Annotated in this window: 58 protein-coding genes and 1 tRNA gene (1 of these 59 cut by a window edge); 20 read left to right on the top strand and 39 right to left on the bottom strand. The window is 73.2% G+C overall.

The annotated features are described in order from the left end of the window. From selB to ACWEVN_RS07960, 3 genes are all read right to left on the bottom strand, one after another. A protein-coding gene (selB, locus tag ACWEVN_RS07970; protein ID WP_452050685.1) for a selenocysteine-specific translation elongation factor crosses the window boundary here: on the bottom strand, positions 1-1,101 show its 5' portion. It extends 624 nt beyond the left edge of the window; the window shows 1,101 of its 1,725 coding nt (coding positions 1-1,101); it begins with the start codon at positions 1,099-1,101; its stop codon lies off the left edge, out of view. Beyond that, on the bottom strand, positions 1,092-2,375 hold the full coding sequence (gene selA, locus ACWEVN_RS07965; protein ID WP_452050684.1) for an L-seryl-tRNA(Sec) selenium transferase: 1,284 nt from the start codon (positions 2,373-2,375) through the stop codon (positions 1,092-1,094). Before selA ends, selB begins: the two co-directional genes overlap by 10 nt. Continuing rightward, positions 2,375-2,469 (bottom strand) — tRNA-Sec (locus ACWEVN_RS07960). The genes selA and ACWEVN_RS07960 overlap by 1 nt, the downstream gene beginning before the upstream one ends. A 54-nt stretch (positions 2,470-2,523) precedes the next feature. On the opposite strand from ACWEVN_RS07960, the gene selD reads away from it, so the two are divergent. Together selD and ACWEVN_RS07950 are read left to right on the top strand one after the other, a co-directional pair. Then, entirely contained in the window at positions 2,524-3,516 is a 993-nt protein-coding gene (gene selD, locus ACWEVN_RS07955) for a selenide, water dikinase SelD (RefSeq protein ID WP_452050683.1), read from the top strand. Positions 3,517-3,574: 58 nt separating this feature from the next. Next, positions 3,575-3,787, top strand: a complete 213-nt coding sequence (locus ACWEVN_RS07950; RefSeq protein ID WP_449686595.1) for a DUF2795 domain-containing protein — start codon at positions 3,575-3,577, stop codon at positions 3,785-3,787. Here the strand turns inward: ACWEVN_RS07950 and ACWEVN_RS07945 are convergent. Then, on the bottom strand, positions 3,784-4,074 hold the full coding sequence (locus ACWEVN_RS07945) for a hypothetical protein (protein ID WP_452050682.1): 291 nt from the start codon (positions 4,072-4,074) through the stop codon (positions 3,784-3,786). The genes ACWEVN_RS07950 and ACWEVN_RS07945 overlap by 4 nt on opposite strands. Positions 4,075-4,127: 53 nt before the next feature. Here ACWEVN_RS07945 and ACWEVN_RS07940 point away from each other — a divergent pair, with 53 nt between their 5' ends. Beyond that, complete coding sequence (locus ACWEVN_RS07940) at positions 4,128-4,694, top strand: cysteine hydrolase family protein (RefSeq protein ID WP_452050681.1); 567 nt, start codon at positions 4,128-4,130, stop codon at positions 4,692-4,694. Positions 4,695-5,358: 664 nt separating this feature from the next. Here ACWEVN_RS07940 and ACWEVN_RS07935 read toward each other — a convergent pair. From ACWEVN_RS07935 to ACWEVN_RS07925, 3 genes are read right to left on the bottom strand one after another with little or no spacing between them, the layout of a single operon-like run. Beyond that, the gene (locus tag ACWEVN_RS07935) at positions 5,359-5,688 is read right to left on the bottom strand and encodes an antibiotic biosynthesis monooxygenase family protein (RefSeq protein ID WP_452050680.1); all 330 of its coding nucleotides are present in this window, start codon (positions 5,686-5,688) and stop codon (positions 5,359-5,361) included. Positions 5,689-5,732: 44 nt separating this feature from the next. After that, entirely contained in the window at positions 5,733-6,626 is an 894-nt protein-coding gene (locus ACWEVN_RS07930; protein WP_452050679.1) for a serine hydrolase, read from the bottom strand. Next, positions 6,623-7,492: a LysR family transcriptional regulator gene (locus tag ACWEVN_RS07925; protein ID WP_452050678.1), complete on the bottom strand. Its 870-nt coding sequence runs from the start codon at positions 7,490-7,492 to the stop codon at positions 6,623-6,625. The genes ACWEVN_RS07930 and ACWEVN_RS07925 overlap by 4 nt, the downstream gene beginning before the upstream one ends. A 109-nt stretch (positions 7,493-7,601) precedes the next feature. Between ACWEVN_RS07925 and bla the strand changes: the two genes are divergently transcribed. Beyond that, positions 7,602-8,522, top strand: coding sequence for a class A beta-lactamase (bla, locus tag ACWEVN_RS07920; protein ID WP_452050677.1), 921 nt, complete (start codon positions 7,602-7,604; stop codon positions 8,520-8,522). Here the strand turns inward: bla and ACWEVN_RS07915 are convergent. The 6 genes from ACWEVN_RS07915 to ACWEVN_RS07890 all read right to left on the bottom strand — a co-directional run bounded on the left by ACWEVN_RS07915 (position 8,519) and on the right by ACWEVN_RS07890 (position 13,265). Next, complete coding sequence (locus tag ACWEVN_RS07915; RefSeq protein WP_452050676.1) at positions 8,519-9,142, bottom strand: NAD(P)H-dependent oxidoreductase; 624 nt, start codon at positions 9,140-9,142, stop codon at positions 8,519-8,521. The genes bla and ACWEVN_RS07915 overlap by 4 nt on opposite strands. Positions 9,143-9,187: 45 nt before the next feature. Beyond that, positions 9,188-9,436 (bottom strand): hypothetical protein, encoded by a 249-nt coding sequence (locus tag ACWEVN_RS07910; protein WP_449685964.1) that lies wholly within the window; start codon positions 9,434-9,436, stop codon positions 9,188-9,190. Between the two features lie 85 nt (positions 9,437-9,521). Continuing rightward, entirely contained in the window at positions 9,522-10,781 is a 1,260-nt protein-coding gene (locus tag ACWEVN_RS07905; protein WP_449685963.1) for a PucR family transcriptional regulator, read from the bottom strand. Positions 10,782-10,810: 29 nt separating this feature from the next. Next, the gene (locus ACWEVN_RS07900) at positions 10,811-11,473 is read right to left on the bottom strand and encodes an alpha/beta fold hydrolase (protein WP_452050675.1); all 663 of its coding nucleotides are present in this window, start codon (positions 11,471-11,473) and stop codon (positions 10,811-10,813) included. 14 nt (positions 11,474-11,487) lie between these two features. Next, on the bottom strand, positions 11,488-12,579 hold the full coding sequence (locus ACWEVN_RS07895) for an FAD-dependent oxidoreductase (protein WP_452050674.1): 1,092 nt from the start codon (positions 12,577-12,579) through the stop codon (positions 11,488-11,490). Continuing rightward, positions 12,576-13,265, bottom strand: a complete 690-nt coding sequence (locus ACWEVN_RS07890; RefSeq protein WP_452050673.1) for a TetR/AcrR family transcriptional regulator C-terminal domain-containing protein — start codon at positions 13,263-13,265, stop codon at positions 12,576-12,578. The genes ACWEVN_RS07895 and ACWEVN_RS07890 overlap by 4 nt, the downstream gene beginning before the upstream one ends. Before the next feature lie 432 nt (positions 13,266-13,697). Between ACWEVN_RS07890 and ACWEVN_RS07885 the strand changes: the two genes are divergently transcribed. Next, entirely contained in the window at positions 13,698-14,123 is a 426-nt protein-coding gene (locus ACWEVN_RS07885) for a DoxX family protein (protein ID WP_452050672.1), read from the top strand. On the opposite strand, the gene ACWEVN_RS07880 is transcribed toward ACWEVN_RS07885, so the two are convergent. Continuing rightward, positions 14,120-14,638 carry a VOC family protein gene (locus ACWEVN_RS07880; protein WP_449685958.1) on the bottom strand — a complete coding sequence of 173 codons (519 nt, stop codon included), beginning with the start codon at positions 14,636-14,638 and terminating at the stop codon, positions 14,120-14,122. The genes ACWEVN_RS07885 and ACWEVN_RS07880 overlap by 4 nt on opposite strands. 389 nt (positions 14,639-15,027) lie before the next feature. Between ACWEVN_RS07880 and ACWEVN_RS07875 the strand changes: the two genes are divergently transcribed. The 3 genes from ACWEVN_RS07875 to ACWEVN_RS07865 are packed head-to-tail and all read left to right on the top strand — an operon-like array spanning position 15,028 to position 17,165. Continuing rightward, a complete protein-coding gene (locus ACWEVN_RS07875) occupies positions 15,028-15,660 on the top strand; it encodes an NAD(P)-dependent oxidoreductase (protein ID WP_452050671.1) in 633 nt (210 codons plus the stop codon). 40 nt (positions 15,661-15,700) lie between these two features. Further along, entirely contained in the window at positions 15,701-16,570 is an 870-nt protein-coding gene (locus ACWEVN_RS07870; RefSeq protein WP_452050670.1) for an alpha/beta fold hydrolase, read from the top strand. 4 nt (positions 16,571-16,574) lie between these two features. Next, positions 16,575-17,165 carry a TetR/AcrR family transcriptional regulator gene (locus tag ACWEVN_RS07865; protein WP_449685955.1) on the top strand — a complete coding sequence of 197 codons (591 nt, stop codon included), beginning with the start codon at positions 16,575-16,577 and terminating at the stop codon, positions 17,163-17,165. On the opposite strand, the gene ACWEVN_RS07860 is transcribed toward ACWEVN_RS07865, so the two are convergent. From ACWEVN_RS07860 to ACWEVN_RS07845, 4 genes are all read right to left on the bottom strand, one after another. Then, positions 17,162-17,704, bottom strand: coding sequence for a dihydrofolate reductase family protein (locus tag ACWEVN_RS07860; RefSeq protein WP_449685954.1), 543 nt, complete (start codon positions 17,702-17,704; stop codon positions 17,162-17,164). The genes ACWEVN_RS07865 and ACWEVN_RS07860 overlap by 4 nt on opposite strands. Positions 17,705-17,806: 102 nt before the next feature. Beyond that, entirely contained in the window at positions 17,807-18,931 is a 1,125-nt protein-coding gene (locus ACWEVN_RS07855; RefSeq protein WP_449685953.1) for a S1 family peptidase, read from the bottom strand. Positions 18,932-19,339: 408 nt separating this feature from the next. Beyond that, complete coding sequence (locus ACWEVN_RS07850) at positions 19,340-19,669, bottom strand: hypothetical protein (protein ID WP_449685952.1); 330 nt, start codon at positions 19,667-19,669, stop codon at positions 19,340-19,342. Between the two features lie 221 nt (positions 19,670-19,890). Beyond that, the gene (locus ACWEVN_RS07845; protein WP_452050669.1) at positions 19,891-21,606 is read right to left on the bottom strand and encodes a sulfatase-like hydrolase/transferase; all 1,716 of its coding nucleotides are present in this window, start codon (positions 21,604-21,606) and stop codon (positions 19,891-19,893) included. 324 nt (positions 21,607-21,930) lie between these two features. Between ACWEVN_RS07845 and ACWEVN_RS07840 the strand changes: the two genes are divergently transcribed. The 7 genes from ACWEVN_RS07840 to ACWEVN_RS07810 all read left to right on the top strand — a co-directional run bounded on the left by ACWEVN_RS07840 (position 21,931) and on the right by ACWEVN_RS07810 (position 27,375). Then, positions 21,931-22,125: an antitoxin gene (locus ACWEVN_RS07840; protein ID WP_452050668.1), complete on the top strand. Its 195-nt coding sequence runs from the start codon at positions 21,931-21,933 to the stop codon at positions 22,123-22,125. A gap of 74 nt (positions 22,126-22,199) precedes the next feature. Next, positions 22,200-23,366: a VanZ family protein gene (locus tag ACWEVN_RS07835; RefSeq protein ID WP_452050667.1), complete on the top strand. Its 1,167-nt coding sequence runs from the start codon at positions 22,200-22,202 to the stop codon at positions 23,364-23,366. Positions 23,367-23,465: 99 nt separating this feature from the next. After that, the gene (locus ACWEVN_RS07830; protein WP_449685948.1) at positions 23,466-23,849 is read left to right on the top strand and encodes an STAS domain-containing protein; all 384 of its coding nucleotides are present in this window, start codon (positions 23,466-23,468) and stop codon (positions 23,847-23,849) included. Positions 23,850-23,941: 92 nt separating this feature from the next. Next, complete coding sequence (locus tag ACWEVN_RS07825) at positions 23,942-24,340, top strand: ATP-binding protein (protein ID WP_452050666.1); 399 nt, start codon at positions 23,942-23,944, stop codon at positions 24,338-24,340. Continuing rightward, on the top strand, positions 24,333-25,961 hold the full coding sequence (locus tag ACWEVN_RS07820) for a PP2C family protein-serine/threonine phosphatase (protein WP_452050665.1): 1,629 nt from the start codon (positions 24,333-24,335) through the stop codon (positions 25,959-25,961). The genes ACWEVN_RS07825 and ACWEVN_RS07820 overlap by 8 nt, the downstream gene beginning before the upstream one ends. After that, positions 25,958-27,028, top strand: coding sequence for a cobalamin B12-binding domain-containing protein (locus ACWEVN_RS07815; protein WP_449685945.1), 1,071 nt, complete (start codon positions 25,958-25,960; stop codon positions 27,026-27,028). The genes ACWEVN_RS07820 and ACWEVN_RS07815 overlap by 4 nt, the downstream gene beginning before the upstream one ends. Beyond that, positions 27,025-27,375: an STAS domain-containing protein gene (locus ACWEVN_RS07810; RefSeq protein WP_449685944.1), complete on the top strand. Its 351-nt coding sequence runs from the start codon at positions 27,025-27,027 to the stop codon at positions 27,373-27,375. Before ACWEVN_RS07815 ends, ACWEVN_RS07810 begins: the two co-directional genes overlap by 4 nt. Before the next feature lie 41 nt (positions 27,376-27,416). Here the strand turns inward: ACWEVN_RS07810 and ACWEVN_RS07805 are convergent, their stop codons facing one another. Together ACWEVN_RS07805 and ACWEVN_RS07800 are read right to left on the bottom strand one after the other, a co-directional pair. Next, complete coding sequence (locus ACWEVN_RS07805; RefSeq protein WP_452050664.1) at positions 27,417-28,919, bottom strand: alpha/beta hydrolase; 1,503 nt, start codon at positions 28,917-28,919, stop codon at positions 27,417-27,419. Positions 28,920-28,984: 65 nt separating this feature from the next. After that, positions 28,985-31,048, bottom strand: coding sequence for an MMPL family transporter (locus ACWEVN_RS07800; RefSeq protein WP_452050663.1), 2,064 nt, complete (start codon positions 31,046-31,048; stop codon positions 28,985-28,987). 74 nt (positions 31,049-31,122) lie between these two features. Between ACWEVN_RS07800 and ACWEVN_RS07795 the strand changes: the two genes are divergently transcribed. Continuing rightward, positions 31,123-31,557 carry a MarR family winged helix-turn-helix transcriptional regulator gene (locus ACWEVN_RS07795; protein ID WP_449685941.1) on the top strand — a complete coding sequence of 145 codons (435 nt, stop codon included), beginning with the start codon at positions 31,123-31,125 and terminating at the stop codon, positions 31,555-31,557. Positions 31,558-31,824: 267 nt separating this feature from the next. Here ACWEVN_RS07795 and ACWEVN_RS07790 read toward each other — a convergent pair whose 3' ends face one another. The 9 genes from ACWEVN_RS07790 to ACWEVN_RS07750 all read right to left on the bottom strand — a co-directional run bounded on the left by ACWEVN_RS07790 (position 31,825) and on the right by ACWEVN_RS07750 (position 41,195). Continuing rightward, complete coding sequence (locus ACWEVN_RS07790; RefSeq protein ID WP_452050690.1) at positions 31,825-32,451, bottom strand: DUF4360 domain-containing protein; 627 nt, start codon at positions 32,449-32,451, stop codon at positions 31,825-31,827. Between the two features lie 183 nt (positions 32,452-32,634). Next, positions 32,635-33,507, bottom strand: coding sequence for a spermidine synthase (locus tag ACWEVN_RS07785; RefSeq protein WP_452050662.1), 873 nt, complete (start codon positions 33,505-33,507; stop codon positions 32,635-32,637). Continuing rightward, positions 33,507-33,866, bottom strand: coding sequence for an adenosylmethionine decarboxylase (gene speD, locus ACWEVN_RS07780; protein WP_452050661.1), 360 nt, complete (start codon positions 33,864-33,866; stop codon positions 33,507-33,509). Before speD ends, ACWEVN_RS07785 begins: the two co-directional genes overlap by 1 nt. Beyond that, positions 33,859-35,007, bottom strand: coding sequence for a type III PLP-dependent enzyme (locus ACWEVN_RS07775; RefSeq protein WP_452050660.1), 1,149 nt, complete (start codon positions 35,005-35,007; stop codon positions 33,859-33,861). Before ACWEVN_RS07775 ends, speD begins: the two co-directional genes overlap by 8 nt. 24 nt (positions 35,008-35,031) lie before the next feature. Next, positions 35,032-37,692, bottom strand: a complete 2,661-nt coding sequence (locus ACWEVN_RS07770) for a glutaminase domain-containing protein (protein WP_452050659.1) — start codon at positions 37,690-37,692, stop codon at positions 35,032-35,034. A gap of 685 nt (positions 37,693-38,377) precedes the next feature. Continuing rightward, on the bottom strand, positions 38,378-38,854 hold the full coding sequence (locus tag ACWEVN_RS07765; protein WP_449685936.1) for an MSMEG_6728 family protein: 477 nt from the start codon (positions 38,852-38,854) through the stop codon (positions 38,378-38,380). Positions 38,855-38,936: 82 nt separating this feature from the next. Next, positions 38,937-39,236, bottom strand: a complete 300-nt coding sequence (locus tag ACWEVN_RS07760; RefSeq protein WP_449685935.1) for a DUF1883 domain-containing protein — start codon at positions 39,234-39,236, stop codon at positions 38,937-38,939. A gap of 100 nt (positions 39,237-39,336) precedes the next feature. Then, on the bottom strand, positions 39,337-40,515 hold the full coding sequence (locus ACWEVN_RS07755) for a hypothetical protein (protein ID WP_452050658.1): 1,179 nt from the start codon (positions 40,513-40,515) through the stop codon (positions 39,337-39,339). A gap of 191 nt (positions 40,516-40,706) precedes the next feature. After that, entirely contained in the window at positions 40,707-41,195 is a 489-nt protein-coding gene (locus ACWEVN_RS07750) for a MarR family winged helix-turn-helix transcriptional regulator (protein ID WP_449685933.1), read from the bottom strand. Between the two features lie 28 nt (positions 41,196-41,223). Between ACWEVN_RS07750 and ACWEVN_RS07745 the strand changes: the two genes are divergently transcribed. Then, positions 41,224-42,669: a phenylacetate--CoA ligase family protein gene (locus tag ACWEVN_RS07745; protein WP_452050657.1), complete on the top strand. Its 1,446-nt coding sequence runs from the start codon at positions 41,224-41,226 to the stop codon at positions 42,667-42,669. Here ACWEVN_RS07745 and ACWEVN_RS07740 read toward each other — a convergent pair. Beyond that, positions 42,666-45,236, bottom strand: coding sequence for a hypothetical protein (locus ACWEVN_RS07740; protein ID WP_452050656.1), 2,571 nt, complete (start codon positions 45,234-45,236; stop codon positions 42,666-42,668). The genes ACWEVN_RS07745 and ACWEVN_RS07740 overlap by 4 nt on opposite strands. 46 nt (positions 45,237-45,282) lie before the next feature. Then, on the bottom strand, positions 45,283-45,591 hold the full coding sequence (locus tag ACWEVN_RS07735) for a DUF4326 domain-containing protein (protein WP_449685930.1): 309 nt from the start codon (positions 45,589-45,591) through the stop codon (positions 45,283-45,285). 220 nt (positions 45,592-45,811) lie between these two features. On the opposite strand from ACWEVN_RS07735, the gene ACWEVN_RS07730 reads away from it, so the two are divergent. Next, positions 45,812-46,204, top strand: a complete 393-nt coding sequence (locus ACWEVN_RS07730; protein ID WP_449685929.1) for an STAS domain-containing protein — start codon at positions 45,812-45,814, stop codon at positions 46,202-46,204. Positions 46,205-46,208: 4 nt separating this feature from the next. Here ACWEVN_RS07730 and ACWEVN_RS07725 read toward each other — a convergent pair whose 3' ends face one another. The 7 genes from ACWEVN_RS07725 to cutA form a co-directional block, all read right to left on the bottom strand. After that, on the bottom strand, positions 46,209-46,589 hold the full coding sequence (locus tag ACWEVN_RS07725; RefSeq protein WP_452050655.1) for a response regulator: 381 nt from the start codon (positions 46,587-46,589) through the stop codon (positions 46,209-46,211). Further along, a complete protein-coding gene (locus tag ACWEVN_RS07720) occupies positions 46,586-48,007 on the bottom strand; it encodes a PAS domain-containing sensor histidine kinase (RefSeq protein WP_452050654.1) in 1,422 nt (473 codons plus the stop codon). Before ACWEVN_RS07720 ends, ACWEVN_RS07725 begins: the two co-directional genes overlap by 4 nt. 50 nt (positions 48,008-48,057) lie before the next feature. Next, on the bottom strand, positions 48,058-48,456 hold the full coding sequence (locus tag ACWEVN_RS07715) for an ATP-binding protein (RefSeq protein ID WP_449685927.1): 399 nt from the start codon (positions 48,454-48,456) through the stop codon (positions 48,058-48,060). Positions 48,457-48,527: 71 nt separating this feature from the next. Further along, positions 48,528-49,169: a response regulator transcription factor gene (locus ACWEVN_RS07710; RefSeq protein WP_449675641.1), complete on the bottom strand. Its 642-nt coding sequence runs from the start codon at positions 49,167-49,169 to the stop codon at positions 48,528-48,530. Between the two features lie 129 nt (positions 49,170-49,298). Beyond that, complete coding sequence (locus ACWEVN_RS07705; RefSeq protein ID WP_310973171.1) at positions 49,299-49,763, bottom strand: DUF6292 family protein; 465 nt, start codon at positions 49,761-49,763, stop codon at positions 49,299-49,301. 67 nt (positions 49,764-49,830) lie between these two features. Beyond that, positions 49,831-50,538, bottom strand: a complete 708-nt coding sequence (locus ACWEVN_RS07700) for an RraA family protein (protein ID WP_449675644.1) — start codon at positions 50,536-50,538, stop codon at positions 49,831-49,833. Between the two features lie 9 nt (positions 50,539-50,547). Continuing rightward, positions 50,548-50,871, bottom strand: coding sequence for a divalent-cation tolerance protein CutA (cutA, locus tag ACWEVN_RS07695; RefSeq protein WP_310973173.1), 324 nt, complete (start codon positions 50,869-50,871; stop codon positions 50,548-50,550). A gap of 102 nt (positions 50,872-50,973) precedes the next feature. Here cutA and ACWEVN_RS07690 point away from each other — a divergent pair, with 102 nt between their 5' ends. Further along, positions 50,974-52,380, top strand: a complete 1,407-nt coding sequence (locus ACWEVN_RS07690) for a hypothetical protein (RefSeq protein WP_452050653.1) — start codon at positions 50,974-50,976, stop codon at positions 52,378-52,380. A 56-nt stretch (positions 52,381-52,436) separates the two neighbouring features. Beyond that, positions 52,437-53,588: an FAD-dependent monooxygenase gene (locus ACWEVN_RS07685; RefSeq protein ID WP_452050652.1), complete on the top strand. Its 1,152-nt coding sequence runs from the start codon at positions 52,437-52,439 to the stop codon at positions 53,586-53,588. Here the strand turns inward: ACWEVN_RS07685 and ACWEVN_RS07680 are convergent. Next, the coding region (locus ACWEVN_RS07680; RefSeq protein WP_452050651.1) for a vitamin B12 dependent-methionine synthase activation domain-containing protein at positions 53,570-55,120 on the bottom strand (1,551 nt) is incomplete at its 5' end. The two genes, ACWEVN_RS07685 and ACWEVN_RS07680, sit on opposite strands and share 19 nt — an antisense overlap.

Genomic DNA, 55,120 nt, shown 5'->3' with positions numbered 1-55,120 from the left:
CTTGCGGCGCAAATAGACCCGCGCGAGGTCGGGCTCGGTCAGCTCGTGACCGCGGGCCCGGGCCGCGCCCCGGCGGGACAACGCGGGCGGGTCGACGTCGAGGACGTCGAACCCGGCGGCGATCCGGTGCTCGCCGGGGTCGCGCAGGAGGCCGCGGTCGCCGGTGCGCAGCGGCAGCGCGGCCGCCGTGGTGAGCCGGGCGGTGTCCGTCCCCAGTGGACGGACGTGGACCGGCACGGCCGCCGTGCCCAGGTGCAGCACCAGCTCGCGGTGCAGGTCCGCCGCGGCCGCGCCGCGCAGGCGGACGTCGAACTCCGTCGTGGTGCGCCAGCGGCCCGGGGTGAGCAGGACGTCACCGCGGCGGACGTCACCGCGGGCGGTGCCGCGCAGGTTCACCGCGACCCGGGCCACCGCGCTCACCCGGTCGTGGGGTTCGCCGAGGGCCTGCAGGGCACGGACCTTCACCCGCGCCGGCCCCAGCAGCAACTCGTCGCCCGTGGCGATCGTGCCGGCGGAGAGGGTGCCCGTGACGACCGTGCCGGCCCCGGAAACCGTGAAGGCGCGGTCGATCCACAGCCGGACGTCGGCGTCCGGGTCGGGGGCCGGGAGCCCGGCCGTGAGCTCGGCGATCGCCGCGCGCAGACGGTCGAGGCCCGCGCCCGTCCGGCCGCTGACGGCGACGCTCGAGACGGCCCCCAGCGACGTCGCGGCGATCTCCCGCAGCGCGAGGGCCGTCGCCGCGGCCGGGTCGGCGCGGTCGGCCTTGGTGACGACCAGCAGGCCACGGCGGACGCCGAACGCGTCCAGCGCCGCGAGGTGCTCGGCCGACTGCGGCATCCAGCCCTCGTCGGCGGCGACGACGAACAGCACCGCGGGGGCGGGCCCGGCGCCGGCGAGCATGTTCGGCACGAACCGCTCGTGGCCCGGCACGTCCACGAACGCGACGTCCTCCTCGCCGATCCGCGTCCACGCGAAGCCGAGGTCGATGGTGAGGCCGCGGCGGCGTTCCTCGGCCCACCGGTCCGGTTCCATCCCGGTCAGCCGCCGCACGAGCGTGGACTTCCCGTGGTCGACGTGCCCGGCGGTGACGATCACCCGCATCGGCGGACGGCTTCCCGCAGCGTCGCGTCCTCGTCCGGGCGCACGGTCCGCAGGTCGAGCAGGCAGCGGTCCTTGACGACCCGGCCGGCCACCGCCGGCTCCCCCGTGCGCAGCGCGGCCGCGTACCGGGCCGGCAGGCTCACCGCGACGCTGGGCAGTTCGACGCCGGGAGCGCCCCCGCCGCCGACCGCCGCCACCGACACGACCACCTCGGCATCGACGTCACCGAGGGTCTTGACCAGCGCTTCGGCCCGTTCCCGCAAGCTCGCGACGGACGCTTCGAGCGCCGCGCGCACCGGCGGTTCCGGCCCGCGCAGCGTCGCTTCGAGAGCCGCGAGGGTGAGCTTGTCGACGCGCAGGGCCCGCGCGGCCGGGTGGCGCCGCAGCCGTTCGACGACGTCGGTGTCGCCGAGCAGCAGGCCGGCCTGCGGGCCGCCGAGCAGCTTGTCCCCGCTGGCCGTGACGATCGTGGCGCCCGCCCGCAGCGCGCTCGCCGCGTCGGGTTCGTCCGGCAGGAGCGGGTGCGGGGCCAGCAGGCCGGAGCCGATGTCGGCGACCAGCGGCACGCCGAGCCCGGCCAGCTCGCCGAGCGTCGCCTCCGCGGTGAACCCGGTGACGCGGTAGTTGGACGGGTGGACCTTGAGCACGAACCCGGTGTCCGGGCCGATCGCCGCGGCGTAGTCGCGGGCGGTCGTCCGGTTCGTGGTCCCGACCTCACGCAGCCGCGCGCCGGTCGATTCCAGGAGGTCCGGGATGCGGAAGCCGTCGCCGATCTCGACCAGCTCGCCCCGGCTGACGACGATCTCCCGGCCCGGGGCGAGGGCGAGCGCGCAGAGCAGCAGGGCGGCCGCGTTGTTGTTGACCACGTGCACGCCACCGGCGTCCGGCACGGCCGCCTGCAGCGCCGCGAGGGCGCCGCGGCCCCGGCGGGCGCGCTCGCCGGTCGTGAGGTCGAACTCGACGTCGGTGGCGCCGCCGGCCGCGGCGAGGGCGTCGAGTGCGGCGGCCGAAAGCGGGGCCCGGCCGAGGTTGGTGTGCACGACGACGCCAGTCGCGTTGACCACCGGCCGCAGCGAGGACGCGCCCGCCGGCAGCCGCGCGAGCACGGCGTCGGCGACGGCGTCCGGGGCGATCTCGCCCGCTCGCGCCGCCCGCTGGACGTCGTTGACCATGGCTTTCACCAGGTCGCGGCCGAGCGTCCCGGCGGCCTTGGCGATCCGGGGCTCGGCCAGGAGCGCGTCGGTCCGCGGGATCGCGCGGCGCGGGTCAGGCATGGCGGAGGCGGACGGGAATCGAACCCGCCAGCGGCAGAACCTGCCGTTCGACGGTTTTGAAGACCGCGCCGGTCACCAGGCCGGATACGCCTCCCTGCACCATGGCAGCCATCCTGCCAAGTTCGCGCCCGGCGGGCACGATGAACCGGTGGGTTACCGACTGACGCAGTACGCGCACGGCGGCGGCTGCGCGTGCAAGATCCCGCCGGGCGAACTGGAGGCGGCCGTGGCCGGCCTGACCGGCGCGGCGCCCGTGGCGCCACCGGGTGAGCTGCTGGTGGGCCTCGACACCGGCGACGACGCGGCCGCGGTCCGGATCTCCGGCGGCACCGCGCTGATCGCCACCACGGACTTCTTCACCCCGGTCGTCGACGACGCCTACGACTGGGGCCGGATCGCCGCGGCCAACGCGCTGTCCGACGTCTACGCCATGGGCGGCACCCCGGTGGTGGCGGTCAACCTGCTGGGATGGCCGCGCGAGACGCTGCCGTTCGAGCTGGCTGCCGAGGTGCTGCGCGGCGGCCTCGACGTCTGCGCCGAGGCGGGCTGCCACCTGGCGGGCGGCCACAGCATCGACGACCCGGAGCCGAAGTACGGCCTCGCGGTGACCGGCGTCGCCGATCCGTCGCGGCTGCTGCGCAACGACGCGGGCCGCGCGGGCGTGCCGCTGACGCTGACCAAGCCGCTCGGCGTCGGCGTGCTCAACTCGCGGCACAAGGCCACCGGCGAGCGGTTCCCGCAGGCCATCGAGGCGATGACGACGCTGAACGCGCCGGCGTCCCGGGCCGCGCTGGCCGCCGGGGCGGTGTGCGCGACCGACGTGACGGGGTTCGGCCTGCTGGGCCACCTGCACAAGCTGGCGCGCGCGAGCGGCGTCACGGCCCGGCTGGACCCAGCGGCGGTGCCGTACCTGGAGGGTGCGCGGGAGGCGCTGCGCGACGGGTACGTCAGCGGCGGCACCCGGCGGAACCTCGACTGGGTGCGCCCGCACGCGGAGCTGTCCCGGATCTCGGAGGAGGAGGCGCTCCTGCTGGCGGACGCGCAGACGTCGGGCGGGTTGCTGGTGGCCGGGGAGCTGCCGGGCCACCCGGTGATCGGGACCCTGGAGCCGCGGTCGGACCACACGATCGTCGTGAGCTGAGTTTCCGGCCCGCGCGCCCCGGGTAAGCGGGGTGGGGAGAACGATGAGGAGGTGTGCGATGCCCGCTCCGGACCGGACCAGCCTCGAGCGGCACCTGTCCGACACCGAGTACCCCTGCGGTCGCGACGAGCTCTTGCGCCGAGCCGCGGCGGCGGGAGGCGGCGACTCGGTGCTGGGCTCGCTCGGCGGGCTACCGGACAGCGACCGCTACAACGACTTCGACGCGGTGTGGGAGGCGGTGTCCGCCAAGCACATCGGCGGGGCGCCCTAGGAGAGCCGTTCCACGGCGTCCCGGGCTTCGCGGAGGTCGGCGCCGGTGCGTTCGCGGTAGGCCTTGATCGCCTGGATCTTCTTGCCCTGCCGCAGCAGTTCGGTGACCTCGGCGAGTTCCGGCTCCGCGGTGGGCACGCCGAGCCGCTCCGCGATCGCGTCGAGCTTCCGCTCCACCCGGGCGAGCCGCCGATCGACCCGCCCCAGCCGCCGCTCCGTGGCCGACGACGCCAGTCCGACGACCGCGACCAGCGCGACGACACCGAGCAAGAGCATCCCGTAGTCCATACCGCGGCATGCTACGTCCGGAAATTGTCGGTGCCGGTGGCTAGGGTGACGCCATGACCACACTGACCGACCGTCCGCACACCGCGCTGGTAGTCATCGACGTCCAGAACGGCGTGATGGAGACGGCACACGACCGCGAAAACGTCGTTGCGAACATCGCCGCGCTGGTGGACCGCGCCCGCGCCGCCGGCACCGAGGTGGTGTGGGTCCAGCACACCAGCGACGAGCTGCCACGGGGGAGCCAGACGTGGGAGTACGTGCCGGAACTGGTGCGCCGGGAAGCGGAACCCTTGGTGCACAAGGAGTACGGCGACTCGTTCGAGGCCACGGACCTGGAGGAGGTGCTGGCGAGCAGGGGAATCGGCTCGCTGCTGGTGGCGGGCGCCCAGACGGACGCGTGCATCCGCTCGACACTGCACGGCGCCCTGGCGCGGGGGTATGACGTGACGCTGGTTTCGGACGCGCACTCGACGGAGGACCTGTCGTCGTACGGTGCGCCGCCGCCCGGGCAGGTCATCGCGCACACGAACCTGTACTGGAAGTACCAGACCGCACCGGGCCGGACGGCCGGGACGGTGGAGACGGCCGAGGTGGAGTTCGGGGTGAAGGCGGAGGTCTGAGCCGGGCGGTTCCGGCCGGGGCCGGGGCGGGGTGAGGTGGCTTCGGGCCGGGCGATCGGGCGGAATCACGGCCCTGTCGCGGCGCGGAGCGGCCGAAGCCGGGGTGCGGTGACTTCGCGCCAGGCGATCGGGCGGAACTACAGCCCCGTCGCGGCGGAGCGGCCGGGCCTGGGGTGCGCGCGGGGCCGGGGCCGGGTGCGCAGGGCCGGGGCGCGCGGGGCCAGGCGCTGGGGTGCGTGGAGCCGGGCCAGGGGTGCGCGGGGCCGGGGTCCGCGCACCGGAGCTGGGGTGCGTGGGGCCAGGCCCGGAGTGCGCGGGCCGGGGCCGAGGTGTGCGGGGCCAGGCGCCGGGGTGCGCGGGCCGGGGTGCCGCCGGAGCCGGAGCCGGAGCCGGAGCCGGAGCCGGAGCCGGAGCCGGAGCCGGAGCCGGAGCCGGAGCCGGAGCCGGAGCCGGAGTGAGGATATGCCAGGGCCGGTGCAGGGTGAGTTCGCGCCGGCTGCTCGGGCGGGATGCGTTCACCGGCCCCGGTTCCGCGGGTTCGGTGCGCGATTCGTTCGTGAGCGCGCGCGAGTTGCCGCCGAGCACGCCGAGGCCGAGGGCCGAAGCAACCCAGGCCACTCCGCGCCGCGGCGGGGGGTGCCAGCCACGGCGCAGGGCCGCGTCGCTACTCGCGCTCGAAGCCGTAAGCGCGCTCCACCCGGGCCACCTCGATGTGGTACCCCGCGTACCACTGCTCCCGTCCTTGGCGCTGGGCCTCCAAATGCTCCGGGTGCTGCTTCCACGCCGCAATCGACTCGGCGTCGCGGTAGTACAGCACCGTCAGCTCGCGGCCTTCCGGGTCCGTGCGGGACTCGCGGCCGAGGTAGCCCGGGTGGGCTCGGCCCAGCTCGCCCATGCGGGCGTCCGTCTCCGGGTAACCGTCCAACTTGGCCGGGTCCAGCTCGCTCGTGATGATCACCGCGTAATACGGCGGCTCGGGTCTGGTGAACGACACCGTCGGAGCCTAGGTCGCGATCCCCGGCGCCCCAACCGGTTTTCTCAGCGCAGCGCGTCGCGCAACGTCCGGGCCACGCGGGCCATCAGGACCTCCGCCTCCGGCTGGAGGACCGCCGGCACCCTCGACTCCGTCAGGGCCACCACCGCGAACACCCCTCCGTCCGCGTGCTCGACCACGCCCATCTCGTGCCTCAGGTTCAGCAGCGTTCCCGTTTTCGACGACCAGCGGGCCGCGTCGGAGGCGAAGTCGGGGGTCAAGCGGTGGCGGATCATGTTGTTCGCCATCAGCTCGCGGACGCCCGCCGCCGCCGAGGGGTCGATCTTCGACGGCCGCCACAGCGCCTCCAATAACGAAACCAGCGCCCGGGCCGAGGCCGAGTTCGCGCGGGTGACGTCGAGCTGCGGGAGGCGGTGGCCCTGGCCCGCCGTCGACGCGCCGATCGCCAGTGCGTGGGCCAGGTGTGCCTCGCCCTCTTCGAAGCGCTCGGCCGGCGTCTCCACCAGGTCGCGCATCACGTGGCGCACCGCGATCCCGGCCAGGCCCCACTCCCCCAGCATCCGCGTGACCTCCGCCGGCGGCGTCAGTCCGAACAGGACGTCCGCGGCCGTCCCGTCGCTCAGGGACGTGCTCAGGTACACCAGGTCACCGACCGCCACGCGGGCCGGGTGGCGGAAACGGGTCAAGCCGATCGGGCCCGGGGTCGTGACGCCGCCGGGCGGGACCTCCAGCTGGGTGGCCGCGTCGAGTTCGCCGCGGCGGATGCGGTCGAGGGTGGCCGCCGCCAGCGGGACCTTGACCAGGGAGGCGATCGGGTACTCGCGGTCGGGGTCGAGGCCGATTTCGGCGCCCGTGCGCAGGTCGCGGACCAGGAACGAGCCGCGCAGGCCGCCGTCGGCCAGGGCCGTGCGCAGGTCGCGGAGCAGGGCCGCGGTCACCGGGTCACTCCGAGGCACCGGCCGACCGCCGCACGCAACGTCGTCCGGAGCCGGTCCGCGTCCTCGGCCAGCGGTGCTGCGACGTCGAAGCCGCGCGCGAGGTCCAGCTCGCCGATCGGGCGCCAGGTCAGGCCCAGGTCCTCCGCCTGGGCCGGCGAGCACAGCAGCAGGTCCTGCGACGCGAACACCTCCGCGGCCGCCGACGTCAGCGCCTCGGCCACCGCCACCTGGGCCGGGGACAGCCCCACCGCGTCCCGCACCCGCAGCACCCGGTCCCGGACGTGCGGGACGTCGTCCTCCGGCTGGATCCAGACGCGCTGCCGCACGCCCGCCGCCCGGCCCGGCCGCAGCGTCTCCAGGTGCACGACCCGGCTCGGCATCGCCTCGACCCCGGCCACGCCCAGCGGCACCGACCAGACGGCTTCCTCGGCCGGGACGGCGGTGAGCGCGGCCCGCACCTCGCTCGTCCGGACGAGCGCGGCCCGCTCCCCCGGCCCGGCCTCGCGGAACTCCAGGTGGATCTCCAGGGCCCTGGCTTCGGCGGCGAGAGCGGCGAGCTCCCGCACCCCGCACGTCGCCGGCACGGCCACCCGCACCGGCCGCAGCCGGGCGCGCTGCGCGTCGTGTTCCATCTCCTCGGCCAGCCGCACGAGCCGCCGAGCGGAGGGCAGCACGTCCCGGCCGAACGGCGTCAGCCGCGCCCGGCGGGTCGAGCGGTCGAAGAGCCGCTCCCCGAAATGCCGTTCGAGCGCGGCGATGCGCCGGCTCGCGACCGGCTGCGGGATCCGCGCGAGGGCCGCGCCCGCCGTGAAACTCCCCGTCTCGCTCACGCTCACGAACGCCCTGCAGCCGCCGACCAGGTCCACGACCACACCTTATGCCAGATCAGCATCGAACCGCGCACTTCCGTCTTGGACAGCATGGACGATCGTCGCGAGACTGCGAGGACGATCAAGAAACCGGAAGGATGTCTTCGTGCCGTTCCCTCGAGCCCGGCAGGCCGCTCTCGCCGCCCTGCTCCTCGTTCCGCTGACCGCCTGCACCGCGGAACCGCCGAAAACACCGAAGGCGCCGGAAGCGATGCCGACCCAAGCCACGACACAGCCCGCGGCACCGCAACCGGACTTCGCCCCGCTCGAACGCAGCTTCGATGCCCGCCTCGGCGTGTACGCCCTCGACACCGGCTCCGGCCGCGAGATCGCCCACCGCGCCGACGAGCGCTTCGGCTACGCCTCGACGCACAAGGCGTTCTCCGCCGCCGCAGTGCTCCAGCGCACCAGCATGGCCGACCTCGCGAAGGTGCTGACCTACCGCCGGGCCGACCTGCAGGAGAACTCCCCGGTCACCGAAAAGCACGTCGACACCGGCATTCCGCTGCGCGACGCGATCGACGCGGCGTTGCGCTACAGCGACAACACCGCCGCAAACCTGCTGTTCCAGCAGCTCGGCGGGCCGCCGGGACTCGCCGCCGCGCTGCGCGCGATCGGCGACACGACGACCCACGTCGACCGGACCGAACCCGCGCTCAACGACCTCGCCCCGGGCGACGTCCGGGACACCAGCACCCCGCGCGCGATGGCCGGCAGCCTGCGCACCTTCGCCCTCGGCGACGCGCTGCCGCCGGAGAAGCGGGCCCTGTACACGGACATGATGCGCGCCAACCAGACCGGCGCGACCGTGATCCGGGCGGGCACGCCGGCCGGCTGGGCCGTCGCCGACAAGACCGGCACCGGCGAATACGCCACGCGCAACGACATCGCGATCGTCTGGCCGCCGGGGCGGGCGCCGATCGTCCTCGCGATCATGTCCAGCCGCCAGGCCGAGGACGCCGACCACGATGACCGGCTCATCGCGCAGGCGGCGAAGCTGACGCTCGACGCCCTGAAGGCGAACTAACCGAAGAGCCGCAGCACTTCCGAGGAGACGTCGTCGAGCCACGCGGCCCGCTGAGCGGCGTCGGCATCGGCCACCACCCGCAGCACCAGCCGCCGCACCTCCGGCTCCCCGAGGTAGGGCGCGAGGCAGCGCCGCCAGATCGCGTCCAGGGGGTCGCCGAACAGCGTCCGCTCCCGCTCCTCCGGGGTGTCGGAGGTGTTGACCACCAGCAGCCGCCGCAGGGACAGCAGCGACTCGGGTGCGCCGCCTGCGTCGTCGAGGCGGTAGGCCACGCCGGGGACGAGGATCCGGTCGAGCCAGCCGCCGAGGATCGCGGGCGGCTTGCCCCACCAGTTGGGGTGGACCGCGACGAGCCCGCCGGCCTCGGCGAGTTCCGAGCGGTGCCGCCGCACCAGCGGGTCCGGTTCGGCCGCGAGGAACTCCTCCGCCCGGGACCCGCTGGTGTAGGCCTCTTCCGCGGTCAGGACCGGGTCGAAGCCTTCGGCGTACAGGTCGTGGAACCGCACCGGCACCCCGGCCCGCTCCAGCGCGTCGACCACTCGTGCGGCGAGTGCGTGGTTGAAGCTGCCCGGCCGGGGATGGGCCAGCAGGACCACCACGGGCTGTGCGTCGATCACCATGATCGCGTCATCCTGCCACGGCGCACCGCGGGTCCCGCGGAGAGTTCAGCCTGCGTTGGCCAGCAAGCCCGGCCCGGCCGGCGCGCTGCTCACCAGGCACCGGTGGCACGGCATCCCCCGCAGCCCGTCGAGCACCTCGGCTTCTCCCGGGAAGATCGACTCCCCACACAGCGCTGTCAGCTGCTCGGGCACCGGGCCGGACGGAACGGGGATCAGGTGACAGACGCGTCTGCTCTCGCCGACGACGCCTCGGCGTAGCCGCACCAGTGCGAGCATCCCACCGTTATCACCCATGCGAGCACGGTAAGCGACGAACAGCGCAACGGCTTCGTGCCGTCGGCCCAACGATCTTGGGCACCGGTGGTCCCGGACACCAAAGTCACGCCGGGGACAGCACCGCCGAACCCAGGCGGCGGCACAGGGCCAGCGCCAGCTCGACGTCCAGCCGCGACTCGCCGAGGCCGCGGGGCAACAGCTCCTGGGCCTTGCGGACGCGGTACTGCACCGAATTCTTGTGCATGGTCAGTTCCGCGGCCGCCGCCGTGTAGCTGCCGCCCGTGCTCAGGAACACCTGGAGCGTCTCGCGCAGGCGGCCGCAGTTCTCGTCGTCGGCGGCCAGCGGGCCGAGGCTGCTCGCGACCCACAGGCGGGCGGCGTTCAGGTCGCTCGTCATCAACGCCACCGTGCCGACCTCGCGGAAGGTCAGCACGCGGTCGCAGTGCTCCCCCGCCGCCAGCGCCAGCGCGTGCACCCGGCGGGCCTGCTGGTGGGTGTCGCGGAAACCGGCGACCCCGGTGCCGGGATCGCCGACGGTCACCCGGACCCCGGCTTCGGCGAGCGCCGCGTCGAGGTGCTCGCGGCCGACCGTCGCGCCCGGGGCGAGCGGGAGCCACACCCAGGCGCTGGCCTCGTCGCGCGGGACGAACAGCGGACGGCCTTGCCCGCCGACGCGCTCGGACACCGCGCCCGCGACCGATTCCAGCAACGACAGCGCGTCGTCGACCAGGGCCGCCGACGCGTGCCAGACGATCATGCCCACGTGCGTGCCGCGCAGGCGGTAGCCGATCAGCGCCTCGGCCGCGTCGACGTCGGGCGGGCCGCCGTTGCCGTCGAGCAGGTCCGCCACCTTCGCGGCCCGCGCGGCACTGCGGTTGAGCAGCCAGCGGTCGCGTTCGTCCTGGTAGACGGCGACGAGGTGGCGGACGACCCGGGTGATGAACTCGTAGGCGACCCGCAGCAGCCGGCGCATCATGGCCCCGAGCAGGGCCGCGTCGTCGACGAGCCGGGTGCACTCCTGGAACCCGAAGTCGAGCATCGCGGCCTGCCCGAGGTCGTAGGCGCGGATCAGGTCGAACACCGGCGTGCCGCGCTGGGCCAGCCGCCGCGCGTACTCGATCGCCGCGGCCGGCGGCTCGACACCGGCCGGGTCGATGCCGTGCCGGAAGATCTGCAGCGCCGTCTCGATGTTCTGGTACACGCTCGACGACAGCAGGCTCACCATGCGCTCGTCGTCGTTGACCAGGTGCGGCAGGTCGGCGGCGTACAGCTGGACCAGCTCGCCGGTCAGTTCGCCCGCGCGGTCGGCGAGGGTGGCGGCGATCTGCCGGATGCGGTCCGAGACGACTTCTTCGTCCACCATGGAGCCACCTTAGGGGGTGGCGCTTCAAACTAGCCGAGGAACTCGTCGATCAAGTCGAACGTCCGGTCCGGAGCCTGCAGCGCCGGCTGGTGCCCGGCGCCCGCCACCACCTCGAACCGCGCGTCGGCGAACCCCGCCGCATACGCCTTGCCGAACGCCGGCGGGACGACGACGTCGTCTTCGCCCCAGATCAGCAGGGCCGGGACGCGGACCCGCGCGAGCCGGCGCAGCAGCTTCGGATCGGCGAGGCCCGGGCCGGCGTAGGCCCGCATCGCGGCCAGATCGGCCGGGTCCGGTCCGGGCGCGCCGGGCGGCGGCTGCGGCAGGCGCACCGGGTGCCCCTCGATCTCCGGGCCGATCGCGTCGAGCAGGACGAGCCGGCCGAGGCGCCGGCCACGGTCCCGCACGGCCAGTTCGGCCGCGACCCAGCCGCCGAACGAACTGCCCACCACGGCGACGTCCTCGAGGCCTTCGTCGTCCAGGAGGTCGAGGTAGGCCAGAGCGAGGTCGTCGACGCCGGTGAACGCGTCCGGCCGCGGGGTGCCCGACCAGCCCGGGTGCGTGGGCGCCAGCACCCGGGCGCGCGGCGCGAAGTGCTCGACGATCGGGGTGACGCTGCGCGGTCCGGCGCCGCCGTGGAGGACGAGCACGGCACGGTCGCCGCCGCCGGTGTCGACGAGGTCGAATTCCATGGGTTTTCCTTCCGTCAGTGTTGTGCGGCGAAGCGCGTCATCTGCTCGACCATCGCGTCGGGCGCGCCGGCGGCGAAGCAGGCTTCGAGGTTGTCCGCCGAGGCCCGCGCGGCTTCTTCGGCGCGGGGGAACAGCGCGGCTTCGTAGGCCGAGAGAGCGCTTTCGACGTCGTCGTGACCGGCCAGCGCGAGGGCCAGCTCGGTGGCGTCCAGCATGGCGAGGTTCGCGCCCTCGCCGGCGAACGGCGACATGACGTGCGCGGCGTCGCCGAGCAGGGTCACGCCCGGCACCCGTGACCAGCGGTGGCCGACCGGCAGGGCGTGGATCGGCCGCGGGATCAGGGGTTCGTCGCTGTCGGCGACCAGGGCCCGCAGCTCCGGGGCGAAGTCGGCGAAGACGTCGAGGAGCCGGCCCCGGTCGGCGAACCCGGCGGCGTCCTCGGCCCGGACCGCGGCGTACACCCGGATGCGACCGCCGCCGGTGCGCTGGGCGATCAGCCCCTTCCCTTCGGCGAGCGCGAACATCGAGCCCGGCCCGACCAGTGCCGCCACGACCGGGTGCCGATCGTCCACATCGGACAAGCGGGCTTCCACGAAGGACAGTCCGGCATGGTGCGGCACGGCGTCCGAAAGCACCGGCCGGACCTTCGACCAGGCGCCGTCCGCGCCGACCACCAGGTCCGCTTCGACCACCTCGCCGGTGGCCAGGGTGAGCCGCCCCGGCGACGCCGCGGCCACCTTGGCACCCCAGCGGACGACGCCGTCGGGCAGGGACCCGGCCAGGATCCGCTTGAGCTCGCCGCGATCGACCTCCGGCCGCGTCCCGTCGCCACCGGTTTCCTCGAACCGGACCGCGCCGTGCCGGTCGAGGATGCGCAGCGCCTCGCCCTCCTCGCGGACGACGGCGCGGAACTCCGCCGTCAGCCCGGCCTCGGCCAGCGCCCGCTGACCGGATTCCTCGTGCAGGTCGAGGGTGCCGCCCTGGTCGCGGGCCGCCGGTGCCGCTTCGAGTTCGTAGACGGCCGAAGGGATTCCTCGCGTGTGCAGGATCCGGGCCAGCGTGAGGCCGCCGAGGCCGCCGCCGGCGATCGCGATCGACGGCGTCATCGGGCCTCCCCGGAGCCGGGGCGCGGGGTGGCGAGCGCGCCGTTCAGCAGCGCGTCGAACGCCCACCTCGCGCGGGCGGGGCCGGGGCCGGACACCAGGTCGGTGGCCAGCGCGGCGATGTGCGGGTGCGTCCCCGGCGAGACGCCGGCCAGGGACTCGGTCATCACCTCGTGTTCGCGGGCGGCACCGGGCCGCTCCCGGCGGCTGCCGTGTTCGACGGCCGTCGCGGTGGCGGTGAGCAGCAGGACGTCGACCGCCCAGGCGGCCTGCCCCGGTGCCATGCCGCCCTCGTCGAGCAGGACCAGCACCGCCTCGACGAGGGCCAGGTAATGCGGGCCGCTCAGCCGGGTCACCAGCGCGACCCGGGCCAGGCTCGGGTGCGCGAACAGCACCGACCGGTAGGAGTCCAGCACCGCCCACAGGCGTTCGCGCCAGTCCCCTTCGCCGGCCAAGGCGACCTCGGCGAGCAGCTCGTCGAGCACCGCGGCGTGCAGCTCCTCGGTGTCCTTCACGTAGACGTAAAGCGAGGCGGCGCCGGTGTCGAGCTCCTTGGCGAGCCGGCGCATGGTGACGCGCTCGACGCCTTCGGCGCGCATGACCGCGACGGCGGCCGCCACGATCCCCTCGCGCGTCAACGCGGCCTTCGCCGGGCGCTCCCGGCGGTTGTACGTGCTTCCCGGTGTCATGCCGCCACTGTAGCGAACATGTTCGTTGCGAGCACGTTCGCGACGAACATGTTCGTAGTGATCTACATCACGGGAATCAACACATCATTCGGGTGTGTGGAATGCGACATTCGGATCCACCATTTTGTTAAGTCGTCCGTTAAGTTCCACATCGAAAGACTCGAAAATAATCGCGAAAGCGGGAGCGCGATTATTTTTGCGGTCCAGACCACTGGGGAAAGATCACCCGTACGGCGGCTTCTCCTTGCACCACAACGATGCCGGACGAGCGAGGCCAGCGGTGTACGGTTTTCGAAACTGCCTTACACGACATTTGGCGCTTGTGGCAACTCTCCACGACCGGTATATCTGGGTGACCTGAATTCGCACCCGGCCGCCTCGCACAGCCGGCCGGTTCGATGCCGCCCTTCCCCGCTCCCCGGAGGCACCACCATGCACCGCCTGGACCCGGCCCGCGATCACGTCATCGGGCTCTACCGCATCGTCATCGGCTTCCTGTTCGCCTGCCACGGCCTCAAGTCGCTCTTCGGCCTGTTCGGGGCGAAGTCCACCATCGCCGTCGGCACCTGGCCCGGCTGGTGGGCCGCGGTGATCCAGCTCGTGTGCGGCGTGCTCGTCTGCGTCGGCCTCGGCACGCGGGTCGCCGCCGTGCTCGGTTCCGGCTCGATGGCGTACGCGTACTTCGTCGTCCACCTGCCGACCGGCCTGTTCCCGATCCAGAACGGCGGCGAAGCGGCCGCGCTGTTCTGCTGGTCGCTGCTGCTCGTCGCGTTCGTCGGCGCGGGCCGCTTCGCGCTGGACAACCTGACCGTCCGGCAGCGGTCTTCCGAGCCGGCCCGGACCGGCGCCGCGGTCTAGGAGGAGCGCGAGATCCCGACGCCGCTGCGCGCGTCGGGACCGTACTTCGCCAGCTCCGCCGCGAGGTCGAGCCGCCCGATCGACGCGCCCTTCGCGCGGTCCTCTTCGGTCAGCAGCTCGCGCGGGATGATCCAGACGACCTCGAACTCCAGCCCGCTGGGATCCTTGGCGTACAGGGACTTCGTGGTTCCGTGGTCGGACGAGCCGACCAGCGCGCCCGCTTCGGCGAGCCGGGCGGCGAGCCGCTCGAGGTCGCCGAGCGTGTCGACCTCCCACGCGAGGTGGTACAGCCCGACCGAGGTCCGCCCGGCCCCGGAGTCCGCGGCGTCCGGGCCGATCTCGAAGAGCCCGAGGTCGTGGTCGTTGGCCGAGCCGGGCGCCCGCAGGAACGCCGCGCCCCGGTGCGCGTCCCCGCCGTCGATGTACCCGAAGCCGAGCACGTCCCGGTAGAACGCCACGCTCGCGGCCAGGTCGCGAACGTAGAGCACGGCGTGGTTCAGGCGGAAGATCGACATCGGGGCTCCGTGCTACGCGCAGATCGGTTGAAGTTTCAACTTAATGTTAAGCACGTGTTCAGCACCGGTCAACCCGCCGGCGTGGACACTGCGGGCTCACGCTCCCCCGAACCCACTCTGGGTAGGTCCGCCGACCGACCGGGCGACAAACCTTCGACACCGCATCGAGGCCCTGGTCAGGGCCACCGGCGGTTCGTAGGGTAGGTCCACCGCAGGACACCGTGTCAGCCGTCCCGCGGGCGGTGATGCCCCCGGATCCGACCTTTCCCCGAAGCCAAGTCCCGGGGCATCACCGCATCGATCCGACGTTCCGGCGCACCCCTTCGACGCCAGATACCTTAGCCCTAAGCTATGATTCTTAGCGCTAAGCAATCCCTCGAAGGAGTCTCATGCGCATCACCGTCTTCGGCGCCACCGGCGCCGTCGGCCGCCGGGTCGTCGCCGAAGCCCTCGCCCGCGGCCACGAGGTCACCGCCGTCGTGCGCGACCCGCGCCGCGCCGCGGATCTGCCACCGCAAGCCACCGTGCGCACCGGCGACGCCGCGAACCCGGACGACGTCGCCTCCCTCGCCCGCGGCCACGACCTCGTGATCACCGCCACCCGCCCGGCACCGGGCCGCGAAGCCGAACTCGTCGAAACCACCCGGAGCCTGCTGAAGGGACTGGCCGGAACCGGCGTGCGGCTCCTCGCCGTCGGCGGCGCGGCCAGCTTGCGCACCCCCGGCGGCATGACCGTGCTCGACGCGCCGGACTTCCCCGCCGAACTGCGGCCGATCGCCTCGGCCTGTCAAGGCCAGCACGACGTCTACCGCGCCGACACCGGTGTCGACTGGACCTACCTCAGCCCGCCCCTGCTCCTGGAACCCGGCGAACGCACCGGCCACTACCGCCTCGGCCGGGACGACCTGCTCGTCGACGCCGAGGGCCGCTCGGCGATTTCGATGGAAGACTTCGCGATCGCCCTCCTGGACGAGGCGGAAAGCCCCCGCCACCAGCGGACCCGCTTCACCGTCGCCTCGTGACACATTTACATACATACAACATGTATGTAACCATGGTCGCATGACGAAGCGCAGCGAAGCACTGGGTCAGGAGCACCGGGTCCGGCTGCCCGCCGGCGAGGTGCGGTACTTCGAGCGGGGTGCCGGCACCCCGGTGGTGTTCGTGCACGGGGTGCTGACGAACGCCGAGCTGTGGCGGAAGGTCGTGCCCGACGTCGCCGCGGCCGGGTTCCGGTGCCTGGCGCCGGATCTGCCGCTCGGCGCGCACGACCTGCCGATGCGTGCGGACGCCGACCTCTCCCCCGCCGGCAACGCCGACGTCATCGCCGACTTCCTCGACGCACTCGACCTGCGGGACGTCACGCTCGTCGCGAACGACACCGGTGGCGCGCTGACGCAGATCCTGCTCGGCCGGCGTCCCGAGCGGGTCGGCCGGGTCGTGCTCACGCCGTCGGACTGCTTCGAGTACTTCTTCCCGCCGATCTTCAAGGCGCTGCCGCCGCTCGCCCGGATCCCCGGGTCGATGGCGGTGCTCGGGCAGCTGCTGCGGTTCCGGGCGCTGCACCCGCTGCCGGTCCTCTTCGGCTGGGTCGTCAAGCGGCCGCTGCCGGACGCCGTCGCGCAGGCCTACCTCTCGCCGCTGCGCAAGTCCGCCGGGGTCCGGCGTGACCTGCGGAAACTGCTGCGGGAGGTACATCCGCGGCACACCCTGGCCGCCGCGGAGAAGCTGCGGAGCTTCGACCGGCCCGTGCTGCTCGCGTGGGCACCGGAGGACAAGCTGTTCCCGATCCGGCTGGCCCACCGGCTCGCACAGCTGCTGCCGGACGCGAAACTCGTGGAGGTGCCGGACTCCTACACCTTCCTGTCCGAGGACCAGCCGGCGGTGCTGGCCCGCCACGTCGTCGAGTTCGCGGGCGCCATGGCAGATTAGGCGGGTGCGACGTACCCAGCAGGACCGTTCCGCCGGCACGAAGGCCGCCCTGGTCGCTGCCGCGCGCGAACTGTTCGCCGCCCGCGGCTACCAGGCCGTGCCGGCCGACGAGATCACCCGCGCCGCCGGGGTCACCCGCGGCGCGCTGTACCACCACTACGCCGACAAGCAGGGCCTGTTCCGGGCCGTCGTCGAGGACCTGGAACGCGAGCTGACCGAGGAGGTGCGGGCCGCGTTCGCCGCCGGCACCGACCCCCTTTCCGGCATGCTGCAGGGCCTCGGCGTGTTCCTCGACGCGTGCCTGCGCGAGGAGGTCCGCCGCATCTCGCTCACCGACGCCCCCGCCGTGCTCGGCTGGGACGTCTGGCGCGAGATCGAGGCGGAGTACGGTCTCGGCCTGATCGTCGCCGTGCTGGAGCAGGCCAGGGCGGACGGGCTGATCGTCGAACTGCCCGTCCGCGCCCTGGCCCAGCTGGTGCTCAGCGCGGTGATGGAAGCGGCGCGGATGATCGCCGCGGCCGACGACCCGGCCCGCACCCGCGCCGAGGTGCAGCAGGTCCTCGGCGGCTGGCTCGGCAGCCTGGTGCGGACCTAACGCGTCCGGTAGGTGCTGAGGATCGCCGGCCCGACCCGGGTGGTCGAGACCAGATCGAAGTCCACGGCGTCGGCGAAGAGCCGCCGGCCCGTTCCGGCGACGCTCGGGAAGACGAGCAGGCGGTACTCGTCGACGAGGCCGTGGCGGGCGAGCTCGTGGGCGATCCCGATCGAGCCGATGACGACGACGTCCCGTTCTTCCCGCGCGACCGCTTCGGTGAGCTCTCCTTGCAGGAGCACGGAGTTCTGCCACGCGGACACGTCGTGGAGGGTCCGCGAGGCGACCAGTTTGGCGGCGGCGTTGAGCCGGTCGGGGAACTCGCCCGAGCGGCCGGGCCAGAGCTTCGCGAACTGCTCCCACGTGGCTCGCCCGAACAGCAGGACGCCGGTGTCCAGCAGGGACCCGAGCCGGAACTTGTCCCCCGCCACGGCTTCCGGGCCGTGGCGGAACGCCCATCCGCCGGCGGGGGTGCCGCCGCTGCCGTCGGGGTCCTCGACGACGCCGTCCAGGGTGGTGAACTCGACGACGATCACGCTCATGACTGCTCCCGGTGTCTCCCTCGCCGCGCCCCGGTGGCGCGGCCGCACCGGTACCTACCGGCGGCGGCCGCCGGATTCATCGGCCGCCGCCGGGAAGTTTTCCTACGCCGTCACCAGCGACAGGCCGTAGGTCTGGAGGATCTCGTTGACCGGCTGGAACCAGGTCTCCCCGCCGGAGCCGCAGTTGCCCCAGCCGCCGGAGGTGACGCCCTGGGCCTGGTCACCGGTGATGAACGAGCCACCGGAGTCGCCGGGCTCGGCGCAGACGTTGGTGCGCGTCATCTGGTAGACGGCGCCCTGGGCGTAGTTGACCGTCTCGTTCTGGCCCAGCACCGTGCCGCAGTGCCAGTGCGTGGTCGAGCCCGAGCGGCACACCGACGTGCCGACCGGCGCGACCCAGGACCCGCGGACGAGCGCGTCGCTCACCGTGCCCCAGCCGAGCACGACCGGCGCGGTCCACCAGCCGCCGCCGATCCGGATGAACGAATAGTCGTTGCCCGGGAAGGACGAGCCGGCGAAGGTGCCCATCCACGAGCCGTCCCAGCCGACGACCGAACTGCCGGTGCCGCCGCAGTGCCCGGCGCTGACGAACCCGCCCTGCACGGAGAAGCCGATCGAGCAGCGGGTGTTGCCGTTGATGTAGTAGGGGTCGCCGCCGACGGTGCCGGCCGAGAAGGGCTGCGCGGCCGGCGCGGTCTGCACGGTGACCGGGCCGGCGGCGCGGGCCTTCGCGAGGAAGGCGTCGACGTCGGCGCCGTGCGCACCCGGCTGCAGGGTGACCACGACGCTGCCGGCGCGGGGATCGACCCGCCAGCCGCCGACGGCGGCCGGGGCGGGCTTCGCCTTGGCCGACGCGTCGATCGCGGCCTTGGCGGCGTCGAGTTTCGCCGCGCTGGTCGTGGCCGCGACGGGCTCGGCCCCGGCCTGCCGGACGGCGGCGGCCGCGGCCGGGTCGGTCACGCCGACCACCAGCTTGCCCCGCGCGGGGTCGAACCACGCCCCGCCGAACGCGGCGCCGGCGGCCTGCTGGGCACCGGGCAGCACCCGGGAGGCGGTCATTTCCTGGGTGAGCCGGGCCGACGCCTGGGCGGCGGTGAGCCCGAGATCCCGCTGCATGGCGGCGATCAGCCCGGGCGAGGCCTGGGCAACGGCGGGGGTGAGGGCGGTCAGGGACGCGGTGAGGACGGCGGCGGCGCTGCCGAGGGTCAGGGCGATTCTTCGACGCATGGGAACTCCTCCAAGGCCGGGGGAAAGAAACACACCGTCCGCCGAGTGTGCGGGTGACGTCCGCGCCGGGTCCAGATTTGTCCGGTCTTCTGTCCGATTTCCCGGCTTCTCGTCCACTGTGGATAGTTCAAGTTGCTTGCTCGGCAGGGGTTTCTCCGCGCATGCCGGAGAGGCGGACCGGCTCTCGGGCCGCCCGCGTCGGTGTCACCACCCTTCTTCGCGGCGTTGCGGAGTGGTCTGAACCAAGTAGAACACGTTTCCACGACGGCGAGCCCGGACGGGAGTCTGCCGGGCACCGGACGTGCCCGGCCGTCCCCCCGGCCACCTACGGCCCCGAATCGGAGAACTCCGGGCACGACGCCGCCCGGCCACCGATTTTCCGGTGGCCGGGCGGTTCCGTGCCCGGAATCAGATTTCGTCGACCTGGTAGGCGATCACCCGGGCGGGCACGAGAAGCGCACCGGAGCACTCCGCGACCGCGGGACCGAATCCGTACGGCACCGGAAGACCGGCGACCAGCCAGAACGCGCTGCCGTTCGAGCAGTGCGCGAGGACGCGGTATCCGTAGCCCTCACCGGGAAAGCAGCTGACGGAGACACCCTGCCCGACCAGGGTCCCGTAACGCTCGCCGAAGCAGCCGGGTGGCGCGAAATCACCGGTCGCCGCGGCCGCCGGCACGACCGACAGACCGAGCAGGGAAAACACCGCGATCGCAAAAACCGCGCATTTCCTTAGCATGACCACTCCTCCAACGCCGAGAACCCGACGTGCCGAGCGTAGAAGTGCGCGAGAATTACCGGCAATTCATCGGGCCAGTGAATCGGCACGCAGCGGAAAGTCACAGCGCTGCTCCATCCGGGCTAGCCCGCGCCCCTGGACGGATGGCGGATTCCCCGCCGCGGCCCGCGGATCCGCTCGCAGCCCGGCACCACCCCGGGCGCAGCGTCCGAACAGGACGGTCAGTGCGCGAAGGCGTTCAGGAATCGGTCCCGGAAGGAGTCCATCTTCCAGATCGGTGCCTGCGCGCCCGGGTGCAGGCCGTCCTGCCAGCCCCAGCCGGCGATCCGGTCGAGCACCTTCGGGTCCTTCGCCACGATCGTGATCGGCACGTCGTGGACCGCGCCCTGCGGGGTGACCACCGGCGGCTGGTGGTCGCCGAGGAACACCAGCACCGTGTTCTCGTCGCCGTACTGCTTGACGAACGAGACGACCGTCTTCAGCGAGTAGTCCGTCGCGTCGCGGTAGGCCTCGCGGATCTTCTCCGGGTCCTTCCAGACCGATTCCGGCGCTTCGCCCGCCGCGGGCTGGGGGTCGAAGATCGAGCCGTCGCCGACCTGGTTCCAGTCGACCAGCCAGGGCCGGGGCGACCAGGGTGCGTGGCTGGAGACGAGGTCGACCTCCGCCATCACCGGCCGCTGCGGCGTCGCGTTCGCCAGCTCCTTGCGCTGCAGCATCGAGAGCGAGAACTGGTCCGGCATGGTCGCGTAGGCGAAGCCCGGGCCGTGGTACCCGATCGAACGGGCGTCGTAGTAGGCGTCCGGGTGGTAGAACTTCTGGCCTTCCGGCCAGTCCTTCGTGTGCGCGGGCACGTCCCAGACCGTCCGCCAGCCCGCCCTCTGGAACGCCCCGCCGAGGGTCAGCCGGTCGCTGGCGAGGAGGTCGTTGTACCGCTGCTGGTTGTCGATCCACATCCCCGACTGCACCGTCGAGTGCGCGAGCCAGCTGCCGCCGCCGAACGTCGAGGACGACAGGAACGCGCTCTTCGCGCCGATGCCGGCCGCGCGCAGCTCGGCCGTGCCCGCGTCGAGCGTCGGGCCGATCTTCGCGCCGATGACCGGGTCGTCGAGCGCGATCCGGCCGTAGCTCTCCACGAAGGTCAGCACGACGTTCTTGCCGCGCAGCCCGGTCAGCAGCTGCGGGCCCGGCGTGGAGCGGAACGCGTCTTCGGCGGCGACCTCCCCGAACGGCCGCTGGTCCCGCAGGTCCGCGCCCACCTGGCGCAGGTCGCCGTAGGCCAGCGCGGCGGCGCTCTGCGCGGCCACCGGCTGCCCCGGCGCGATCTCGACGCCGAACACCGACGAGACGATCCAGACCACGGACAGGACGGCCACGACCCGGGTGGCGCCGGTCCGCCGTCCGGCGGCGACGCGGCTCAGCCGCAGCATCGCCAGCACCATCAGCACCACGACGGCCACCGCGAGCAGGCCGGCGCCGATCAGCGCGGCGATCGTGGCCGCGTCCCCGATCTGGCCGGCCAGGAACTCGACGCCGGCGTGGAAGAAGCTCCAGTCGTAGACCGGGTCGAACGGCTTCTCCAGCGTCGCGTAGAAGCCGGTGTCGAGGGCCTTCATCAGGGTCAGCAGCCCGAGGCCCAGCCCGGCGAGCACGGCGGCGACGCGGCGCGCCCGCGGCGGCAGGACCAGCAGGACCGCCCCGATGACGAGCCCCTCGACGGGCACGCGCACCAGCGCGGCGGCGGAGAACGAGCTGAGGTCGTCCGGGGCGAGCAGCCCGAACAGCACGAGCAGCGCGGCCAGCACGGTGAGGGTCCGGCTCGCGACGACGTGCCGCCGCCGTCCGGGCCGCGGCAGCCCGAAGTCGGGCAGGGCCACCCCCGGGACCGGGGTGCGGCGGCGGACGCGCCGCACCAGCGGCAGACCGATGTTTCCAACCATGGCGAGCCTCACGTCGTGGTGCACGGTGATCGCCGGCCCGTGCGGCCGGGCGGCGATCGTCACCCCCGATATACGGGCCGCGGAGGCGCGCGGTTCACGCACCCCGGGTCCGCCCGCCCCGCCGGCGGGGCGGAGTCCGCCATCGCGGGAGGATCCGGACGATCGGCCGCCGCTACCCGCCGCCGACCTTCCCAAACCCCCGCGGACCGGCTTTCACCCGCGTAAACACCCGAAATCCCCGGCACAGGGGAACGAGCGCTGCGAGCCCGCTCGGCCGGTGTTCTCCTCGGGAGGTCCGAAGATCCACTCCGAAGGAGGCCCACGATGAACCTGTTCGACAAGGCGAAGGAAGCGCTCGGGAAACACCCGGACCAGGCCGACCAGGGTGTCGACAAGGCCGCCGAGGCCGCCAAGGAGCGGTTCGGCCAGCACGCCGACAAGATCGACCAGGGCTCGGAGAAGGCGAAGGAGTTCCTGCACAAGCAGGGCGGCGGGCAGCAGGACGCGCCGCCCCAGTGAGCCGCCGCGGGTGAATCCCAGCCGTCCGGGGGAAGCACGCTTCGCCGCCCCCGCGGCTGGGTACCACCGGCTCCGTGGTCGCCACCTACCTCGTCCCCGTCCGGACCGCCCTGCTCCTGTTCCCGCTCGTCGCGCTCGCCGTGATGCTGCCGGCCGCCTTCGTCAGCTACCGCCGCCGCGGCCGCGCCGGCGGGTGGCCGACGTTCGTCTTCTACACGTTCCTCTTCTACCTGCTGGCGATCGCCACGCAGACGGTGCTGCCGCTGCCCGCCGACCCGGCGTACTGCGCGGGCCACACCTACGCGAGTTCCCCGCAGCTGCGGCCCTTCTACTTCGTCGAAGTGGTCTCCCAGCGGGCCCGCGGCCACTGGAGCCCCGGCGCGCTGCTGCACAACCCGGCGGTCTGGACCACCGCGCTCAACGTCGTGATGCTGGCCCCGCTCGGCTTCTACGTCCGCTACGCGCAGCGGATGCGGCTGCTGCCGGCCACCCTGATCGGCTTCGGCGTGTCGCTGTTCTTCGAGCTGACGCAGCTGACCGGCCTCTGGTTCGTCTACCCGTGCCCGTACCGGCTCTTCAGCGTCGACGACCTGATCCTCAACACCGCGGGCGTCGTCGCGGGCTGGCTGCTGGCCGGCCCGCTCGGGCGGCTCCTCCCGTCGCCGGAACCCGAGCACGACCGGCGCCGCTACGCCGCCCGGGTCACCTTCACCCGGCGGCTGTTCGCGCTGGCCACCGACCTGCTCGGGTTCGGCGCGCTGCTCGGGTTCCTCTTCGGCCTGCTGACGCTGTTCGGCGAGGACCTGCGCCACCGCGACACGCCGGTGGTCATCCTCGCCCTCGTGTGGTTCGTCGTGCTGCCCGCCGTGACCGGGTCCACCCCCGGCAAGCGCGCGGTGCTGCTGCGGGTGACCCGCCGCGGCGGCCGGCGGGCCGGACCGGTCGCCCTGCTGGTCCGCAACGGCGTGCTGCTCTCGCCGCTGTGGCTGACCTGGCTGCTGCTGGACCTGGACCGCTGGGACCTGGGCGGCCACCCCGAGCAGCTGCTCCTGCCGGTCGCGCTGGCCGCGTCGGTGTTCGTCGTCGGCGTCTGGACGCCGCTGGCGGTGCTGCTCGACCCCGAGCACCGCGCGCCCTACGAGCGGCTGACCCGCACCGTGAACACCGCCGTCGTGCCGCCGGCGGAGGCGGAACCGGAACCGGCGCCCGCGCCGCCGGAGAAAGTCCTTAAAGGACAGTAAGGGGACACCGGCCTGCCCACGGTCGACAGCGCTGGTAGATTGCGTCCGGAACGGGTTGAGCCGCCAGCCCGTGTCCCGATCCCCATCCAGGAGCTTGTGATGACCACCGACGCAGCGCGGCCCCGGCAGCGGCATTCGGGTGACGGCTGGTCACTCGAAGCACACGACTCCGGGGGTACCGGGGTCTACACCCTGCGCGGTGAGTTCGACTTCGCGGCCTCGGCGAAGCTGGCCGAGCTGCTCCCCGCCGACCCCGGCCCCGAGCGGGTCGTCGTGGACATGGCCGAGGTCGCGTACTGCGACTCCAGCTGCCTGCAGGTCCTGTTGCGGCTGGCCCGCGGCCTGCGTGCGGCGGGCGGCCGGTTCGCCGTCGTGTCGGCCTCCCCGGCCGTGACCCGGCCCATCAGCCTGCTCGGCCTCGGCGACGTCATGCCCGTGTACCCGGCTCTCGAGTCGGTCGAAGCTTCCTGGGGTGCGGCATGACGACCTCGGACACCCGTGTCGGCGGGCCCGGTTCCGGGCATGAAGAAGGGGAGGGCCTCCCCGCGGGGGCCGGCACGGCGAAGGAGGCGGACGTGAAACTCCGATCGATCCGGCACGAACTCGGCATCTCCCCCGAGCTGTCCGAACTGGCGCGGGTCCGCCACTGGGTCCGGACGGTCCTGCGCGGCTTCCCGGCGCACTTCGTCGGCACCGCGGTGATGGTGGTGGACGAGCTGACGTCGAACGCGCTGCGCCACGGCCGCGCGCCCTACCACGTCCGCCTGCTGCCCGGTGCCGCCAAACTGCGGATCGAGGTCGACGACAGCGGGGGCGAGAGCGCCCGCCGCCGGACGCCGTCCGACCACGGCGGCCGCGGGCTCCTGCTGGTCGAACGCTGCGCGGCGGCCTGGGGCCAGCTGCGCCGGCCCAGCGGCAAGACGCTGTGGGCCGAGCTGGCCACCGACCCGGATCCGGCGAACGCCCGTGGCTGATCCGGCGCACACCGCGCCCGCCGTCGCGATCGACGGCACCGGGGGCTGGGCGGGCGCACCGGCCGCGGCCGTGGTGCTCGACCGGTCCGGGACGATCCGCGCCCTCAACGACGCCGCCCACCTGCTGTTCCCCGCCGCCGCACCCGGCCGCCCGGCGGCCGGGACGGTCGCCGGATGGCTCGTCGAAGCCCATGACCGCGGCGCGGACGAGGTCGTCCGCGGCGAAGTGGGCGACCAGGCGTTCGCCGCGCACCCGGTCCCGCACGGCGAGGCCGTGACCTGGTGGCTGGTCGACGAGACCGACGTCCACTCGGCGCGCGAGGCGCTGGCCCGCGAGCAGGAGCGGACCACGTTCCTCAGCGAGGCCTCCGCCGCGCTGCTGGGCTCGCTCAACCTGGACCGCTGCATGGAGGTCGCCGCCCAGCTCGCCGCCGAGCACCTGGCCGACGCCGCACTCGTCCTGGCCCCCGCCGCGGGGACGAGCTTCCCCGCCGTCACCTGCGTGCGCGGTGGCCGGCCGGTCCGGTCCCGGCTCGCCATCGACCCGGACGACCTGCCCGGCCTCGGCGAGGCGCTGCAGGGCTTCCCGCCGGTGCCGTCGCGCTGGCTCGACCCGGACGCGGCGCCGTCCTGGGTGCTGCCGGAGGGCTTCGGGCCGGTCGGCTCGATCGTCGTGACGCCGCTGCCCGGCCACGGCGTCCCCGCCGGGGCCCTGGTCCTGCTGCGCCGCGGCGACCGGGCGTCGTTCACCGCCCAGGAGGAGCTCTTCGCCCGGCTGTTCGCGGCGCGGGCGGGCGCGGCGATGTCGGCGGCGCGGGTGTTCGCGCTGCAGGCGTCGATCACCGACACGCTCATGCGCGAGCTGCTCCCGCCGACCCTCGAACAGCTCGGCGGCGTCGAGTTCGCCGGCCGCTACCGCCCGGCCCGCGACGGCGAGCGGATCGGCGGCGACTTCTACGACGTCCACTCGGCGGTCACCACCGAGGGCGACGAGTCACTGGCCGTGCTCGGCGACGTCTGCGGCAAGGGCCTCGACGCGGCCGTGCTCACCGGCAAGATCCGCACCACGCTGCGGGCGCTGCTGCCGATGGCCGGCGACCACCACCGGCTGCTCGAACTGCTGAACCGCACGCTCGGCGAGAACGCCGACGCCCGCTACGTCACGCTCGTGCTGGCCTCCGCGCGGCGCGAAGGCGCCACCGTCCGGCTGCGCGTCACGTGTGCGGGGCACCCGCCGCCGCTGATCGTGCGGGCCGACGGCCGGGTCGAGGAAGCCGACAGCCTGGGCAGCCTGATCGGCGTGCTGCCCGAGATCGAGTCGTCGAGCGCGGACATCACGCTGCACCCCGGCGAGACCTGCCTGCTCTACACCGACGGGATCGTCGAGGCGAAGGGCGGCCCGCTCGGGGACGCCATGTTCGGCGAGGAGCGGCTCATGCAGGCCCTGGCCGAGTGCGCGAACATGCCGGCCGACGCCGTCGTCGAGCGCGTGCAGATGCTCGCCTCGCAGTGGATCGGGCGCGGCACCCACGACGACATGGCCGTGCTGGCGATCACCGCGCCGCGCGGGCAGCACCTGGCCGCGGTGGGCGGCCACGGACGCGGGAGGTACACCGCTTGAGCACCGCTACCCGGAGCACCGGGGTGGCCGAGCACGCCGAACGGCTGTGGACCGCCGTCACGGCCGGCGACGAGTACACGGCGGGTGACGTCGTGGTCCGGGCGCTCGGCGACGGGACCGACCCGGAGAGCGTGCTGCTCGACGTGATCGGCGCGGTGCAGCGGCGGGTCGGGCGCGAGTGGGCGGCGAACCGCCTCACCGTCGCCCAGGAGCACGCGGCGACCGCGATCAACGACCGCGTCATCGCCGCCTTCGGCTACGTGCTCAAGCGCCCGGAACCGCACCTCGGCCGGATCACCGTCGCGTGCGTCGACGGGGAGTGGCACGCGATGCCGGCCCGGCTGTTGTCCGAAGTGCTCCGATTGCGCGGGTTCCAGGTCGACTACCTGGGCGCGCAGGTGCCGGCCCCGCACCTGGTGGCCCACCTGCACCGGACCGGCCCGGACGCGGTGGCGCTGTCCGGTTCGCTCGCGCCCCGGCTGCCGACGGCGCACGCGACGATCACGGCGTGCCAGGCGGCGGCGACCCCGGTCATCGCGGGCGGCGCCGCCTTCGGGCCCGACGGCCGGTACGCGCGGCTGCTGGGCGCCGAAGCGTGGGCCCCGGACGCGCGGGCGGCCGCCGACCGGCTGGCCGAGCCGCTCCCCCGGCCGCACGCCGCCCACCAGCCGCTCGACGACCTGCCGCACCTGGCCGACCAGGAGTACACCCTGGTCACGCGCAGCTCGGGCCGGCTGGTTAAGGCGGTGCTGGCCGGGTTGGAGGAGCGGATCCCGGCCATGCGGGCCTACACCGATCTGCAGCGCCAGTACACGGCGGAGGACCTCGCGCACACGGTCGACTACCTGGCGACCGCCCTCTACGTCGGCGACACCGAGCTGTTCACCGGGTACCTGAGCTGGACGGCCGGGATCCTGACCGCGCGGGGCGTCCCGGCGGCCTCGCTCGAACCGGCCCTCGAGCTGCTCGAAGCGGAACTGCGCGACTTCCCGCGGGCCACCGGCATGCTCCGCACCGCACGAACCCACCTGGCGGAGCCGGCCGCCGGATCGGAGCGGTCCGCATGACGTCCGGGCTCACCTGCACCTGGGTGGTGGAGAACGGCGTCGCCCGCGTGGCGATCGACGGCGACCTCGAGTTCGCGACCACCGGCACGCTGCTGCGGCTGGTCACCGACCGGCTGACCGGCCGGCCGGCCGTCCACGAGGTGCGGCTGGACTGCGCCGGGATCGGCTTCTGCGACTCCTCCGGGCTGTCGGAGCTGATGAAGGTGCTCCACGTGACCGCCGACGCCGGCGCCCGGCTACACCTGGACAACCGCCAGCCCGCCCTGGACCGGCTCCTCACCCGCACCGGCACGGCCGCCTACCTCACCGGCGAAGCGGCGATCTCCCGGGCCCGGCGGGATTCCTGAGCCGGTCCTCCTCCCCGGAGCGTGGGCGTCGCCGCAAGCGCCTACGGAGCGGGAATCGCCGGGCACACGGTCCCCCTGGCGGGCAGCTCGAGATCGTCCAGGTAGGCCTCGATCCGGCCGGCCACGCACGGTGACGACAGGAACGCGATGTGCGCGTCGCCCGCGTACTTCAGGAGCACACTCCCCTGGATCTGCGCCGACACCCTGGCGACGTTCCCGTACGGCGACCACGGGTTGCCCTCGGCGCCCACGATCAGGATCGGGGGCGCGTCCCGGATGATCGCCGGCCGGGGCGGGTTCGTGGCCGGGGTGCGGCGGCCGACGCAGCCGCCGAGCGCGTCCCACGCCTGGGATGCGCCGCGGGTGTGCGGGGCCGCCGCGGCCACGATCGGCCGGGCCGCGAGCAGGTCGGCCGCCGACGCCGGGTAGTCCTCGCACATGCCGGCCCGCATCGGGTTCCACAGGTCGCGAAAGCCCCACGAGTAGCGGTAGACGAAGGCGAACACCGGGCTCGTGCCGCGGCTCGCCTGCTGGATGGCGGTCGCCAGATCGGCCCACCCCATGCCGCCGCCCGGGAGGGTCAGATCGCCGATCTCCAGCAGCTGCTCGGTGAGGAACGCCAGGTCGTCACCGCGCACCGCGACCGTCGTCTGCTGCGGCTCCGGCCGGCCCGGCTCCGGCGGCAGGTCGAGCCGGACCGGGTGCCGGTCGGCTTCGCGCAGCAGGGCGTCGTAGACCGCGGGCACGTCCTGTCCGTGCAGGACGCAGTTCGCCGACCGGTGGCACCACGCCACGAACCGCGTGAACTCACGCTCCACTGCGGACGCGTACTCCGCGGCCCGGACGACCACCGGGACGCTGTGGTCGAGCGGGCTGTCCATCGCCATGGCCCGGACCCGGTGCGGGAACAGCCGCGCGTAGGCCTGCCCCGGCCCGGCGTAGCCGTAGAAGAAGAAGCTGGCCCGCTCTTCGCCCAGGGCGGCCCGGACGGCGTCGAGGTCCTTGGCCTGGGTGACGGTGTCCAGGTGGCCGGGCAACGGGCCGGCGCAACTCGCCTCGTACGCCCGGTTGTGCCGGACCAGCGCGCCGACCTCGGCCGCCGAGCGCGGGAACACGGTCACGCCGGGGCCGTGCACCGGCCGGCCGCAGTCGATCGCGTCGGACCGGACCGGCGCGGGCAGCCGGCCGGTGAACGGGTGCACCCCGCCGCCGCGGAGGTCCACGCCGATGAGGTCGAAGTCGCGCAGCAGGCCGGGGAACATCGCGAACACCCCGGCGCGGACGTCGGTGAGCAGGAAGTCGAACCCCACGCCCGGCGCCATGAACAGCACGCCCTTGCGGTGCGCCGGGTCCGCCCGGTGCCGGTTGAAGGCCAGGGTGATCTTCGGCCCGCCCGGCCGGTCCCAGTCCAGCGGGACGGCGATCTTCGCGCATTCCGCACCCACCCCGCAGGGCACCCAGTCAGGGCGTGCCGGCGCGGCCGAGGCGGGCGGAGCGACGACGGCCACGAGCAGGACGACGAGTGCCGCGATCCTTACCCACATACTTCCCCCCATGAGATATTTGGTTACTAAGACTCTTATCATGGGGGGTGGATGCTGTCGACCGCCTAGCCCTCCTGGCGCGCCAGCTTCGACGGCCACCAGATCCGCCGCCCGACGTCGATGGTCAGCGCCGGGACCAGCAGGGACCGCACCAGCAGCGTGTCCAGCAGGACCCCGAACGCGACGATGAACGCGATCTGCGCCAGGAACAGGATCGGGATCACCGCCAGCGCCGAGAACGTCGCGGCCAGGACGACGCCGGCCGAGGTGATCACCCCGCCCGTCAGCGACAGCCCGCGCAACGTCCCGTCGCGCGTTCCCCTCGTCAGCGCCTCCTCCCGCACCCGGGTCATCAGGAAGATGTTGTAGTCGATCCCCAGCGCCACCAGGAAGACGAAGCCGAACAGCGGCACCACCGGGTCCGCGCCCGGGAAGTCCAGGACGTGGTTGAACACCAACGCCGACACGCCCATCGTCGCCGCGAACGAAAGGACCACCGTCGCGATCAGCAGCAGCGGGGCCAGCAACGACCGCAGCAGCAGCGCCAGCACCAGGAAGATCACCAGCAGCACGATCGGGATGATCAGCGCCCGGTCGCGCTTCGACGTCTGCTGCGTGTCCAGCTGGATCGCCGTCGGGCCGCCCACCTTGGCGTTCGCCTCCGGGACCGCGTGCACCGCGTCGCGCAGGCGCCCGACCGTCGCGACCGCCGCCTCCGAGTCCGCCGGGTCCGTCAGCACCGACAGGACCTGGACGCGGCCGTTCACCACCTTGGGGCGGCCATCGGGGCCGGGCAACGGGAACGACTGCGCCACTCCGTCTATTGTGGACGCCTTCAGCACCGCGGGCAGCGCGCCGGCGTCGGCGATCGTGATCGCCGGTGCGCCGAGGCCGCCCGGGAAGTGCCGGCCGAGGATCTCCTGCCCGGTCCCCGATTCGACCTGGGTCAGGAAGACGTCCGACTGCGCGGTGCCGGACGCCTTGAGCTGCGGCAGGAACGCCACGCCGACACCGAGCACCAGCGCCGTCACCACCCAGACCGTGCGCGGGCGGCGGCCGACCAGGCGCGCGACCCTCCCCCAGATCCCGGACGTCTCCGGGTGCGGCGAACCCAGCGCCGGCTTGAACGGCCAGAACGCCCCGCGCCCGCACAGGGCCAGCGCGGCCGGCAGGAACGTCGTGGACGCGAGCAGCGCGGCGCCGATGCCGATCGCCGCCACCGGGCCGAGGCCCTTGTTCGAGTTGAGGTCGCTGAACAGCAGGCACAGCACGCCGAGCACGACCGTGCCCGCCGAGGCCGCGATCGGTTCGAGCGTCGCGCGCCAGGCGAGTTTCAGCGCGTCGAACCGGCTCGGCGTGTCGCGCAGCTGCTCGCGGAACCGCGCCACCAGCAGGAGCGCGTAGTCGGTCGCGGCGCCGAAGACGAGGATCGAGAGGATGCCCTGGCTCTGGCCGTTGAGCGCGAGGACGTCGTGCTTCGCCAGCAGGTAGACGACGAGGCTGGCGAGCCCGAGCGCGAACACCGCCGACAGCAGCACCAGGAACGGCAGCAGCGGGCTGCGGTAGACGGCGATCAGGATGAGGGCGACCACGCCGCCGGCGACGAGCAGCAGGATGCCGTCGATGCCGCCGAACGCCTTGACCAGGTCGGCGATCTGCCCGGCCGGGCCGGTGACGAGCACGGTGAGCCCGGCCGGTGCACCGCCGAGCTGCGCCCGGACCTCCTTGACGACGTCGGCGGGGTTGCCGTCGGCGAAGATCGGCACGGCGAGCTGCGCGGCCTGGTCGTCGCGCGGCGCCTGCTCCGGCCGGCCGAGCGGGCCGGCCACGCCGGGCACGCGGCCCAGCTCCTGGGCCTTGGTCTCGAGGAACCGCCGGTCTTCCGCGGTCAGGCCGCTGGTGCGCTCGGCGACGACGGTGGCGGGCAGGACCTGGCGCGGGGTGAACCCCTTCTGCTCGTCGGAGACCTCGGTGGCTTCGGCCGAGCGCGGCAGGAAGGCGGCGTTGTCGTTCTTCGCGACTTCGCTGAGCTTGCCGGCGAACGGGCCGCCGAACCCGCCCAGGCCCAGCCAGGCGATCACCAGGAGGGCCGGGATCAACCAGCGGAGACGGCGCGGGGAGTCGTTCATGGTCGCTAAGGTCCTTTCGAGCGCGAACACGCCCAATTGTTCAGCAAGCTGAACATTTTGCACGACGACCCGGAGTGACGGTGAGCACAGCCCCCGAACCCGATTTGAGCACATGGCCGACCGGCCGGTTACTCGCCGTGGCCGCACGACTGGTGGAGCAACGCTGGGTCGCCGTGCTCGACGGCATGGGTCTCACCCACGCGGGCCTCATCGCGCTGCACACCCTGCGCGACGGGCCGCTCCCCCAGCGGACGCTGGCCCAGCGCTGCCAGGTGACCGACCAGACGATGAGCCGCACGCTCGACCGGCTGACCAAGGCGGGGTTCGTCAGCCGGGCCGCCGACCCCGCCGACGCCCGCCGCCAGCTCACGCGGCTGACCCCGCGCGGCCGGGAGGTGCACGAGCGGGCCGTGCGCGCCGAACCCGCGCTGCTCGGCGGCCTGGGTGACGACGACGCCTTCCGCGCCGGCCTGCTGGACCTCATCACCCGGCTGTCGGCGGGCGATTGAGAGCGCGCGCCGGTGGGTAGATCCTCCTACATGTGGATCGCGGTGAGCACCCCAGTGGCCGTCCTGATCGCTACCGTCCTCATGGAGCGGTTCGAACGCCGGTGCCGGCTGGCGCCGAGCTCCGAGACCGAACCGGCGCCGGCCCGCGGCTGACGCGGAATGGTTGATCCGCGTTCAACGGAAATCCCCGGTCCGGCGGGCACGGCAAAACCCGCTCACCGGTGAGGGGTTCCGGTGAGCGGGTGCCGCGGCAATAACCTCCCGAATTCAGCAGGTCTTCCACGCGAAGTGGTAAATCGTGTCCACGCTCGCGTGTTCGGAATCCATTTCGATGAAACTGCCGCCGGACGATGAACCCGCGTCCGCCCGCAGTTCCGCATTGATGTTCAGGTTGCGGCTCTCGCCGCACGGGGCGAACACCAGCTCGGCCACGTCGGTGGTGTCGGTGGCCCGCCACACGCCGTGGAACGGACCGGGGAAGGTGTGGCGCACCCGGGCGGTCGGGGCCGTCCCGGCGAAGTAGTAGTTGGCTTGCTCGAGCGCGCTCGCCCCGCTCTCGATGTGGGCGAAGCCGCGGTACTCCGCCTCGGCGATCGCATACGTGAACCCTTGCGGCACATGGACGAGCACGTTGATCTGGCAGTTCTTCCTCGCCTCGAGCGCGGACGCGCCGCCGCCCGCCTTCGCGGTGAAGTTCGTGTAGTGCACCGTGAACGAGGTGTTGTCGGACGCGACGTCGGCGGACGCGGTGGCCGTGCCCGCCGGGCAGCCGGAGCCGTTGATCGTCTTGATGTCGAGCGTGATCTTTTCGCTCGGCGCCGACATTGCCGGAGAATCGACGGGAGCGACGAGGGTGGACAGAATCATTGCGCCTACGACCGACATACCGAGCATGACGCTCCTCCAAATGGGCCACGGTGCCGAGGTGGTGATGATGATCGCGCGCGGAGAGGATCGTAGCGCGATCGCAACCTTTTCGACGGCCACTGAACGGAGTAACACGACAGCGGAGAGCACGGGAAATCCATTTCCCGCTATTTCACGTTTCCCGGGGCTCGAAATGCGGGGAATCGAAGGTCAAGAAGACTGGTCCAGACCATCCATGCGTAGGGAGCGGGGCGGGGTGGCGCCGCCGAGCAACGCTTCGGCGTCGAGTGTCACCGCCGTGCTCCCCCGATCCGCGAACCGCCGCGCCACCAGGGCACCCGGGTTCTCGACCGGGTCCGCGCGCCCGGACAGGAACGCCCACTCGTGCTCGTCGGAGCCGAAGTACAGCACCGCGCCGAACACCTCGCGGAACCGCCGCCAGGACGCGCGCAGCGTCTCGTTGCGCCACAGCGTCGGGCAGCCCGCCTGGCACGCCACCACCCCGCCCGGCGCCAGCAGGCGCGCGCAACGGGCGAGGAAATCGGTGCCGTACAAGCGGTTGTGCTGCGCGTCCGGATCGGTGTTCTCGTCCGGCAGGTCGATCACGACCACGTCGTAGGTCTCACCCCGGCGGCCGGCCTCGGCGAGGAAGACCCATCCGTCCACATAGGACACCCGGACCGGCCCGTCCCCGCGCTCGGCCCGCGCCAGCTCCGCCGGGGTGTAGCCGTAGGGCAGGTGCTCGGCGCAGGCGCGGACGGCCTGCTCGTCGATGTCGACGTGATCGACGTGCACCGCGCCCGCGTCGACCGCCAACCGGCTCGCGACACCCTCGCTCGACCCGATGATCAGCACCCGCCGCACCCGCTCGGCCAGCAGCAGCGCGGGCACCATCAGGGCTTCGTGGTACACCAGCTGGCTCGCCTCGGTGCTCTGGCGCTCGCCGTCGCAGAACAGCGAAACCCCCTGCGCGGTGGTCCCGATCAGCACCTCCTGGTACGGCGTGCGTTCGTGGAACCGCACCTCGCCGACCTCCCAGACGCGGGTGAGGCCGTCGCCGACCGGTTCGTGGATCAGGGGCATCAGCGTTCTCCCCGGTGAAGGACCGACAGGTGGACCGGCGCGGCGTCCAGGGACTTGGCCAGCAGCCGCAGGGCGTGCTCGGGATCGGCGCGGTCCCCGCAGGTGAACACGTCGGCGAAGAGCGACCCGTACTCCGGGTAGGTGTGGACGGAGGCGTGCGACTCGGCCAGCAGCGCGATCACCGTGGCGCCCTGCGGCGCGAACCGCTGCGCGACGACGTCGAGGACGGTGGCGCCCGCCTCCGTCACCGCGGCCCGCAGCAGCTCGCCGAGGCGGACCGGGTCGTCGAGCAGGGCCGGGTCGACGCCGTGCAGCTCGGCGAGCACGTGCCGCCCGGTGAACCGGCCGACGTCAGGCATCGCCCCACCTCCCGAGGCAGTAGGTGCGCAGCGGCTCGATCCCGTTGAACCCGACCGAGGCGTAGCTCGCGGTGTAGGCCCCGGTGCCGGGCACGTCGAGCCGGTCACCGCTGCGCAGCGACAGCGGCAGCCGGTACGGCGTCCGCTGGTAGAGCACGTCGTCGCCGTCGCAGGTCGGCCCGGCGAGCACCACCGGCCCGTCCGGGCCGTCGTGGGCCGCCACCGGTTCGAACCGGTAGGCGATGGCTTCGTTCTCGGCCTCGGCGAGCCCGTTGTAGCGGCCGATGTCGAGGTAGACCCAGCGGCGGGTGTCCCGCTGCGCGACCAGCACGACCTCGGTCCGCAGCAGGCCGGCGTCGGCGACCAGTACCCGGCCGGGCTCGAGCAGCAGCTCCGGCCGGTCCTCCGGGAACGCGGTCTCGAGCGCCGTCGCGATGGTCGACGCGTACGCGGCCAGCGGCGGGACGGCGGTGCGGTGGGTGGTCGGGAAGCCGCCGCCGAGGTTGAGCCGGGTCATGGCGACACCGTGCGCCGCGGCCTCGCCGAACAGCTTCGCCGCCGTCGCGATGCCGATCTCCCAGGCGCCGACGTCCGGCTGCTGCGAGCCGACGTGGAAGGCGATGCCCGGCCGCAGCCCGAGCGCGGCCGCGCGCAGCACCAGGTCGAGCGCCTCGGCCGGGGCGCAGCCGAACTTCCGCCCGAACGGCGTCACCGAGTCCGGGGCGTCGAGCACGACCCGGATCGACACCGCCGAGCCCGGCGCGTACCGGCCCAGGTGCTCGACGTCGGCGGGGGCGTCCGAAGTGAACTCCCGGACCCCGCGCTCGAACGCGAAGGCGATGTCCCGCGGTTTCTTGATCGGGTTGCCGTAGGCGATGTCCGCCGGGGCGGCGCCGCGGCCGAGGCACAGGTCCAGTTCGGCCGGCCCGGCGACGTCGAAGCCGGCCCCGGCCGCCACCAGCGCGTCGAGCACCGGCGGCGCCGGGTTGGCCTTGACCGCGTACCGGATCAGCGCGCCGGGGAACGCCGCGCCGAACTCCCGCGCCCGCGCCGCGACGACGTCGGTGTCGACGACCAGGCACGGCGTCGGCGGGTCACGCTCCTCGAGGAAGCGGCGGATCCGGGTGTAGTCGGCGCGCACGGCCGCCAGTGTCGCAAACCGGCGTCAGGCGAACCGCCACAGGTGGTCCGGGGTCCCGTTGTCGTCCCACTGCGTCGCCTGGGCACCGTCCGCCGTGGACTGCTGGTCGACCGCCAGCACCTTGCCGCTGCGGACGTTGACGAGCTTGGACCAGCCGCCGCCGGCGTCGACGATCCGCCAGTCGTGGTCCGGCGTGCCGTTGTCGCGGTACTGCTGGACGTGGGCGCCGTTGTCGAGGCTCTGGTCGTGCACGGCGAGGACCTTGCCGCTGTTGCGGTTGACGATCCGGACGGTGCCGTCGCCGTTGTCCACGACGGCCCAGAGGTGGTCGGCGGTGCCGTTGTCCGACCACTGCGTCACCTCGGCCATGTCGGCCAGGGACATGTTCGAGACGGCCAGCACCTTGCCGGAGCGCTGGTTCTGCAGCTTCCGCCAGACGGTCGTCGACGCGGCGGGCCGGGTCAGCAGTGCGAGGTAGCCACCGGCGACCGGGCGGGCCTGGAAGCCGCGCTGGGTGGCGTCGGCGACGACGTACCAGTCGCTGAACGGCACGCGCTGGGGCGTGGTGTCGGCGTAGCTGTAGACGCCCTCGACGAGCGTGGTCCGGATGTTCGGCTGGTCGGCGAGCCAGGCCGCGGTCCACAGTTCCCAGTCGGCCTTCGTGTAGTTGTTGCGCGGGTCGAGCAGGACGCCGTGGGCACCGGCGCGGCCCTGGTACCAGGCGGCCTCCTGCGCGGCGACGCCGAGCGGGACCAGGTCGAGGCCGAGCACGCGGTCGGCGAAGCCGTTGTACTTGAGGCTCCAGGTGCCCGGCTGGTCGTAGGCGAGCCGCAGGTGCTGGCCGTCCTCGGCGAGCGTCACCCACTGGCTGACGTAGCTGCGCGAGGTCGACCGGTACCGCTGGGCGTCGGCCGCGTTGCCGGTCGCGGCGGCGATGACGCCCATCGCGCCGACGCCGATGATGCCCTTCAGGGCGAGGTTCGCGCTGTGCGCGATGAAGCCGGTGAAGTCGTCGGTCTGGTTCTGGAAGCCGGGGTCGAGGGTGTTGGCGACCAGGTATTCGGCCCACTGCCGGAGGATCCGGTAGTGGGCGGTCGCGAAGGCGACGGCGTCGGCTTGCGGCAGCCGCTGCACCAGCGCGGCGGCCATGATCAGCAGGTTGGCCGACTCCTCGACCGGCATGCTTTCCTCGTTGCCGTCGTTGTGCCCGGTCGCGTCCGGGTAGTGCGTGCCGAGGTCGTGCTCGGCGAACGGCATCGGCCAGCCGCCGCGCTCGGCGTAGTCGAGCAACGGCTCCAGCAGCAGGCGCAGGTAGGCGGGCGAAAGGTAGAGGTAGGCAGGAAACGCCGGGTAGGTGACGTCCACTGTGGACATGTTGCCGTTGGAGGAGATCTCCTTGAGGAACGCCCAGGGCGCGCCGCCGCGGTCGACCAGTTCGGTGCCGCCGAAGGCCTGGCGCAGGGCGAGCGCGCAGATCCCGGCGTAGTGTTCACCGGTGCTGCCGCCGCCGGCCGCGGCGACGGCGTCGTCGTGCAGCCGCTGGTCGATCGAGGTGGCGGCGGCGAGGGCGGCGGCGTAGTCGTTCGCGAACCAGACCGCCATGTCCGGCCAGGTGCTCCAGTAGTGCGTCCACCAGGGACGCAGTTCGCTCCCGAGGTAGCGCACCGCGGGCGTGCGGACGTGCCCGATCGCGAGGGTGAAGGGCGTGGCCGCGCCGCCGGCCGGGATGGTGCCGAGATTCTTGTTGAAAGCGAGCACCGGCCAGCGGTCGTCGATGGCGCGGGGCTGGGCGGCGTCACTGGTGTTGTTCAGGACGCCTTGGCCCGCCGACGCGGCCCGCACGACGGTGTCCTGCCCGATCTGCCAGGTGGTGCCCGAGGTCGGCGCGGCGAGGACGAGGGAGCCCCAGCTGGCCTGGTCACCGTTTTCCTGGAGCACGCCGGGGTTCGCGGGGGTGCAGCTGAGCAGGGTGTAGCCGCCGGTTTGCTGCTGCGCCCAGGTGACGGCGGTGCCGGTGTTCCCGTGCACCCACTCGGCGGAGGTGTCGAAGTGCAGGTCGACGGCGTGCGCGCGGCCGTCGGCGCTGGCGGCCTGGATGGTGACGTAGCCGAAGGGGACGCACTGGCGCTGCAGGTTGGCGGGATCGACGGGGGAGAAGAAGGTGACGGTGAGGTTCACGCCGCCCCCGGTGAGGAGGTAGGTCGAGCGGGTGCCGGTGACCTGCAGGCTGACCTGCGTCATCGGGGTGGGCGCCGGACTGCCGGGCGCGCCGGCGAAGAGGTAGGCGGTGCCGTCGATGCGGGCGATGCCGCAGAGGGCGGTGATGTGGCCGGTCCAGAAGCTGGACCAGGTGCCGGTGAGCGTGTCGGCGGGCTGCCAGGTGGAGAGGTAGGGCGAGCGGACGATCAGCGGGGTGGCGGGCGGCCGGATGGGAGTGAAGGTCCCGGCGGCGGCTGCTTCGGTGGTGGCTGTTGGTCTGTCGGCGGCTGCTGCGGTGGCTGGGGCTGCCGCGGCGGCGGTCGCGGTCGCGGTCGCGGTCGCGGGTAGCCAGAGGGTGGCGGTGATGGCTGCGGTGGTGCCTCCGGCCAGGCGGAGCAGATCGCGGCGGGTGAGGTGGTCGGTTTGTCGGGTTCGGTGCTGATGCTGGCCCTGGTATCGGTCTCGATTTCGGTCTCGGGAGGACATCGGTGACCCCTTCCAACGGCGTGCGAGCCGGGCAGGGACTTTTTTACATCGTTGGTACAACGTTGTAAATCCGCCGAAGGTCGGCGTCGGAGCGCGGTGCGGACCAGTGGAGCCGCAGGTCCACACCGGTTTCCGACCGGCTGGCACTGCGCGGAGCCGGCTCGGGACTCGGCCGCCTTGCGACGGCTGCGGGCGAAGCCGATCATCCGCCGCTACCCCGGGGCTCCTCGCTCTGCCGCGTGATTTCCGGCCGGCCCGCACCGCCCAAGGGCCACGCGCGCTGCCTCAGCCGAATTCCGGCCGGCCCGCACCGCACCAACCCGCCCGAGCCGGCAGCCCGAGCCACCCACCCCGGCCGGGTGCCGGGATTCCCGGCCGACCCGCACCTCCCGCGCCCGAGCATCGCGACCCCGGCCAACCCGCACCGCACCAGCCCACCCGAGCCACCAGCCCGAGCCGCCCACCCCGGCCCAGCATCGCGACCCCGGCCAACCCGCACCTCCCCGCCCGAGGCCACGCCAGCCAACCCGAGCCGCCCACCCCGGCCCAGCATCGCGACCCCGGCCAACCCGCACCTCCCCCCCGCCCGAGGCCACGCCAGCCAACCCGAGCCGCTCCAAGCGCCCAGCCAGCCCGAGCCACTCCAAGGGCCCCGCGGCTCCGGCGCACCGCCGCGGCAAGCGGGTCAAGCCGTGCGGCTGGGCCGGTCCGAGGGTGGCCACACGTACGGCAGGTCCGGCGCCACCCCCGGGAACAGCGCGCCGTAGTGGTCCGGGTCCTTCCGGACCAGGGCCGACTGGTGGCTGCGGTGGACCGCTTCGTCGCCCAGCCAGGGCGGTACGTCGCCCGCCGCCGTCAGTTCGCTCTGTGTTCGGACCTCTGCCTTGCCCACCGACCGGGTGAACTCCTCCCCCAGCTTCGCCGCGCACGTGTCCGCCGCGCCCAGCTCGCACCACACCGCGCAGACCTCGAGGCCGTAGCGCGTCAACGCTTCCTCGTACCCCGTCCACATCTTCGCCGCCGGGTGGTGACGCCAGCCGTAGCCGGGGATCACCAGTGCGCGCAGCACCTGGAGGGCCTCCACGCGCTGCTTGCCGAGGCGGCGGCGGTCGAGCGTGCGGGCGCTGGCGGTGAAGTCGGTGCACGGCAGGAACGTCTGCATCCCGGGCGGGTACCCCGCATCCGCCCGCCGACGCGGGGAGGATCGGCGGCGGCCCCGACCGCGGGGCCGGGGCCGCCGGCGGTCACCGGGGGCGCGCCTTGGCCGCGACGGCCGCTTCGGGCTCGACGCTCACCCGCGGGCGCAGGGGCCGGGCTTCGAGACCTTCGACGTCGATCACCAGGAACCAGTGGGCGTTCGCCGGGATGTGGATCTTGAACATCGGTGCGGTGGCCACCCCGCCGTGCATCCGGTAGTACTGCCGGCGCCGGTAGGCCTGGAAGTTGACCGCGGTCAGGAGCCTGACGTTGGCCATCGCGTCCAGGCGGACGGTGACCACCGCGTCTCTTCGGACCTTCCCCAGGTCGAACACGCTCGCTTCCATTTCGTCCCTCTTCCACGCGTGGTTTTCGGTTCGGATTCGACGGTCGCGGGCAGCGCGGATCGCGCCGCGCGGCACACGACGGGCGGAAGATCGGAACGGACTAGCCGGGCCCGGTGCCCGGTTCGCACGGCCGCCACAGCGGCACGAAATCCCCGTGCGCCCAGGGGGACGCGCGGAAGTGGTGCGGAGCCTGGCCCGCGCTCAGGAAGGCGGGCGGAATGCCGGCGCCGGTGCCGGTCGCGACATCGGGAGACGACACGGGCGCGCCGGGGTGAACCGGAGTCTGCCCGGAGCGGTGACCGGCGGCGGCGTGGTGGGCAGTGGTCCTGTGCGGCCGGGGTGAGCTGGGCGGGACACAGGTGCGGCCGGCCGTCTTCACGATGACGGAGACGACCTGCCGGGCTCGGTTCGGCAGCGGCCCGGTCGCCGCCGCTTCGGCCGGCGGGGTGATGAGCCGGACGATGGAGGCGACTACGGGTGCGTCGGTGGCGAGGGGCCGCTCGCCCCGGTCGGCGACGGGGTTCACGACGGGTGAAGCGTCGCCGGTGACCGGCTTGACGACGCTGGTCAGTCCGGTGTCGGAGACGACGGGGGCGACAAGCCCGGTGACGGTCTTGGTCGCCGGCGAGAGGAGCGCCTTCGCGGGGCTCAGGATCGGCTCGGCCGAACGCACGATGGGCGCAACGACGGCGCGGGTCACCGGCGCGACGACGGCAGTGGCGGCTCGGCCCAGGGGTGCGACAAGGGCTCCTGCCGCACGAGTCACCGGCGCGACATCCGCGGCCGCAGCTTCACCCAACGCGCCGACGGCACGCGTCACCGGCGCCGCCACCTGCGAAACCGGCTCCGCAACCGCCCCCACCACACGCGCCGCCGGCGCCGCCACATGCGACACCGGCTCGGCAACCGCGGCCGCGGTCTTCGCGACAGGCGACGCAACCGCGCGAGTCACCGGCTCGGCGGCGCCCACGACTCCCGCCGCGGTCGGTCCGGCGGCGCGCTCCACCGGCCGCGCAGCCGCGACGGACCGCGGCGCTACCCGCGAATCCACCGCACTCGCCCGTCCCACGGCAGTCGGCGAAACCCCAGCAGCGACCACCCCGTCGGCCGCCGAAACCACACCCGAAGGCAGGCCCGGCTCGACACCCCGCCCCACAGAGACATCCGCCGCCGAGGCGCTGCCCGACACCAGCCACGAAACCAGCCAGAAGCCCGCCACCGCCGCCGCCAGGACCAGCAACCTGCGGGCGGCGACGGACACCTCGCGAGCCCCGGTCACGTCGGCGAACCTCCACGGTGAGAACAGGCCTGGGACGTACCCTCCAACGCCGCACCCCACACGCCTGCTACGGGCCGTCCGGCGCTTCCACTCGGTCGGCCTAGCACTTCCGGCCCGGCGTGCCCGGCTCGAGACTCCACTCGGCGGAGACCGATCCCCCAGGTGTCCCCCGGACCGTACCCCCGGGGCAATCAGGCTTCCGGTGCCCGCCGCTGCCCCGAAAGCGCCCCCAGGGCGCGGACGCCGTGCTGGAGGCCCTCGCGGAACGTCGCCCGCTGGCCCGGGCTCAGGTCCGCCAGGAGCGCGTTCTCCAGCTCCGTGACCGCCGGCGCGCAGCCCACCAGCAGCTCGCGTCCGGCTTCGGTGAGGCCCGCCAGCAGGACGCGCTTGTTGTCCGCCTTCGGGGTTCGCGCGATCAAGCCGCGCTTCTCCAGCGTCAGCACCATTTCGTGCATCGTCTGCGGACGGAGGAACGACCGGCGGGCCAGCTGGGCCGAGGACAGGGCTCCACTGGCCTCCAGCACGCTCAGCGCCGTGTACTGCAGCGTCGTCAGCCCGAGCGGCCGCAGGGCGTCGTCGAGCAGCGCCCTGATCACCAGCTCGAGCCGTTTGACCAGGTACAGGGTCAACGGCGGGCCGGCGGGCTGCTCCTGGGCCGAGGTCGTCACGGCGCCCATCATGGCACGGTTGCGCCGCTATGCTCCGATCATGGACCTCGGCCGGCAGACCCGCGTGCGGCAGGCGCTCGACTCCTTCTTCGGCCCCGCGGACCCGGCGCCGGAAACCGCCGTCCTCGAACTGTTCCACCGCACCGCGGAAACCGTGCCCGCGTACCGGAAGTTCCTGCGGGAGCACGGGATCGAGCCGCGGGCCATCCGGACCATGGCGGACTTCCGGACGCTGCCCCGCACCGACAAGGCCGGCTACCACCGGAAGCACCCGCTGCCCGAGCTCTGCCGCGGCGGTACCTTCGACGGGCTCGACATGATCGCCGTCTCCTCCGGCTCCAGCGGCCGGCCCACGATCTGGCCGCGGGCCCTCGAAGACGAGCTGCACGTCGCCCGGCGGTTCGAAACCGTCCTGGTCGACGCCTTCGCGGCCGATCGGCGCCGCACCCTCGCCGTCGTCTGTTTCCCGCTCGGCACCTGGGTCGGCGGCCTGTTCACCACGGCCTGCGTGCGCCACCTCGCCGCCAAGGGCTGCCCTGTCACCGTCGTGGCGCCCGGCAACAACAAGGCCGAGATCCTGCGCGTGCTGCCCGAACTCGCGCCGCACTTCGACCAGGTCGTCCTGCTCGGTTACCCGCCGTTCGTCAAGGACGTCGTCGACACCGGACGCGCCGAGGGCGTCGACTGGCCCTCCTACGCCGTCAAGCTCGTGCTCGCCGGCGAAGTCTTCAGCGAGCAGTGGCGCGAGCTGGTCGCCGGGCGGGCCGGGATCGCCGACCCCGTCCGCGACATCGCGTCGCTCTACGGGACGGCCGACGCGGGCGTGCTCGGCACCGAAACGCCCCTGTCGGCGAGCATCCGCCGGTTCTTCGCCGGCCGCCCGGAGCTGGCCCGCGAGGTCTTCGGTGACGCGCGGCTGCCGACGCTCGTGCAGTACGACCCGGCGAGCCGCTTCTTCGAGGTCCAGGACGGCACGCTGCTGTTCACCGCGGACGGCGGCATCCCGCTCGTCCGCTACCACATCGCCGACGACGGCGGGCTCCTCTCGCACGCCGGGCTGCTGGACTTCTGCGCCCGGCACGGCTTCACCCCGCCACCGGGCCCCGAGCTGCCGTTCGTCTACGTGTTCGGCCGCTCGCTGTTCACGGTGTCGTTCTTCGGTGCCAACGTCTACCCGGAGAACGTCACCGTCGGCCTGGAGCAGCCCGGCATCAGCGACACCGTGACCGGCAAGTTCGTCATCGAGTCGGTCGAGGACGCCGACCGCGACCGCCGGCTGCGCATCACCGTGGAGACCGCACCGGGCACCACCGCCGACGCCGGCCGGATCGCGACGGCCGTGCGAGACCAGCTCGTCCGGTTGAACAGCGAGTTCGCCCACTACGTCCCGGCGGAGCGGCAGCTGCCGGACGTCGTCCTGCGCCCGGCGGGCGACCCCGAGTACTTCCCGGCCGGGGTGAAGCACCGCTACACGCGGCCGGGCTAGGGCCGGGCGAGTTTGCGGAACCGCTCGCGGCGCTCGTCGGCCGACGAGCCGTCGGCGATGTCGTCGTCGAACCACGAGCACAGCGCCGCCCACAGTTCGGCGCAGCTCGCGAAGTCCTCGATGGTGGACTGCTCGGTCAGCTCGGCGATGTCCGCGACCAGGTGGTCCAGGCGGCGGTCGCAGAGCCGGACGTACTCGCGGACGACGATGTTCGCGTCCAGGTTCGTCTTCGCCCGTGGGCCGGCCGCGCCCCGCAGCTGGGCGTGCAGGCTTTCCTCGCAGTACAGCGGGAATCCGGAGATCGAGCCCGGGTAGCCGGACTCCGCCGCCCACTCGCGGAACGCGCAGATCGCCTGGTAGCGCGTGTACCAGTCCTGTTTCCCGGCCGCCAGGCTCGCCAGCTTCCGCCAGGCGTCGCGGTCGGCCGATCGCCAGCGGTCGAGGGTGCGGCCGTCCGGGGGCGGGCCCTCGGCGAGCGCGCGGACGCGCCAGAAGTGCGCCCGGCAGCCCGCGATCTCGGCGACCAACCGGCGGACGTAGCCGACCTGCTCCCAGACGTGGGCGCGTTGCGGCCGCAGCGGCGCCGCCCGGTCCGGGGAGAACGTCACCATCTCGAACACGCGGAACAGCTCGTGGCCGCGCAGGGCGGCGAGGTCCGGGTCCTCCCCCATCACCCAGGAGCGGCGCTCCGGCAGCCGTCCGCTGTGGCTGATCGTCGCCGCGTGGTAGAGCTCGCGGACCGCGCGGCGGGCCACCTCGTCGCGCGATTCGCCGAGCAGACGCGGGTTGCGCGCGCGATCACGCAGGTCGCGCTCGCCGCGCGGGCCGACTTCGAGCATCGCCACCGCGTACACGCTCGCCGCGTTGTAGCACTCCTCCCACGACTTGCGGGGCCCCGCGGCTTCGACGGTGGCGTCGAGCCTGCCCGGGTCGGGTGGCCAGCGCCGGTCCGGGCAGACGTCGGCCAGCCGGACGCGGCTGCCGGGGTAGGCGGGCTGGGGTTCGGGCACCGCGCCGGTGACCGGTTCGACGTCCGCCATCGCGCGCCGCAGCACCGACCAGACCAGGGACAGGTCGAGCGCGCGGTTGGTCAGCTGCTGCCAGCTGCGGCGCCAGCGCCGGCCGAACCGCCGGTAGTCCTCGATGAGCCGCTCGATCTCGTACTGCGACAGCGCGCAGAAGTAAGACCGCATCTCCGCCGCGCGCTGGTTGTACTCGGCGAGCTGCTCCGGGGTCGCCTCGCTGACCAGGAGTTCCTCGACCGGCACCTTCAGCACGCGCCGGTGCAGCTCCAGGCGCTTCTCGCGCGGGATCGCGTACGGGCGCGTCCGGACGTCGAGGTCGACGTAGCGGCGGAAGCGCAGCTCGATCGCCGCCCGCAGCTCGGCACGGCGCTGCGCCCGCGCGTCGCCGGGGGTGCCCGCGGTGGTGCGCCGCACCCACAAGGACCCGGCCACGGAGTCGCCGTGGCCGAGGACGAGCGCGTGCCGGTAGCGGGCGATGAGCAGGGCGACGTCGCGGCCGCGGCCGGCGTGGCGGGGCTGGCGCGCGAAGTCGGGGCCGATCCACCAGCGGGCCAGCCGCGGGTGTCCCCGGCTGCACACGGTGATCACGTCGTCGTAGGTGGCGAGCGCGTCGAGGTGCAGGTCGAGCTGTTCCTGCAGGGCGGCGATCTCGAGTCTGATGTAGACGTTCGCCGGGTCGAGGCTGACCGCGCGGTAGTACTCCGCGAGGGCCTCGTCGTAGCGGCGGTAGGCGATGAAGTGGTTGGCGCGCTGGTAGGCGTCGAAGAGCTCGTACGGGATCTTCGCGCCGCGCCAGGCGGACCAGTGGATGTTGGAGCGGACGTACCCGCTGCGCGGGATGACCAGCGCGGCCACCGCGTTCGCCGCGCGGTGCAGCACGCGCGGCCAGTTCGCGTCCTCGATCACCAGCGGGCTCGCGGCGAAGCGCGGGACGCGCACGAGTTCCAGGATGAGCTGGTGGCGGCCGGGGGTGTTGCCGGGCCGGACGGTGCCGGTGACGGTGAACGCGGCGGGCGGCTGGGCGAGCCGGATCACCTTGGTGACGGCCTTCCACCAGCCCTCCGCGGCGTCACCGGCGTGCTCGACGATCTGGAGGAAGTCGTACGAGCTCCCGGCGCCCGGGACCGGGGTCGGGGTGTAGAGGCGGGAGTCGTTGAGGAACCGCTTGAAGGTGGCGGTCAGCTCGACGGCGGAGTCGATCTCGCGGTCGTGGCTGCCTTCGGGCCGTTCGTCGACGAACACCCGGATGTCGATCTGGTTGGCCCGGTAGGCGGCGGCTTCCAGCCGCGCCTTGCCGATGAAGTACAACGTCAGGACGGCCGACACGAGCACCACGGACGTCTGCAGGACGGTCCAGGTGATCACGGTGGCGACCTTCGGGTCCCGCACGAACGTCCAGGACTGGAAGAACGGCAGGTAGGGCACGACGGCGAAGCCGGCCGCGACGAGTCCCGCCGCCACCGCCGCCAGCCACCACCGGATCCGGTGAGCCGCGGGGAGTTCGGCCTGGTCGAACCCGCCGAGTCGCCGCGCGTGCACCATCAATCACCCCCTCGTGTCAGGTTACTCGCACAGGGGGTCCGTTCTGTTACGGCCCGTTATCCGCGAGCTCGGCGATCACCTGGGCGTGACACGGTTCGGGGACGCACCAGCACCCGAGGCGGCGACCGCGCAGCCCGGGCAGCAGCTCCAGCAGGTCCGGCCGGGACAGCAGGTACTCGCGGTACCGGGCGACGACGTCCTCGCGCGTGCCGTCCGGGCCGGGCCGGAACGGGCTGGCCAGCTTCGACGCCTCGAGGTGCCAGCCGCCGCGGTGCATCGCCCGCCCGACGTAGACGACGTCGGCGTAGTCCGGGTCGTCCCGGTGTCCCTTCAGGTTGACGACCGTGGTCGGCATCCGGCCTCCTTCACCCGTCTGGTCCATTGTCCACCGGTTCGCCGCCCATCCGGTTGCGGCCCGATGGTCCGCCTAGTGCAGATGCACTATGCTGATGGCTCACGGTTGAGCCGTCAGCCGCTGCCGGACGTTCCGCGCCCGGGCCGGCAGGCTGCCCCGTCCGGCATCCCCGTCCCGCAACGTCCGGTCCGCTCCCGCTGCCCGACGAAAGGGTGCCGCGATGGTTCCGGAACCACGCTCGGCCGACCACCGGCTCACCGACGCCGACTGGCTCCACGCCGGTGGCCACATGTCCCTGCGCGTGCGCTCCCCCGGCGCCGGCACCCTGCTCGTCGAGGTGACCGGCGAAGTCGACCTGAGCACCGCGCGCCGCCTCGACGAAGTCCTGCAGGACCGGGTCCGCGGTGACCTCGGCGACCTCGTCATCGATCTGGCCGGGGTCACGTTCTTCTCGGTCGCCGGGCTCAACTCGCTGCTGCGCGCCCAGCTGCTCGCCGACTCCGCCGGCGCCCGCCTCACCGTGGACGCCGGGCGTTCGCGGGCGGTGCGGCGGCTGTTCACGCTGCTGCCGACCGACTTCGACTGCGTCGCCAACGTCCGGCCGGTGCCCTGACCGCTCACCCCGCCGCCTGCCGGCCCAGCCGCCGGACGGCTTCGACGATCGCCGTGTTCGGCGCGCCCTTCACCAGGTACTCGGTGACGCCGGCCGCGGCCAGGCCGGCGATGGAGGCCCGGTCGGCGTAGGCGGAAAAGGCCAGGATGGCGGTGTCCGGGCTGCGCCGGGCGATCTCGCGGGCCGCCCGGGCCCCGCCGCCGCCCGGCATCCGGACGTCGAGGACGGCGACCGCGGGCCGGTGCCGCTCGGCGAGCAGGATCGCCTCGTCGGCGTCGCCGGCCACCGCGACCACGGCGATGCCGTCCTCGGCCTCCAGGACTTCCTTGAGGACGTCGCGGATCAGCACGTCGTCGTCGGAGATCAACACCCGCAGCTCGGTCACGGTTCGAGCTCCGTCGCGTCGGGCAGCAGGGGCAGCCAGAACTCGACGACGGTGCCTTCGCCAGGCGTGCTGTCGACCGAGAGCCAGCCGTGCGCGGCTTCGGCGCGTTCATGCATCTCGACCAGCCCGAAGTGGCCCGAGCCGGCGTCGCCACCGGCCGTGCCGACGCCGTCGTCGGTGATCCGCACCAGGGTGCCGTTGTCCACTGTGGACAGGATGACGGCGACCCGGGTGGCGCGCGCGTGCTTGTGGACGTTGCTGAGCGCCTCCTGGCAGATCCGGTACACGGTGATCGCCGCTTCGGGCGACGGCTCGGCGGTGAGCTCGTCGCGCACCTCGTGCGCCAAGCCCCAGCGGCCCGCGACCTCGTCGGTGTAGGCCGAGATGGCCTCCACCAGGCCGTGCCGGTCGAGTTCCGGCGGCCGCAGCCGGGAGACCAGGCCGCGCAGCCGGGCGATCGCGGCGGCGACCGACTCGTCGAGGCCGCCGACGGCGCTCGCGTGCGGTTCCGGCAGCCGGGAGGCCAGCAGCTGCAGGCGCATGCCGACGGCCACCATGGACTGGATCGACTCGTCGTGGACGTCCCAGGCGATCCGGCGCCGCTCCACCTCCTGGGCCTCGACGAGGTGCCCGACCAGCCGGCGGCGTTCGCGCAGGGTTTGTTCGGCGTTGCGGCGTTCGGTCATGTCGCGGGTGACCTTCCCGAATCCGTGCAGCCGGCCGTGCTCGTCGTACAACGCCGTGATCACCACGTTCGCCCAGAAGCGGGTGCCGTCCTTGCGCACCCGCCACCCCTCGTCCTCCAGCCGCCCTTCCTCGACGGCGACCTCCAGCTCCCAGGCCGGTTTCCCGGCGGCCACGTCCTCGGCCGGGTAGAACACCGAGAAGTGCTGCCCGATGATCTCCTCGGCCGCGTACCCCTTGATCCGCTCGGCGCCGGCGTTCCAGCTGGAGATGTGCCCCCCGGTGTCCAGCATGAAGATGCCGTAGTCCTGGACGCTCTGGACGAGCAGGCGGAACCGTTCTTCGCTCTCCCGCAGCGCCAGCTCGGCCGCGCGGCGCTCGGTCAGGTCCCGGATGACCTTCCCGAACCCGTGCAGCCGCCCCTGCTCGTCGTACAACGCCGTGATCACCACGTTCGCCCAGAACCGGGTGCCGTCTTCGCGCACCCGCCACCCCTCGTCCTCCAGCCGCCCCTCGGCGACGGCGACCTCCAGCTCCCGGGCGGGCTTGCCCGCCGCGACGTCCTCGGGCGGGTGGAAGACCGAGAAGTGCCGCCCGGCGATCTCCTCCGCCGCGTACCCGGTGATGCGCTCCGCCCCCGCGTTCCACGTCGAGATCCGGCCCTCGGTGTCGAGCATGAAGATCCCGTAGTCCAGCACTCCCTGCACCAGGAGGCGGAACCGGTCGTCGTCCATGCGGCAACTCTGCCGGATGACCGCCCGCCCGGCACGGCCACGAACCCGGCTCAGCCCGCGAGTTCGGCCGCCGAGGCGGGCAGGACGCACCAGACCACCTTCCCGCGGCCGTGGCGTTCGGTTCCCCGCACCGAGGACAGGCGGTCGACCAGGACGAGCCCCCAGCCGCCGTCGGCTCCCGCCGGGCGCCGGACCGGCGGTGCCGGGCTGTCGTCGAAGACCTCGATGCGGACGTCCGCGCCGTCCACGCTCAGCCGCAGGACCGGGTCGCCGACGCCGTGGCGCAGCGCGTTCGTCGCGAGCTCGGTGACGACGAGCAGCGCGTCGTCGACGGCGCGGCCGTCGGTCCAGGCCAGCAGGGCGAGCCGGGTGAACCGGCGGGCGAGCGCGAGCCCGGGGGCCGAGCCGGTCAGCACGCACTCCGCGGTGAGCGGGGCAGGGATGGTCACCCGGTAAGCCTCGTCGAAGCGGCTCGGGCGGCGCGAGATGCAAAAGCCCTCCCGCGGCTGGTGCAGCTGCATCAGCCGATGAGGCCCTCCCGGCGGGCCACCGCGACCGCTTCGAGCTTCGAGCGCGCGCCGAGCTTCTCCAGCACCCGCTGGACGTGGTTGCGCGTGGTGTTGCGGGAGACGCCCAGCCGCCGCCCGATCTCGTCGGTGGTCGCGCCTTCGGCGAGCAGGTCGAGGGTCTCGCGTTCCCGCGCGGTCAGCGCCGCACCCCCGCCGCGGCCGGTGAGCCGGTCGAAGACGCCGGGCAGCAGCTCCGGGTCGAAGACGACCCCGCCGGCGGCGACGTCCCGCACGGCGGATTCCAGCACGCCGAGCTGGGAGGACTTCAGCAGCAGCCCCGCACCGCCCGCCTTGGCGACCTGCACGGCGATCGCGGGCGTCGCGTCGCCGGTCAGCACCAGCACCCGCGCCCCGCCCGAGCCGAGCTGCGCGAGGACGCCGAGGGCGTCGCCGTCGGCGAGCCGCCGGTCCAGCACCACGACGTCGGGGGCGTGCTCGGCGACGTCGGCCACCGCCTCCGCCCGGGACCGCGCCCGGCCGACCACGGTGATCCCGTCGGCGCGGTCGAGGGCCTGCTGGAGGGCCTCGGCGACCATGTCGTGGTCCTCCACGAGCAGGACACGGACTGGTCGGGGCTCCTCGGCGCTGCTCACGGTGGTCCCTCACTCCGGTTACGGCTGTGACAACCGGGGCTTCGCCCCGAGCCGGGGGCTTCGCCACCCGGGCCCCCGAAAGCGGTGTGCCCACCCATCCTAGGCGGCCGAGCGCGGGATCGCCGCCGGTCACCAGGCCGGGGAGCTCGGCCGCAGCAGGCCTTCGGGACCGGTGACCGGCAGCCAGTCGACGAGCTCCTCGTGGTGCCCGGCCGCCCGGAACACCGGCGGCCGGAACGACCCGGCGGGCGACCCGGCGACCCGCAGCACCTCGAGGAACCGGGCGACCACGCGCGGCGCGGGCAGCACCTCGGGGCCGCCGAGGTAGGCGAGCGGTTTCGCCGCCCCGCCGCCCGCGGGCTCGACGACCGCCGACCAGCCGTGCACCTCGTCCCAGATCAGGGCGAGGTCGTGCCCCGGCAGGTCGGGGAGCGTGCGGTCGAGGGCGACGTACCCGGAGGCGGGCTCGTCGAGGTCGAGCGAACACGATTCGAAGCCGACGCCGACCGCCCGGGCGACCCGGGCGAGGTAGGCACGCAGCCCCCGGGCGAAGTGGTATTCGATGTCCCGGCCGAAGCCGATGAGCGTGTTCATGGTTCCGCCTCCCGCGCCCGCTGCAGGCCCGGGATACCCGATCAGGCGGGTGATCACACTTTCGCGCTCACTCTTCAATCGCGCCGCCCACGGCCCGGAGATGGGCGCGGAAAGTCAACGCCGGATTCGTTTCCCGCGCCGCAAGAAAGTCACCGAACCGCACCTGCTGCCGCAACGGTTCGCCGCCGCGGATGCGGTCGGCCTGGCGCCGTTCGGTGTCGCGGATTCCTTCGGCGAGGGTGAACAATTCACCCGCACGGGCGAGCGGGACGAAAAGGACCCCGTCGTCGTCGCCGAGCACGAGGTCGGCCGGCCCGATCCGCCACGTGCCGACGATCGCTTCGGCCAGCCCGCCGTCGATGCGGGGCCCCAGGCTGAGCGGGCCGGTGGGCAGCGAGCCGAGGCTGAACACCGGCAGCCCGATGGCGCGGATGTCCGCGGTGTCGCGGTGCAGGCCCCAGATCACCACCCCGGACAGCCCGGCGGCGCGCGCCTCGAGCACCACGAGGTCCCCGACGCAGCTTTCGTCGAGCCGTCCGCCGTTGTCGACCACCAGGACGCCGCCGCCGGGGGCGTCCTCGAACGCCTCGAGGAAGACGTCGACGCTGCCGACGTGCCGGGCCGGAACGGCCGGCCCGAACAGCCGGCTGCCCGGCACCACGGCTCGGGTCGGGGCCGGTGCGCACCGCACCGGGAGCCCGGCGCGGATGCACGCGTCGGCGAGGTGGGCGGTGGTCAGCGTCGCGAAGCGCTGCCTGAGTCCATCGTGGTCCATGCGCCGAATCTAGCCAGCGGTCTCCTCGGTCAGCCACGCCAGGTATTCGGCGCTGCCCCCGGTGATCGGCGTGGCGACGACCTCCGGCAGGTCGTAGCCGTGCAGCTGCCGGAGGCGTTCGGTGAGCGCGGGCACCCGTTCGGCGGTGGTCTTGATTTCCACCCGCCACTCCTGATCGGTCTGCACGGCTCCCTCCCACCGGTAGACGCTGGTGATCGGGCCGACGATCTGGGCGCACGCCCCGAGCCGGGCGGCCACCGCCTCGGTGGCCAGCTCGCGGGCCGCGGTTTCCGAGTCCGTCGTGGACGTCACGATCACGTGTTCTGCCGCCATACCGGCGAGATTACCGGTGACCGTTCACCCGGAATTCGAGACAGCGCCACCGCGCGGGCGCCAGGATGGGCCGCGCCCCGTTGCCGACGTGAGGACTCCAGGATGCGCCGTCTGCCCGCACTGGCCACCGCCGCACTCACCGCCTCCGCCCTTTTGCTCCCCGCCACGGCCCACGCCGCGAGCCCGCCGTTCCCCGCGTCGGTCTTCCGCGCGACCCACAACAGCTACTCGGGCAACGTCGACGGCGCCAAGAACTCCCTCGTCTACCAGCTCGACCACGGCGTGCGGTTCCTCGAACTCGACGTGCACGACAACGGCTACGCCACTTCGCACGACTACGCCGTCGGGCACGACTCGCCCGGCAACCTCGTGGACCACAGCGGCGGCAACCCGGCGTCGAACAACCTCCGCGACTGGCTGGCCGTGGTGAACACCTGGTCCGCGCAGCACCCGGCCGCCGCACCGATCGTCGTCATGCTCGACCTCAAGGACGACCTCACCGACAACCCCTCGTTCGCCGCGGGGAACCTGACGGCGCTCAACCAGGAGCTCGAATCGGTGTTCGGCACGCGGCTGCTGCGGGCGCAGGACTACCCGGCGGCGCAGCCGGACGTCGACGCGCTGCGCGGGCGCGTGCTCCCGCTGCTGTCCGGCGACGGCGGCTCCCGCACCGAGTACAAACGCGACGTCGGGTACCACCCGGCCGTCGCGCTCAACGGCCGCGGCCAGGTCGTCGAGGTGCACGACTCCGGGGCCGGCGCGCTCTGGTACTGGACCGGGACCTACGGCGCCGACGGGCGGGTCACCTGGCTGCGGCACGGCAAGTACGACAGCGGGCAGACGCCGGCCGTCGCGCTCAACGACAACGGCGACCTCGTCGAGGTCCACCAGTCGCAGGGCGCGACCACGCTCTGGTCCCACGTCGGCAAGCTCGGCGCGGACGGTGAGATCACCTGGCAGGCCAGCCACCAGTACGACAACGGCGTCCTCCCGACGGTCGCCTTCACCGACGGGACGCACCTGCGGGAGATCCACAAGAGCCAGAGCAACAGCCAGAACTGGGCCTGGGACGGTGTGCTCGCGGGAACCGCGGTGGCGTGGACCGGCAACGCCAAGACGTCCGACGCGCGGTTCGCCAAGGCGACGTCGAGCAGCGCCGGCCGCACGGTGTCGGTGTGGACCGGCGCGGACGGCCCGACCTCGGCGCAGACGCTGCGCGCCGACACCGGCCGCGTCGCCGGTGACCGGATCCGCTACCGCCAGGTCGCCTTCGACGAGTTCCAGAAGGGCGACAGCGCCGAACTGCAGCAGGGTGCGCTGTTCTACGGCGCGCCCGCGACGGAGTCGGCGTTCATCACCTCGGCCCGGCAGGCGGGCAAGCTGGTCCGCGGCTGGGACTTCGACGCCGCGGGCCAGGCCACCACTCCCCTGGCGAACTACCCGGCGACCAACCACCCGTACGACGCTTGGTACCAGACGCTGCTGACGAACAACGGCGCCGTCGAGTAGGCCACCGTCAGCGCTTCGCCAGGGACCGGTAAGCGGCCCTGGCGAAGCTCGGCGGCATGAAGAACCTCACCGTCCTGATCTCCGGCGCGAGCGTCGCCGGCCCCGCGCTGGCCTGGTGGCTGACCCGCTTCGGCTGCACCGTGACCGTCGTCGAACGCGCCCCGGCGCTGCGGCCCGGCGGCCAGGCCGTCGACTTCAAGGGCGCCACCCACCGCGCCGTGCTCGACCGCATGGGCCTCCTCGACGAGGTCCTGCGCCGCCAGACCGGCGGGCAGGACCAGACGATCGTCGACGCGACCGGCAAGCCGCGGGCCGTGATCCCCGGCGAGTTCACCGGCGGCGACATCGAGATCCGCCGCGGCGAGCTGTCGGAAATCCTGTACACCCACACGGACTGCGAATACCTCTTCGGCGACACCGTCACGTCGCTGACCGAGACCACCGGCGGCGTCGACGTCACCTTCGCCCGGGCGGAGCCGCGCCGGTTCGACCTGGTCGTCGGCGCCGACGGCATCCATTCGAACGTCCGGCGGCTCGCGTTCGGCCCGGAGCGCGGCTACGTGCAGTACCTCGGCTACCACTACGCGCTGGCCGAGCTCGGCGAGGAGCTCGGCGGCGGCGACGCGCAGATGTACAACGAGCCGGGCCGGATGGCCACGGTCGGCGGCCCGAAGGCGTCGGCGTTCTTCGTGTTCGCCTCCCCCGAGCTCGACTACGACCGCACCGACACCGACCAGCAGCGGCAGCTGCTGATGGACGCCTACCGGGGCGCGGGCTGGCGGGTGCCGGAGCTGATGGCCCGGATCCCGCAGGCCCGCGAGTTCTACCTGGACTCGCTCAGCCGCGTGACGATCGACGGCTACACCCGCGGCCGGGTCGTGCTGCTCGGCGACGCGGCGTACGGCAACACCCTGGGCGGCTTCGGCACCGGCCTGGCGGTCGTCGGCGCCTACGTGCTGGCCGGCGAGCTGCGCGCCGCCGACGGTGACCACCGGGTCGCGTTCGCCCGCTACGAGGAGCTGATGCGGGACTACGCGAAGGTCTCGCAGCGCGGCAGCGCCGGCCCGTTCCTGGCGCCGCCGTCGCCGCTGCGGATCAAGCTGCGGGACTGGACGTTCAAGTCCCGCTTCCTCCTCGGCCTGATGCTCAAGGCGACCGACAAGTTCGCCACGGACATCGAGCTGCCGGACTACGCCTCGGGGTCGTAGGCCAGGTTGGGGCGGAGCCACTGCTCGACCTCGGCGACCTCGACCCCCTTGCGGCGGGCGTAGTCCTCGACCTGGTCGCGGCCGAGGCGGCCGACGGTGAAGTAGCGGGAGTCCGGGTGGGCGAAGATCAGCCCGGACACGCTCGCCGCCGGGGTCATCGCGAACGACTCCGTCAGGGCCATCCCCAGCCCGTCCGCTTCCAGCAGCTCGAACAGCTCGCGCTTCTGGCTGTGGTCGGGGCTGGCCGGGTAGCCGAGCGCCGGGCGGATGCCGCGGAAGCGCTCCGCGTGCAGGTCCTCCAGCCTCGGCTGCGCGTCCGGCTCGAACCAGTCGCGGCGGGCGCGCAGGTGGATGTGCTCGGCGAACGCCTCGGCGAGGCGGTCGGCCAGCGCCTTGACCATGATCGCGCGGTAGTCGTCCTGCTCGGCCTCGTAGCGCGCGGCCAGCGCCTCGGCGCCGTGGATCGCCACCGCGAAGCCACCGAGGTGGTCGCCGATCGGGGCGATGTAGTCGGCCAGGCAGCGGTTCGCGCGGTCCTCGGGCTTGGCCGTCTGCTGCCGCAGCATCGGGAACTTGACGTGCGCGTGGTCGCCTTCGAGCAGGATGTCGTCGCCCTCGCTGTGCGCCGGCCAGAACGCGTATGCGCCCTTCGCGGTGAAGCTGCCTTCGGCGATGATCTGGTCCAGCAGCGTGTTCGCGTCGTCGAACAGCTCGCGCGCGACCGGCTGCTCGAGGATGGCCGGGTACTTGCCCTTGAGTTCCCAGGCCAGGAAGAGGAACTGCCAGTCGACCATCTCGCGCAGTTCGGCGATGCTCGGCTCGACCACGCGCAGGCCGGTGAACGCCGGGGTCGGCAGGCCGTCGAAAGCCACCTTCTCGGGGTTCGCGCGGGCCTGCTCCAGGGTGAGCATCGGGCGGCGCTGCTTGCTCGCGTGCTGCTCGCGCAGCACTTCCTGGTCGGCCCGGTTCTTCGCGGTCAGCGCGATCGAGCGGTCCGGGTCGAGCAGGTCGGAGACGACGCCGACCACGCGCGAGGCGTCGAGGACGTGCACCGTCGCGTTGTCGTAGGCCGGGGCGATCTTCACCGCGGTGTGCTGCTTGGACGTCGTCGCGCCGCCGATGAGCAGCGGCATCTTCAGCCCGCGCCGCTGCATCTCGGTGGCCACGGCGACCATCTCGTCCAGCGACGGCGTGATCAGCCCGGACAGCCCGACGGCGTCGGCGCCTTCGGTGACCGCGGTGTCGAGGATCTTGCCCGCCGGCACCATCACGCCGAGGTCGATCACCTCGTAGTTGTTGCAGCCGAGGACGACGCCGACGATGTTCTTGCCGATGTCGTGGACGTCGCCCTTGACCGTGGCGAGCACGATCTTGCCCTGGCCACCGCTGGAGGCGAGCCGGCCTTCCCGGCGCGCCTGCTCCTTCTCCGCCTCCATGAACGGCTCGAGGTAGGCGACCGACCGCTTCATCACGCGCGCGCTCTTGACCACCTGCGGCAGGAACATCTTGCCGTAGCCGAACAGGTCGCCGAC

The organism is Amycolatopsis sp. NPDC003861 (assembly GCF_053605405.1).
Note: the sequence above shows the minus strand (reverse complement) of the source record. Positions and strands in the feature narration are given on the sequence as shown.

Bases quoted from the DNA above. Each gene is read 5' to 3' on its own strand.
- ACWEVN_RS07760 (WP_449685935.1), bottom strand. From the start codon at position 39,236: ATGGAAGCGAGCGTGTTCGACCTGGGGAAGGTCCGAAGAGACGCGGTG.
- ACWEVN_RS07765 (WP_449685936.1), bottom strand. From the start codon at position 38,854: ATGCAGACGTTCCTGCCGTGCACCGACTTCACCGCCAGCGCCCGCACG.
- ACWEVN_RS07810 (WP_449685944.1), top strand. From the start codon at position 27,025: ATGACGTCCGGGCTCACCTGCACCTGGGTGGTGGAGAACGGCGTCGCC.
- ACWEVN_RS07700 (WP_449675644.1), bottom strand. From the start codon at position 50,538: ATGGACCACGATGGACTCAGGCAGCGCTTCGCGACGCTGACCACCGCC.
- ACWEVN_RS07885 (WP_452050672.1), top strand. From the start codon at position 13,698: ATGCACCGCCTGGACCCGGCCCGCGATCACGTCATCGGGCTCTACCGC.
- ACWEVN_RS07830 (WP_449685948.1), top strand. From the start codon at position 23,466: ATGACCACCGACGCAGCGCGGCCCCGGCAGCGGCATTCGGGTGACGGC.
- ACWEVN_RS07890 (WP_452050673.1), bottom strand. From the start codon at position 13,265: ATGACACCGGGAAGCACGTACAACCGCCGGGAGCGCCCGGCGAAGGCC.
- ACWEVN_RS07785 (WP_452050662.1), bottom strand. From the start codon at position 33,507: ATGCCCCTGATCCACGAACCGGTCGGCGACGGCCTCACCCGCGTCTGG.
- ACWEVN_RS07875 (WP_452050671.1), top strand. From the start codon at position 15,028: ATGCGCATCACCGTCTTCGGCGCCACCGGCGCCGTCGGCCGCCGGGTC.
- ACWEVN_RS07685 (WP_452050652.1), top strand. From the start codon at position 52,437: ATGAAGAACCTCACCGTCCTGATCTCCGGCGCGAGCGTCGCCGGCCCC.
- ACWEVN_RS07915 (WP_452050676.1), bottom strand. From the start codon at position 9,142: ATGGTGATCGACGCACAGCCCGTGGTGGTCCTGCTGGCCCATCCCCGG.
- ACWEVN_RS07870 (WP_452050670.1), top strand. From the start codon at position 15,701: ATGACGAAGCGCAGCGAAGCACTGGGTCAGGAGCACCGGGTCCGGCTG.
- selA (WP_452050684.1), bottom strand. From the start codon at position 2,375: ATGCCTGACCCGCGCCGCGCGATCCCGCGGACCGACGCGCTCCTGGCC.
- ACWEVN_RS07845 (WP_452050669.1), bottom strand. From the start codon at position 21,606: ATGGTTGGAAACATCGGTCTGCCGCTGGTGCGGCGCGTCCGCCGCCGC.
- ACWEVN_RS07900 (WP_452050675.1), bottom strand. From the start codon at position 11,473: ATGGAATTCGACCTCGTCGACACCGGCGGCGGCGACCGTGCCGTGCTC.
- ACWEVN_RS07690 (WP_452050653.1), top strand. From the start codon at position 50,974: ATGCGCCGTCTGCCCGCACTGGCCACCGCCGCACTCACCGCCTCCGCC.
- ACWEVN_RS07705 (WP_310973171.1), bottom strand. From the start codon at position 49,763: ATGAACACGCTCATCGGCTTCGGCCGGGACATCGAATACCACTTCGCC.
- ACWEVN_RS07740 (WP_452050656.1), bottom strand. From the start codon at position 45,236: ATGGTGCACGCGCGGCGACTCGGCGGGTTCGACCAGGCCGAACTCCCC.
- ACWEVN_RS07745 (WP_452050657.1), top strand. From the start codon at position 41,224: ATGGACCTCGGCCGGCAGACCCGCGTGCGGCAGGCGCTCGACTCCTTC.
- ACWEVN_RS07730 (WP_449685929.1), top strand. From the start codon at position 45,812: ATGGTTCCGGAACCACGCTCGGCCGACCACCGGCTCACCGACGCCGAC.
- ACWEVN_RS07905 (WP_449685963.1), bottom strand. From the start codon at position 10,781: ATGGTGGACGAAGAAGTCGTCTCGGACCGCATCCGGCAGATCGCCGCC.
- ACWEVN_RS07850 (WP_449685952.1), bottom strand. From the start codon at position 19,669: ATGCTAAGGAAATGCGCGGTTTTTGCGATCGCGGTGTTTTCCCTGCTC.
- speD (WP_452050661.1), bottom strand. From the start codon at position 33,866: ATGCCTGACGTCGGCCGGTTCACCGGGCGGCACGTGCTCGCCGAGCTG.
- ACWEVN_RS07950 (WP_449686595.1), top strand. From the start codon at position 3,575: ATGCCCGCTCCGGACCGGACCAGCCTCGAGCGGCACCTGTCCGACACC.
- ACWEVN_RS07805 (WP_452050664.1), bottom strand. From the start codon at position 28,919: ATGTGGGTAAGGATCGCGGCACTCGTCGTCCTGCTCGTGGCCGTCGTC.
- cutA (WP_310973173.1), bottom strand. From the start codon at position 50,871: ATGGCGGCAGAACACGTGATCGTGACGTCCACGACGGACTCGGAAACC.
- ACWEVN_RS07910 (WP_449685964.1), bottom strand. From the start codon at position 9,436: ATGGGTGATAACGGTGGGATGCTCGCACTGGTGCGGCTACGCCGAGGC.
- ACWEVN_RS07840 (WP_452050668.1), top strand. From the start codon at position 21,931: ATGAACCTGTTCGACAAGGCGAAGGAAGCGCTCGGGAAACACCCGGAC.
- ACWEVN_RS07945 (WP_452050682.1), bottom strand. From the start codon at position 4,074: ATGGACTACGGGATGCTCTTGCTCGGTGTCGTCGCGCTGGTCGCGGTC.
- ACWEVN_RS07770 (WP_452050659.1), bottom strand. From the start codon at position 37,692: ATGTCCTCCCGAGACCGAAATCGAGACCGATACCAGGGCCAGCATCAG.
- ACWEVN_RS07940 (WP_452050681.1), top strand. From the start codon at position 4,128: ATGACCACACTGACCGACCGTCCGCACACCGCGCTGGTAGTCATCGAC.
- ACWEVN_RS07880 (WP_449685958.1), bottom strand. From the start codon at position 14,638: ATGTCGATCTTCCGCCTGAACCACGCCGTGCTCTACGTTCGCGACCTG.
- ACWEVN_RS07860 (WP_449685954.1), bottom strand. From the start codon at position 17,704: ATGAGCGTGATCGTCGTCGAGTTCACCACCCTGGACGGCGTCGTCGAG.
- ACWEVN_RS07750 (WP_449685933.1), bottom strand. From the start codon at position 41,195: ATGATGGGCGCCGTGACGACCTCGGCCCAGGAGCAGCCCGCCGGCCCG.
- ACWEVN_RS07800 (WP_452050663.1), bottom strand. From the start codon at position 31,048: ATGAACGACTCCCCGCGCCGTCTCCGCTGGTTGATCCCGGCCCTCCTG.
- ACWEVN_RS07855 (WP_449685953.1), bottom strand. From the start codon at position 18,931: ATGCGTCGAAGAATCGCCCTGACCCTCGGCAGCGCCGCCGCCGTCCTC.
- ACWEVN_RS07790 (WP_452050690.1), bottom strand. From the start codon at position 32,451: ATGCTCGGTATGTCGGTCGTAGGCGCAATGATTCTGTCCACCCTCGTC.
- ACWEVN_RS07720 (WP_452050654.1), bottom strand. From the start codon at position 48,007: ATGGACGACGACCGGTTCCGCCTCCTGGTGCAGGGAGTGCTGGACTAC.
- ACWEVN_RS07735 (WP_449685930.1), bottom strand. From the start codon at position 45,591: ATGCCGACCACGGTCGTCAACCTGAAGGGACACCGGGACGACCCGGAC.
- ACWEVN_RS07895 (WP_452050674.1), bottom strand. From the start codon at position 12,579: ATGACGCCGTCGATCGCGATCGCCGGCGGCGGCCTCGGCGGCCTCACG.